Source organism: Microcoleus sp. B4-C1, from assembly GCF_036705285.1.
GTDB lineage: Bacteria > Cyanobacteriota > Cyanobacteriia > Cyanobacteriales > Microcoleaceae > Microcoleus.
Genome location: NZ_JAUBUC010000006.1, coordinates 73,269 through 129,641, shown reverse-complemented (window position 1 = coordinate 129,641; position 56,373 = coordinate 73,269). Strand labels below are relative to the sequence as shown.

The following is a 56,373-nucleotide window of genomic DNA, read 5'->3' as shown; positions in this document are numbered from 1 at the left end:
ATAAGTTTCCCACGATCCCAGACCCATGCAAATACTACCCTTGACAATTTCCTTTTTTCCTTAACTTGTCACCAATGGCCGGGGATTGAAATCCCCGTCTCATAGCGAAAGTCGGTTGAAACCGACTGAATAGCTAATCAAATTCAACAATTGCGGATTTCATTCCTATGCAAGAGGACTTAAGCTTTTAGCCAGGGGTTTCAACCCCTGGCGGATTGACGGAATGGCGAATTTGGCCGAATGGCTGCTATTAGCTAATCTCAAAATTCATAACTTCCCAAGCCCAATGCTTGGCGAGCTCGATCGTCAAAATTCGGGTCAATTTCCTTTGACTTTTGAAAATAAGCGCGAGATTCAGCATCCTTACCTAAAGTCCGGGCGATCGCACCAGCCCGGTAAAACATACCCGCATCCCGAATCCCCGATCGCACTATTTCGGCCATCACTCGATCGGCCTTTTGCCATTCCCCAGCGGCGGAAAGCGCCCAAGCCAAAGTATCCAAAGTCACAGCATCGCGCCGAATTTTCACCTCCTCCTGCATTAGCGCCAGCGCTTCCGCGACATCCTGCGATCGACCTTTTTCCAGCAGCAAACTCGCTAAATCCCTGCGGTGCCCAAAACCGCCAGATCCAGAAACCTGTTCCTGTCGCAGCCCCGCTTCTGCTTTGTCGCGAAGTCGCCCGGATTCGATCGCATCTCCCTGCAAATCCTTCACCCTCGCCATACCGCGATCGACAATGCGATCGAACACAGTCTCAACCCCGCCAGAATACGCAGAAACCTTGCTGTAATAGCCTTCCGCCTCCCGATAATTGCCCTGCCGCGCCTCCAAATCCGCCAAATAAATCAGCGCCAGCGGGTATCGTGGCACCAACCGCAGCGCCTCCAAAAACAGCGCTTTCGCCTGCACAAACTGCCCGCGACGCGCGTAAAATCGACCCAAGAGCGATCGGGCCCGCGCCGAACCAGCAACCTCTCCCGGTTCCTCCGCCGCCATTGCTTGGCGGTAATCCTGCAAAACCTCAGCATCTCGGCCCTGAGACTCTCTCACTAAAGCTCTCAAAGTGAGAGAACCCAAGTTCGGAATCCGGTTAACTAAGGCTTCTGCGGCTACATTTGCCTCGCTCACTTTTCCCATCGCTAAGTGAGATGTAACTGAAAGGGCGATCGCATCTTCATTGTCAGAACCCGCCTGTTTAGCAAAGCGCAAAGCAGTAGCAAAATCGTGTCTTGCCTCAGCAATTCGAGCTAAAACTAACAGCGCACCTTGGTTGTCAAAAGGCAAATCGGCGATCGACCTTTGAGCCGCCTGTTCCGCCAATAAAAACCAACCTCCCTCCCCAGTAGCGCGAGCCATTTTTAAATAAGATCCTGCCAGTGCCGCCCGGTTCAAACCGCTGCGGGAATCAACTGCCAACCGCTGCTGGTAAAAAGCAATCTCTTGCTGAATTGCTTCTTTTTGATTGGGATTATTTCTCAAACTTTCCGAAAAATGATAGCGGTAATTAGTATCGAGATTTTCGGGACTTTGGTTTAAAAAAATATCTGAAATAAAACGCCAATTAGGAGGTAAATTCACTACTACCATCCCAACTAAAGGAACCACTATCAGCAGCCAATACGAGACAATATCCGATTTTATTTTGTGTTGAATTTTAGTTTTCATACATCCGCGTTAATCAGCGTTCATCTGCGGTTCAAAAAAGTATTTTCAATATGTCATTAGCCAATAAGCAATGACTAATGACTAATGACTAATTAGGCAAAGCCAAATAAGGAAAAGTCGGTTCTAAAGGTTTGTGTCCCTGAGCCGGATTTCCCGGAGTTCCGTTATATGAAACGTTATCCCCAACCGGAGAACCCACCAAAGCTCCCAGAGTGATATCAATAACGTCGTCCATCAGCATACGACCTCCGATCAAGCTTCCTTGAGCATTTGTAGCGCTAGCGTAGCCGCTGGTTTTTGTGGTATCGATCCGCATGACATCGGGTAAGAAAGCTCCGGCGATCGCATTTGGATCGACATTATCCCGACCGTCCAAAAGATCGACAGCATTCAAAGTAGCAACAGCTTCCTGACGCACCGGAGCAGCAGCAGCGCTCAAATCCAATCTCGGAGGAATATTATTGAATGCTTCCAGATAAGCGGGAGTAACTATCAAACCCTCATTAATTGCAGGTCTTGCCAAACGCTCGAATTGTTTAAAACCGCCAGCTCCATCCCGGATCGAAACTGTTGACCAAACATCAAAAGTATTGGCCCCTGTTCCTGCTTGCAAAAACGCTTTCGGAACGCGGACAGCAATTGTATTGACGTTGTAACCTTTAGTAAAGTCGATCGCTTGACTCGGTTCTTTAAAAGCAGTGCGCGGCCCCGTTCCCAAAGCTGCGGCGCGAACTCGGAAAAATTGTTCCACATCAAAGAAAAACGGGTCTTCGCGTAAACCCGCAAATACAGTCAAGTTAGAACCGCCCACAGGTACTGTATTCACAACAGCATTAGAATTCAGCGGAGTTGTGGCAATTAGCCCGCCGTTAACTGTAGTCTTAGCAACAGTCTCCGAGCCGTTGCGAACAACAGTTACAGCTACCGCTTGCATACCTCTATTGTTAGGCGGACTGAAGGCAAACCGCAAGATAATATCCGAACGTCCAGTAGGTGTAGAATTCACGTCACTTACTTGCGTGATGTGAAATTGGTAGAGGGCTGTAGTGCTGAAATAATATTGATAACGGGCGACAGACCTGGGATTTGAATTCATGGTAAATACTAAATCCCCGTCCGCAGCACCGGAGTTTTGGTCTTTTTCGCGATATACATATAGGTCAGTTAAATTGACCGCGCGACCTTTGATATCTACTTCGCCGTCGTCGTGGTCAGAAGCGACAATTATCCCTGGAGTTAATAGAGCAATTAGAGCTACTTCAATAGCTAGTATGGTTCGGCGAATTTTTTGTGTGAGCTTCACAGTTAGCACCTTTATTGCAATGAATTTTTTGCACAAATCAATGGTAAATAACCCGCATTCGCGGGTTTTACTTTTGTAGCAACAGGTTGAAATCTGTCAACCTGTCGGGCTTTTGCGCTATTGCTGAGCCTTCTCCTATTGGTGGTATACGAAGGTTTGGCAATTTTGGATCTGTGCTTCAAGATAAATTTATGGAAAAAAGTGTGTTATTGAGGATTTACTCGTTCCCGGACTATGCTTGGGAATGCCTGCTCCCAGACAAGGCTTCCCTCGATCGAGTGGAGCCACAGCCTCGCTTATACGGGTTCCCAGGCTCTTCTTGGGAGCGATCGAACAAAGCTTGGGAACGAGTGAATGGCGCTGTTTTGAGTGTTCAGGCTCCGGGCATTTCTTCGTTCTGCATAAAGCGGATTGCTAAGTCTCAACCAAATCATTAATTAGGTGGTAAAATTCCAGATGACTTGGGATTTTTACAATTCAAAGCACGACAAAGTTAGCCTAAAAAGGCATACTCCAGTTTGTACCCCAACTTCAAACTTACAATTATGTTCTGTAGTGATATACGCCGAATTTTTAATTTTGGATCTGTGCAGTCAAAACAAAAATTTTAGGTACACTGAGATGACAGGCCAGAAGTCAGGCGATGAATCGCTGCTTTTAGTGCAGATTGCCCAGAAAGACCAAACGGCATTAGCTAAACTTTACGATCGCTACGGTCGCCCAAGTTACGCTCTCGCTTACAAAATCCTGGGTTCGGTAGAAGAAGCTGAAGAAGTGGTAATCGATGTTTTTTCCCAAATTTGGCAAAAAGCAGCAACTTACGATCCTTCTCGCAGTCGAGCAGATACGTGGTTGTTCATGCTGACCCGCAGTCGTTCCCTCGATCGGCTGCGAGCGATGCAGCGAACAGTCCGGGCTGCTGAAGCTTGTCTGGAAGAGGCTAAAATACCCATCTCTAGCGTTGCAGAACCGATGGAAGATGCAATGTTTAAAGAACGCCGCGAACAAGTCCAAGCAGCCTTAGAAAAACTGCCAAAGGAACAGCAACAGGCGATCGAACTCGCTTACTACCAAGGGCTGACTTGCGCGGCGATATCAGCTAAAACTGGTATCCCCACAGGTACAATCAAAACCAGAATTCGATTGGGTATTTCCAAATTGCGTCAAGCTTTGAGCGAAGAATTTTAGATTGTCAAAAAATTAAATTTAAGTTGTTTAACATCAATCTAAAATTCTGGCATCTCCCATCATCCATCTTGAGTGCGAGGGCAGCAGACCAATTTCAAGTTTAAAATTAACCTAGGCTGAATTACAATTAATGGCGGAAAACAGATGGAAATGATGCCAGACGAGGAATATAAAATCCTTGCAGCCCTTCAAGCTCTCGATATCCTCGACGAGTCAGAACGCGGCGCATTTGCAGAGAAATTGAAAGAGTCCGCAGAACTTACAAGTGAATTAGCTGCTTTGGAATCAACAATTGCCGCGATCGCCTACACAGCCCCCCCAGTTCCCGTCGCACCCGACCTGAAAAACCGCCTGTTACAGCGCATAGCCGAACTGCAGCCAACCCCGGCAGAATCAGTCAATATAAAGCCAATTGTTACCTCTCCAACCGAGAACAATACTCCATCTTTAATAGTGCGATCGCACGATGTCAAATGGAAATCTTATGGAGTTCCGGGACTTTCGTTTGGCAAGCTTTATATTGACAAACAAAAGCGCGAAATTACCTGCTTGATGCGACTAGAACCGGGAGTAACATTTCCCATGCACCGACACGCTGGCTCGGAGGAAGTGCTTGTATTAGAAGGAGACTTAATTGTAGAAGGGGAAATTTGCCATCAAGGCGACTACATTCGATCGGTTCCCGGTTCCACACATTCGCCCCTCACGCAAGGGGGATGTTTGCTGTTAATGAAAACTTCCCTAGACAACGAAATGTTCGTCTGATATTATGTTGGTTGAATTGCCGACAGCTTGGAGGGCGGGTTTATGTAGATTTTTAGTTAGAATTACAGATTGTTGGTGAAACCCGCCCCTACAATTATTTTGGTTAATTTACCGGACGCGATCTAACTCAAAAACACCCGCATTGCTCGCCATTCGGCGGTTAGAAATGCCAACTCTATCACGTAATTACAATGCTAAAATACTCGCATATAACTGCTGTTTTGTCCGCCGTTATTATACAATTTGTACCCAGTGACAAAAGCGCGATCGCCCAAGAACGCGAAGGATGTTTTCTTGTTAATTCAGTGGGAGAAGTAATTAACTTAAATTTGTTGTGTTCGCCTCAAGAATCCGACATTAAGCTGACAGGAAACGATGGGAAATTTATCGAAGACTATCAACGCTTAGCAAAAAGCTACTCTCCCGAAGCAACGGATAATTTACTGCAAGCAATCCGAAGGGCCCCTGGTCAAAAAATTGCGGCCGCTAAAAGAATGTGTGCGGAAGCAAAATCGGGAGTTTCTCTGCCGGAAGTTAAATTAAGAGCGATCGGGCAAGCTGTCAGTATCGAAAATCCAACTGCCAAAGAAAGTTTTCTGGCGGATGCCGATATTATTACCACCCTTGCCGCCAATCATTATTGCCCGGAATTAGCCAGTAAGTAATATCATGAAATCTGTCAGTCCTCCCGCTCATCGGCAGTCCGCCAGGGAATGAATTCCCTGTCTCATAGGTAAAGTCCTCTCAAAGAGGACTGAAGAACTCATTAGTCCTCGTAGCGAGGAATTTCGCTTTGAGCCAGGGGTTTCAACAATAGCCGGACTGAGGGTTTAACGTTAAGTTGACACGCCTTGGGTAAGGCATTATTTCAGTTTTGATTTTACAGGAGTGCAAGGGGGAACGATCGCACTTCTAAAAAACGCTTTTTACAAAACTGAGATTCTCCCACGGTAATACGGCGTCTTCACTTGCAGCTACAATATGAATTGTCCTCTTGTCGCGCAATGATCGATGAAATTACCGGACATGAGATGAAACATTTAAAATCAAGTTCCGCCGACTTGCGGGATTTATTCAAAGACAGCATTACAGTTAAATACCTCGCGGAACCGCTGAAAGCTGTCCCCGCTTGCGAAGACGCAGCCAAATTGCGATCGTGGATGGAGGCCCGCGATTTTGACGTAATCGGGATCGAAGAAAACGGCACGGTTTGCGGCTATGTAGAAAGATCGCACTTAATCGCAGGTAAGTGCAGCGACTACCAGCAAATTTTTCACCCCTCCCAATTAATTGCCGCCTCGACTCCTTTGATGGAATTGCTGCCGCTGCTGCGAGAAAAACCCAGATTATTTGTATTGGAAAGCAACAGGATCGACGGGATTGTTACCTGTGGCGATTTACAAAAAGCACCGGTGCGGATGCTGCTGTTTGGATTGGTGACGCTTTTGGAAATGAATTTATTGCGGATCGTGCGGATTTACTTTCCCCAAGATTCTTGGCAAAAATTGCTTAAGGGCGATCGTATTTTAGCAGCAAAACACCTTTGGCAATTGGGGCGATCGCGAAATGAAGCAATTGACTTAATCGATTACCTGCAATTCTGCGACAAGCGAGATTTAATCCTGACTTCTGCTGAAATAGTCGATCGGCTGGGGCTCAAATCCAAACGCTACGGGGAGCGTTTTTTAAAGTCAGCAGAAGCATTGAGAAACAAATTAGCTCACGCTCAAGATTTAATCAACGGTTCTTCTTGGCCGGAAGTAATTTTTTTAGCTCAGGAAATAGAAGCGCTTTTGCAGCGTTGCGAAGAAATTGAAATGGCCGCACCTAATGAAGTAGAAAGCATTTAATCCTCGTCTTTTATAGAGAGACTTTGTTTGTAGTGTCGCCATTTCCATCGCCTATTTTGATAGAGGAAGGTGCGCCGAAGCGCACCCTAGATTTAGTTTTTAATTTTTAGTTTCCTGTTGGTATACTTAGGAACCCAGCCTTGAGCACTGGTGTAATACTGCAAGGCTTTCAAGTACAGCGACGGAGTGAGATAAAACCAATGTTCAGTATTAGCCGGCACTTTAATGTATTCTTCAGCTTCCAGCATTAATTGTACCTGAGAGCCGTTAGAATACACAAACCCAAAAACGCATTCCCCAGCTAAAATGTGAAGAACTTCTGCATCTGTGTGGGTGTGAGTGCGATCGCTTTGAGTCATCAGCGCGTAAATCTGCTGCGAACCTGGATGCAGCACTTTTAAGTCGCACCACTTATATCCGCTGGCGCGCTTAAACTGTTCAAACTCGCTATTATATGCTGCGAGAATCTGCTGTTTTTCTGTTACATTGAGAATGTCTTGAACTAGCAGTTCTTGAAACGCCGGATTTTCGTTGGCTGGCAGGGAATCGATCTCAATATTTAAAACTGCCAGTTGACTCGCGATCGCCCGGATATCCGTATATGTTCTACCGTCTTCTAGTTGCAGAACAGCCATATTACCACCTAATGTTTTGAGCTTTGAGGGAAATTTAGTTTCCATTTTTAAGCTGCTGTTTTAAGCTTTCGTCAAAAACTAAACTCCTGCTTATTTTCAATAATAGCCGATCGCTAAAATTCCATGTCCTGCCTCGCCAATTATCAAACCAATAGCACCCATCAAATAATTTGGTGGTTTTTTTAACTTTTATTTAATAAGATTTACTGGAGTTAATGTAAGGTGCACCATAAGCACCGCACAGCTTAACTAAAAACTCAAAACTTTCAAATCAGCATCCCCGCGATACAAGCAGTCATAAAACAAGCCACAGAGCCAGCAATCATCGCCCTCACGCCCAACCTCGCCAAATCGCCTTGCCGCTGCGGAGCCATCGCGCCAATTCCCCCAATCTGAATCCCGATCGAACCAATGTTAGAAAACCCGCACAAAGCATAAGTCGAGATAATTTGCGATCGTTCAGAAATCGCCTGTTGTTTCACCAATTCCATCAAATCTAAATAAGCAATAAACTCATTCAAAATCGTTTTTTTTCCCAAAACAATCCCCACCTCTGCACAATCAGCCCAAGGCACCCCCATCAGCCAAGCAACCGGAGCCATCAAATAAGCAAAAATTAATTCTAGCGACAACTGAGGCAAACTAATTAGCCCTCCAAACCACCCCAAAAGCGCATTAAAAAAAGCCAACAAACCCAAAAAAGCAATCAGCATAGCGGCCACATTCGCCGCCAACTTCAACCCGTCGCTAGCACCCGAAGCCGCCGCATCTACCGCATTAGCATAAACCTGTTCTACCTTCACCTCCACCTCCCCAGCAGTCAGCGACTTTTCAGTTTCCGGGTACAGCAATTTAGAAATAGCCAAAGCTGCTGGTGCAGACATCACCGACGCCGAAATTAAATGTTGAGCCGGTACTCCAAAAGAAATATAAGCTGCCATGACTCCGCCGGCAATTGTGGCAAATCCTCCCGTCATGACAGCATGAAGTTCCGAGAGCGTCATCGCCCCCAAATAAGGTTTAATTAACAAAGGAGCTTCGGTTTGCCCGATAAAGATATTCCCAGCACAAGAAAGCGTTTCTGCGCCGGAAGTTTTCATGGTTTTAATCATCAACCATGCCACTGCTTGCACAACTCGCTGCAAAATGCCGTAGTGATAAAGTATGGTGATAAACGAAGAGAAAAAAATGATAGTCGGCAGCACTTTAAAAGCGATAAAGTGTTCAGCAAAATTGTCTCCAAATATAAACTTTGCCCCCACATCAGAAAAATTGAGAAACTGCGTCACCAAATCTCCCAAAAATTTAAAGACAGCCAAACCAGGAGCAGTTTTGAGAATCAAAATAGCAAAAATTAGCTGTAAAGCAATTCCCCACAATACGGGCGGCCACTTGACAGCGCGCCGATCGACTGAAAAGACGTAGGACAAACCGACAAAAACAGCTAACCCGAATACAGAAATAAGTCGTTCCATGTATAGCAATTTTTAGAGAATCTACAGCAAGCTTTTATCGTTACCAGGCTCTGGTAATCCAGATTAACAGCCCGATCGTACTTTATCTCGTTTCCAGAGGTTGCCATGAGTTCGCGGCGCGGGCGGCACAGCCCCGGAAGGCGTGTAATACACGATGCCGCCCGATCGCATACAATCTGGGCCAGTTTCGCTTACAATAAAAGGCTAAACCTCAAAATCACGGCGCAGCCTAATTGCTGCTACTTTTATGTCTCTACCTATAGTTGCTATTATTGGACGCCCCAATGTAGGCAAATCGACGCTCGTCAACCGTTTAGCCAACACCCAAGACGCGATCGTCCACGACGAACCAGGAATCACGCGCGATCGCACTTACAGACCAGCATACTGGGGCGATCGGGAATATCAAGTCGTAGACACCGGCGGGCTAGTATTCGACGACGAAACAGAATTTTTGCCTTTAATTCGCGAACAAGCAATGGCGGCCCTCGCAGAAGCCAGCGCAGCCATTTTCGTAGTAGACGGAAAAACCGGGCTCACCGGCGGCGACGAATCGATCGCATCTTGGCTGAGACTGCAAAAAGTCCCAGTCATTCTCGCCGTCAACAAATGCGAATCCGAAAATACAGGGCTTACCCAAGCAGCCGACTTTTGGCAATTGGGACTCGGAGAACCTTACCCAGTTTCCGGCATTCACGGTAACGGCACCGGCGAATTGCTTGACAAATTAATTACTTACCTTCCCACAGAAGTATTACCCGAAGTTGAGGAAATTAAAGTAGCAATTATCGGTCGTCCCAACGTCGGCAAATCGAGTTTGTTAAACGCATTTCTCGGAGAAAATCGCGCCATAGTCAGCCCAATTTCCGGCACAACCCGCGACGCGATCGACACCTTAGTAGAACGCAACGGTAAAACCTACCGCCTGATCGACACAGCCGGAATTCGCAAAAAGAAAAACGTCGAATACGGCGCAGAATTTTTCGGCATCAACCGCGCTTTCAAAGCCATCCGTCGCGCCAACGTCATACTATTAGTAATTGACGCAATCGACGGCGTTACCGATCAAGACCAAAAATTAGCCGATCGCATCAGCCAAGAAGGTCGCGCCTGCATCATAGTCGTCAACAAATGGGATGCCATAGAAAAAGAGTCCGACACAATATACGAGTACGAAAGAGAAGTCAGAACCCGACTTTATTTCCTCGACTGGGCAGAAATGATTTTTGTTAGCGCCATGAGTGGACAGCGAGTTGAAAAAATCATTGAATTAGTAGACAAAGCCTCCGACGAACACAAACGCCGCGTCCCTACCGCAGTCATTAACGAAGTCATAGAAGAAGCCACAACCTGGCACTCAGCCCCAGTTACCCGCCAAGGAAAACAAGGCAAAATCTATTACGGTACTCAAGTGCGATCGCAGCCACCGACAATCGCCCTATTTGTCAACGATCCCAAACGCTTCACCGAAAATTACCGCCGCTACATGGAAAGCCAATTCCGCAAACACCTCGGCTTTACCGGTACACCAATGCGGCTACTTTGGAGAGGCAAAAAAGTTCGTGCCACCGAAATGAGCACAACAAACAGAGCACTGCGCGTGAAGTGATTTTAGATTTTAGATTTTGGATTTTAGATTAAAGAGAAAACGCAGTTTAATGGTATAATTAAGTTGCGATTTTTTTCTTTTGTCTTCCTTCGCCTCTTGGCAATTCAATTACTTGGTATTTGAAACAATTCCAAATCAAACAATCTAAAATCTCAAATCGCAAGGTGGACGAACAAGAGTTTAAAAGAAGAACAAAGCAGCTAGCATTGAGAGTTATTAAGCTAGTAGATGCGCTGCCCAAAGGCTCCGCTTCTCAGGTAATTGGCAAGCAGTTAATTCGTTCAGCAACTTCTGTAGGAGCCAATTATTGAGCGGCTTGTCGTGCGAAGTCAACAGCAGACTTAATTTCTAAACTCAGGATAGTGGAAGAAGAAGCGGATGAAAGTCTTTACTGGATGGAGTTAATAGTTGAAGCTGAATTGGTAGATGCCACTAAATTGAAAAGTATCATGTCAGAAACAAATGAGATTTTAGCGATGACAGTTGCGTCCATCAAAACTTTAATTGCTAAAAACCCAACAGCAAATCGCAAATAAAAAAATGTCAAAATTCAACAAAAATTTCCTATCAAAAATCAAAAAATTAAATAATCCCCAATCAAAAAATCAATTGCTCAATCAAATAATCCCATTCAAAAATCAATCCCTCAATCCCTCAATCAATCAATCCCTCAATCCCTCAATCCCTCAATCCCTCAATCAATCCCTCAATCCCTCAATCAATCAATCCCTCAATCAATCAATCCCTCAATCTAAAATCTAAAATCTAAAATCTAAAATCGACAAGATGGACTTACTTCGATCGCTCCCCATAGGACTTTACCTAGAACAACCCGTAACCTGGCTTCACCGGCTAGACTCCCGCGTCAAATTAGCTTGGTTGATGACATTTCTGATTGCACCAATACTCGCCAATCCCATCTGGCGGTTGATGCTAGTAGGAATGTTAATCGTACTGACACTAACTGCAGCAATTCCATTGCGCGTGTGGAAACAGCAAATGGGACTGCTGCTGCTATTTTGCCTATTAGTATTTTGCCTCAGCGCGATCGCCCCCGACGGACTCCCCGCAGAACACCAGCCCCGCATCCCCGCCGACGAATTAACCTTTTCCCAACAGTCGGCAACCCTTCCACCCCCTCAAAAGCCCAAACCCTGGTACCAATCTTTTAACTTAGGCTCAAACTCCCCAATCCCCAATCCCAAAGCCCAAAGCCCAAATCAACTCCCCCAACCCACAAACTACCGTTACGTTTTATTAAAACAAGGCCCGATTAAAATCACTCGCAAATCCCTAGATTTAGCTATCAACGTCAGCACCCTATTTTTCACAGTAATTTACAGCACCAACCTCTACCTTCTCACCACAGCCAGCGAAGAAATTACCGCCGCCCTTGAAAACTTAATGCAGCCCCTGCGCCGCTTGAACTGGCCTATTACCGAAATAGCCTTAACATTAACTTTATCTTTGCGATTTATTCCCCTAGTATTGGAAGAAATACAAAATTTAGTGCGATCGGTCAGAACCAGAGCGATAAACTGGAAAAAACTAGGATTTCGCAGCGCCGCTCAAGTGTGGTTGATGATAGCCGAGAGGCTGTTAGAAAACTTGCTCCTGCGAGCTGAACAAATTGCCAGCGCCATGAAAGTTCGCGGCTTCACCAGTCCCGATCGACACCGTGTAGAATGGCACCAGTTGCAATTGAAAATCCGAGACTGGATCGCCCTCGGCTGCTTGCTCGTCCTCTGGAGCGCCCGTTTTGTTTGGGGGTGGGACAGTTGAGATTTTAGATTTTAGATTTTAGATTTTAGATTGATTGATTGATTGATTGATTGATTGATTAGATTTGAGATTGAAGAATTGGGAATGACTGATGAAGCTCGTCGTTTGGAGTACAGGCCAACATTTGAGTAAGTTTTGTCTGGTGCGCGACAGTCCTGCTAAAGTAATGGAGACAAATATTTAGAGAACCAAGACCTTGAACATCTATCTTGGGACAGATGTTGCGATTTTAGATTTTAGATTTTAGATTTTAGATTGATTAGATTTGAGATTGAAGAATTGGGAAGGAAAGATTCGAGCGGGCTTTGAAGCACGGGCATACATTTGAGTCAATACGCTTGGGTTAGTGCTAAAAAAACCGATCGTGCGTAGGTTGGGTTGAGGAACGAACCCTCCGTTTCACTCCGCCCAACATTTTCGCTACAATTTTCCTTAACTGAACCGTATTGACATTTGAGTAAGTTTTGTCTGGTGCGCGACAGTCCTGCTAAAGTAATGGAGACAAATATTTAGAGAACCAAGACCTTGAACATCTATCTTGGGACAGATATCGTATATGTTCCCCGCATTCAAGCTGCATTAGACCGGTTTGGCGATCGCTTTCTCGAAAAAGTTTACACGCCCGCCGAACAAAGGGATTGCGGACAACAAAATTCTCAACACAGCAGCATTAAAGGTAAAATGAATCGAGTTTCCTGCAACCAGCTAGCGGGCCGCTGGGCAGCAAAAGAAGCCGTTGTCAAAGCTCTAGGCACGGGATGGCGGGGAATACGGTATGCAGATGTGGAAATTCGGCGCTCCGAAAACGGTGCTCCAAACGTGCAACTGCACGGAACCGCAGCAGCACAAGCCTCTGTTTGGGGAAATTGCCAGTGGCAATTGAGCCTCAGCCACGACGGAGACTATTGCACCGCTACGGCGATCGCCCTTTGTACCCCGCCGTCAAACAACGCTGTCGAGCGATCGAGCGAAACTAAAATCTAAAATCTAAATCTTTAATCTAAAATTGATAGATTGTGAGTGTGAATGACTACCGAAACTTACCTGAATCATCCAAACTTTGGCCTCCTCTTCAGGGTATCCCAGGTTGAAGACAGCCAAGAATTATTTACCACCCTATACGCCCAACGCCTGTTTTTTTTGGTGACAAACGGCCCTGGCGGGCTGAGATTTGAACCAATCAGTCGCTCCGACGCTCGCCTCATGGTCGAAATTCGCCTGCGAACCCTGCGTCGCAGCGGTCAATATCAGGAGTACGACCAATTGCAGACCATTCACCAGCGCACATTTCAATAACGAAAATCAATAATTTTGTAATTGGTAACTGTCTAAATTTTCCTTCCCTCCCGTCAAGAGCGTTGAGCACCCATGACCATAGCCTCTCGAATTAACAGCATTCGCCAACACTTGCCGGAATCAGTGCGGTTAATTGCCGTTACCAAACAGGTATCGACTGATGCTATCCGCGAAGCATACGACGGCGGTATCCGGGATTTTGGCGAGAGTAAGGTTCAAGAGACTGTCGAAAAACAAAGCCAACTGCAAGATTTGCCGGATATCAACTGGCACTTGATCGGGCACTTGCAAGCCAACAAATCCGCCAAGGCCCTAGAGCATTTCCAGTGGATTCACTCTCTCGACAATTTAAAACTCGCTCAGCGACTTTCGCGCTTGGCGGGGGAAATGTCCTGCTCTCCCCAAGTCTGCCTGCAGGTCAAAATGTTGCCCGACCCGGACAAATACGGCTGGAGCGTTCCAGAACTGCTGGCTGACCTTCCAGAACTCAACAAATGTCAGCATATCAAAATTCAAGGTTTGATGACAATTCCTCCGCTGGGATTAGATGACTCGCAAATCCTAGAATTATTTAACAGCACCCGCGAACTTGCTGACAAAATCCAGCAGCAAAATTTGCCCTACATTCAAATGCAGCAGCTCTCGATGGGGATGTCGGGAGATTATCATTTGGCAATTCAAGCAGGTGCTACTATGGTACGGCTAGGACAAACCTTATTTGGCTCTAGGAGGGGATAAATAATTGAAATCTTCTGATAAAGACAATTTGGGTTAAATATAGAATAGTCAGCCACCCGCGACTAACGCGCAACGCGAGTATAGTCGGGGCAGCAAAGTCGTAAAGGAGCGTGAATCATGAATATTTTTTCTAAACTGCGAGATTTTGTAGGGATCAACAATGAGCCTGAGTACGATGACGTGTACGACGAAACGGAAGGGGAGCGCTATCAGAACTTCTACCAAGCGCCTGAACCCAACCCCGCTGCAGTCGCAGCAGAAGAAGAACGTCGTCAAAATCGTAGAATGCGAGAGCGGTCAGTAGTAGGATCGACAGGTATGGATGTAGTTGCACCAACCGGGGGAGTAGGGTCAGTAATGAATAACGTGATTGGAATGCCTGGAGCTATGAACGGGATTTCGGAAGTAGTCGTAATGGAGCCGCGCACTTTTGAAGAGATGCCGGCAGCAATTCGAGCCCTTAAGGAACGGAAGTCTGTGGTTTTGAACCTGACGGTGATGGACCCAGACCAAGCGCAAAGAGCTGTGGACTTTGTGGCGGGCGGTACTTATGCCCTTGACGGTCATCAAGAGCGAATTGGCGAAAGTATTTTCTTGTTTACGCCTAGCTGCGTGCAGGTGAGAACTCAGTCTGGTGTGGTTCACGAAGTGCCTCCTGCTCAGGGACGCCCTCGTGCTGCTGCTCCTGCACCGACAGTCTGGCCGGCAGAACAAGCTACCATCGCTCAGTAGTTATTAGTTAGTAGTTATTAGTCATTAGTCATCTGTCTTTAGTCTTTAGTTATTAGCCAGTAAGCTTTTAACTAGCGAGATCCTGAATTTTGTATCCTTAGTTCTGGGCGCTTAACTCTTAGCTAAGGCGGAGAACTGATAATTAATGGCAACTAATAATTAATGACTAATGACTAGCATAAAATAGTAAGGTGCGTCGCTTTCTAATTTTCGATCGAACTTGTAAATTGTTGCGGGCGACGCACCCTACAAGGTAGCACTGTAGACTAATGACTAATGACTAATGACTAATGACTAATGACTAACATAAAATTTGGTACGATCGGCGGTGGGGTAATGGGAGAAGCTCTCTTATCCCGCTTAATAGCACAAAAAGTTTATTTGCCTTCAGAAATATTGGTGAGCGAGCCTGGGGTAAAGCGCCGCGAGTTTTTGGCTAACAAATACGGGATTGGAACAACAGCCAGCAATCTAGAAGTTGCTGCAGCTACAGAAGTGCTGTTTTTGGCGATTAAACCGCAAGTTTTTGATACGGTAGCTTTGGAGTTGGCGGTGGCGGCCGATCGCAAACAGGGAAATAATGGAGAAACGGCTAATTCCCAGCCAGAAGCGCTGGTAGTGTCGATTTTGGCAGGAGTACCACTGAGCAAGCTCGAACCAGCCTTCCCAGGGCGGGGAGTGCTGCGGGTGATGCCGAATACTCCAGCCACGGTAGGAGCGGGAATGAGCGCGATCGCTCCGGGAAAACTCGTGCAACCGGCTGATTTAGAATTGGTAAAGCGCATCTTTCAAGCCGTGGGAGAAGTGGTAGAAGTACCTGAGAGTATGCTCGATGCGGTGACTGGACTTTCGGGTTCCGGCCCTGGTTATGTAGCAATTTTGATAGAGGCCTTGACAGATGGCGGAGTTTGTGCTGGACTGCCACGGGCGATCGCCTCTCAATTAGCTTTACAAACAGTATTCGGTACAGCGAAGCTAATGCAAGAAACGGGAATGCACCCGGCACAATTGAAAGATCAAGTTACGAGTCCCGGCGGCACAACTATTGCGGGAATTGCTAAATTAGAGAGTAACGGCTTTCGTTCTGCCCTAATCGAAGCAGTGAAAGCAGCTTGTTTGCGTTCTCAAGAATTGGGTAAATAGGTGTTAGTGCCATGCTGACTTTAAAATTAGATTTAAGTCCGTGGATCAAGTTGACAGACGATCAGTTTTACGAACTGTGCCAACATCACCCCGATTATAAATTTGAACGGAATGCAAAAGGAGAACTGCTGATGGTTCCACCAACGGGAGGAGAAACGGGAAACCGTAATATGGATTTATCCTATCAATTGCAAGCTTGGAGTCGCCAAAATCCGAATCTAGGAATTGCTTTTGACTCTTCCACCTGTTTTAGACTCCCAAACGGTGCAACTCGTTCTCCCGATGCTTCTTGGATAAAACGCGAAAGATGGGAAGCTTTAACTCCCGAACAAAAAAGAAAATTTCCGCCACTGTGTCCTGATTTTGTAGTGGAATTGCGCTCGCCCACTGATTCTATCCGAGAAACGCGAGAGAAAATGCAGGAATATCGGGAAAATGGCGTTTGTTTGGGGTGGTTGATTGACCCGCAAACGCGGAGTGTGGAGATTTATAGGATCGATCGAGAAATAGAAATATTGCAGTCCCCTGTTACGCTGTCAGGGGAAGATATTTTGCCCGGATTTGTGTTGGAACTAGGGCCCGTTATGGGAAATAATTGAAAAGGTGTCAGGCTGTTTCAGATCAATCGCTAGCTGCTGTTTCCAATTTCTGCCCAATCCTTGGTTCCGTACCATTCAAAAGCCGCTGAATATTGCTGCGGTGCCGCACAATTACAAACACACCGCCCGCAATGCCAAACAATACATAAGCCAGGGGCTGATGTAAAGCAAACATCAATCCAGCCACGCTAATTGCCCCGATAATCGAACTTAAAGAAACAATTCGCGACACCGCAAATACTATCCCGAAAATTCCGAAAGTTCCCAAACCAACTGGCCAGTACAAACCAAGCAAAACTCCCAAACTCGTAGCCACAGATTTACCCCCCGTAAACCCCAGCCAGATTGATTTGCTGTGGCCCAAAATAGCAGAGAAACCCGCCAAAGTTGCCATCCAAGGGATGACAGTTGCAGTATTTTCTATACCGGCGGCGGTTGCTAGCTGGCTGGTAAAAGTGAGAGAGTAAATGTAGCGGATTAGGACGATCGCACTTACCCCCTTCAACACATCAACCAACAACACCCCCAACCCCGGCCCTTTGCCCAAAGTCCTCAGTACGTTAGTCGCACCAGTCGAGCCCGAACCAACCTCTCGAATATCAATTCCTAGCATCCATTTCCCCAAGGCGTACCCAGTAGGAATCGAACCCAGCAGATAAGCTGCTATTAGCAATGCGCCATTTAAAATTATCCAGCTAGCCATTTTTTTATTTGAGATTTCGTGTACAGCAGAAGGAAGAAGGAAGAAGGAAGAAGGAAGAAGGAAGAAGAAGGAACAACCAATTCCGGTTAATTTCCCTCTGAGTTTCTTCAGTCCGCGCCGGCGGACTTTGTTTGTATAGCAGCGAATTCTCTTCGCCCGGAATTGCTCAAAAATCCTTAGCAGTCGTCAAAGTTTGCGGATCGGCAGCAAATGCCAGCCATAGCGGAAATTGCAGGATTGACAAACTAATTAAATCCTCAGTTTCATCAATGACAATTAGTGGCAATTTGCCATCTTTCACCAGTCGATCGGCTTTTTGAGCCAAAGCTTCCGCAGACTCAAACATAATAATCCCCCTTTCCGGGCCAAAATCGCTGCGAGTAATGCCCAAACAGTCCTGCAAACCCCGGCGCCACTCTCCCAAACGTTCGGGACTGTTGGCGAGCACCAAAGTCCGCACCCGTCCGCCGTAGACGCTTCTGAGTACAGAAATAATTGTCGAAGTAATCAAGATATTTTGCAAGCGCGAACCCATAGTCCGCAAAGCGCCCCTTCCTCCTTGGGTGAAAAACCAGTTAGAAACTCGTTCCGCGTGGATGGGTTCAAAAGTGCGGCGGAGTTGCCAAGGCGGGCCGTAGTAGTCGGGGACAGTGCGATATTGATCGAGGGTGCGGCGAATTTGTTTGGCTTGTTCTTGAAATCCCTGTTCGGCAAATTTGGGATTTACCGGTGCCGACGCAAGAGACTCCTCAGCAGCAGTTCGCTGTGGTGTCTCTTGCGTCGGCGGTGTCAAATCTAAGAGTTCGGCGGTAGCGGCCAAATCCTGCAAACTGCCTACTAAATAGTCTTTGAAACCCTGGACTCGAATTGCTAAATCTTGGGAAACGCCGGCAAAAGTGGTTCGCATTTCCTTCTGAATTCGATCGCGCCGGCGTTCTAGTTTTTCTACTTCGATTTGTAGCGCTTGTTTGCGCTGATCTAGTTGAATCAAGCCGTCTTGTACCAAACGCCCGATCGATGTTTGAGCCGCGCCCAACGCTTCTATAGCATTGGCTTTGTCGGCTTCCAAGGCGGCAATTTTTTCAGTCAAAGCTTGTTCTTGCTGCTGCAATTCTTTGATTCTCTCTGTCAACTGTTCGGTAACATTTTCTGGGATGGGCGTTACCATTTCTGCGGTTGCTGTTGGCTGGGAGTCTGTGGGAATCTCGATTTGAGCGATCGGACTTTCTGATTCGGCCTCGTCGGTGTTGGGCGCAATTTGGGCTAGTGCGCCTGCTTCGTCCACGAATTGGGCAATTTCGGCATCTTCCTCGCCCAGCGGCGGGTCTGTTTCTGCCGGGAGTTGGGCTGGCAGCTCATTTTCGTCGATCCACAAATCTCGTGTTTGAGATAGAAGTTGGTACTCCGTCTCATTCACGGGTAAATTTGGTTCGCCGTCACCGCTTGGGGCGGGTGGTTGTGGTTGCGGTTCTTGGGTTGGAGATTCGTCTGAATTCATGGGAAATTTTGTTCGGCGTGGGGCACAGAAAAGTTAAAAATTTAAAATTAACAACTTTTTTAGTCTTGACGGGGACAGCGCTGTTCTAAGCAGGTCTGTAGCATTTTACGATCGAACAGAACCGGCAGAAAGTGAATGCTGTTAATTTCTTTGAAATAGAACAAAATCGGCACAGCGGGCCAAAATATCCGCCAATTTTGCCATTCTCGGTAAGGAAAGCGGCGGATTAAGTTGGACGATCGATAAATGTCCAAATCTGTTGGGGTAAATTGTAGCCGGATGGTGGCGGCTTGGTACATCAAAAACAAGCCGAACACAGAAAGTGGCAAACTCACCCACTTCTGCACGAACAGCAGCGGTACGGCCGCCAGTACCAGGACTAGGGGAATCGCATAACTCGGGGCGAGTTCGATCGTACTTGTCGGCGCAGTCGAAGAGGCTGTTGTAGTCACGGGTTTAAATCAAGGGTAGTAAACTAATGTTGCCAATTATTCATATTTTATCCGTTTCTTAGCTTACAAGCCTTTGAGTACGCTAGAGCCCGTGCCCTGAAACATCAGCCATGTCATCAAAAAGTTAAAGATAAAAATAGCCAGTAAAGCCGTCACCACCGCTGTGGTAGTCGATTGGCCGACGCCTTTTGCCCCGCCGGTGGTGGTCAAGCCCCAGCTAGTGCCGATTACAGCAATCAAACCACCGAATACAAAAGCCTTAATTGCCGCGCTGCAAATATCCCACAAACTCAGGAAATTGCGGACTGATTCTAAAAACACGCTTTGAGAGATGCCGTACATCGTCGTAGCAATCAGCAGTCCGCCGAGGATGCCGGTGACGAGACACATGATGGTTAAAATTGGCAGCATCAAGCAGCAAGCAATGACGCGGGGAATTACTAAATAGTCGATCGGGTCTGTTTTGAGCATCAGCAGGGCATCTATCTGTTCTGTTACCTGCATCGTGCCGATTTCCGCCGCAAAAGCCGAACCTACCCGTCCCGTCACGATTACCGCTGTTAAGACGGGGCCGAGCTCGCGAGTCAAAGACAAAGCCAAAACGCCACCTACGACATTGCCGGCACCGAGGTTAATAAACTCCCTCGCTACCTGAATAGTAAATACCATGCCGACAAAACCCGCAGTCAGCAAAGCAATCAGCAGAGATTCCGGGCCGACTGCTGCCATTTGGTCGATGGTGTTGCGACGGTGAATTTTGCCCTTCAGCAAGTGCAGCATAACTTGGCCGCCCAATAAAGCTGCTGCCAGCAACCGCCGACTCCACAAACTGAGGCTGGAAGATGTAGTGGTGCTCAAGGGGATTTCGAGTATAGAACAACTGCCAAAAATGAAATCTATCTACAAATCTTAAACAAGTTTTTTCTATAACATTTAAGATTTCTGACAGAACTGGCCACGGAGGGCGATCGCTGCCTATCGTAGAAAAGGACAAGTTTTGTTTGCTTGCACCTTTCGGCAGTTTAGCTGAATTTACTGACTCTTATGAGCATTTTTCCCAATTTTCTTCGCTCTGTACTGTTGACCAGCCTGTTGAGCTTTGTCGCCCCCTTATTGTTAATCGGCGGGGGATTGACTAGCTTTTCGCTGATTGGCTTCGTGCCTGCTCTCCAAGGAGTTGGTCGTTCTGGAGAAGACCTGATTTTGCAGTTCTTAGCTACTTTCGGCAGCGGCTGTCCCCTCCAGGGTTTTTTCGTCATCGGTCTAACTTTTGGTTTGGTGGGTGCTTTGTTTGATACCTACGCTTCTTATCAGCATTCGCGGTGGAGTTAATCGAACCTTCGATTTTAGATTTTAGATGGGAATTCCTCGATCGAATCTAAAATCTAAAATTGCTGGGTTCGGGTTGGATCGGATACCCGCCCCTTTTGATGATTTTACAATACCGATCGCGAATGTTCGGAAATGCGATCGGCCTTTTTGCGGAAAACCGAATCCCCCTGTTTCGGGAGCTGGAATATATTAAATACAAGTTGAGTCAAGTATTTCTCAACTTCTAAAAAGTTAAGAAATTCGAGGTATCAGTTATGGCACTTATTCGTTGGGAACCTTTGCGGGAAATGGACTCCTTGCAGCGAGAAATGAATCGGTTGTTTGATAGCTTGACACCGGCAACCGATCGCGCATCTAACGGTGTTGCTTTTGTACCTCCCGCCGAACTCGATGAAACTCCCGAAGCCATCCACCTTAAATTAGAAGTTCCGGGCATGGAAGCTAAGGATTTGGACGTACAAGTAACCGCAGAAGCTGTTGCTATTAGCGGCGAACGCCGTCTGGAAACTAAGAGTGAAGATAAAGGCATGACTCGCTCTGAGTTCCGCTACGGTTCGTTCCGCCGGGTGATTCCCCTACCCGCACGGGTTCAAAATGACAGCGTAGAAGCTGAGTACAAAAATGGAGTTTTGCACCTGAATTTGCCCAAAGCGGAAGCGGAAAAGAACCGCGTGGTTAAAGTGCAAATCGGCTAAGAAATAATTGTTGGCTAATTGCTGATAGATAGGGCGTGCGGTGCGCGCCCTATTTGTTTTGGGAATTGGTAATTGGTAATTGGTAATTGGGTCGAAAAGCATTGGGCATTGGTAATTGGCCATTGCGAGTTTGAGGAATGATTCTTCCTTTTTCCTTCTTCATTCTTCCATCCATCCGTTACATCCTCAGAAAGCGAATCCGTTGCCGAACTTCCTTGTTCCGATTCTTCAACCGTGCTAAACTCCAATAAGCAATGGTTGGTGAGGAGACTTGCGTGCCGAGTCAGGGAGTGGGAGGAAATGGAATTGCATCTGAGTTTGGAGACTTAACCGAGATGACTCGCCAAGAAGTCGATGATTTTTTGCGCGGACTGGGTGCTAAGGTAAAAATTTCTTCAGGAAATTATGTTGAATACAAATTTTCTGACAGGTCAAAAGTCATCATCCGCACTAATAGTGAAGTTGTTCGCCTGCCAGCACCGCGATATGGCTCAGATGGTAGAAGAATAAACTGGGGTTTGCGTCTTGACAAAGATGGTAGCGTACTCCAAACACGCGATGAATTTGGCAATCAGATTCCTGATACGCACATTACTGGAGAAAAAGTGAGTAATTAATATGCCTGATGACTACAACTTGCTTAATTTAGGTGGACTTACATCCCTCGTGAAAAATGTCAATGTGTCTTTGTGGGGGAATGAAGTATTACTGGAATGTATCTACGATCCTACAGGCGATCGATTGCCTTACTCTTTAGTTTTTCAAGACTGCCGAGAAATTATGTGGGATGTGCATGATGAAGAGGAAGTAAAAGAACCATTAGCTGATTTGATTGGTTTTCATTTAGGTGAGGACGCGCACCGGAAAGCAGCTTTAATTCATACTGACATTTTTGAAATTTCAATTTTGTACGGCCGTTTTAGCATTCAAAAGGGAGAAAACCTAAATGCTGAAGATTTAGAGACAGAGGTTTTGGTATCACAAGCGCAAGCAGTCGTTTAGTAATTTCGATTTGAGCTGTGAGATTTTAGATAAAAGAATTGGGAATGAGTTGATAAACAGAGGTTTTGGTATCACAAGCGTATTGCGTAGCTACTTGCAAAAGGTAATGTGCTAAACTCGAAAAGGCAATGGTTGGTGAGGAGACTTGCGTGCCGAGTCAGGGAGTTGGAGGAAATGGAATTGCATCTGAGTTTGGAGACTTAACCGGGATGACTCGCCAAGAAGTCGATGACTTTTTGCGCGGACTGGGTGCAGAAATCAGAACTACTAGAGATGGTTATGTTGCATATAAATTTTTTGATAAGTCAACACTAATGATCCGTCCTAACGGTGAAGTAATTAGAACGCCTGCACCGAAATATGGCTCAGATGGAAGAAATATCAACAAAGGTTTGCGTCTCGATAGAGATGGTAATTTATTGCGAACGAGAGACGAATTTGGTAATTTAATTCCAGGGACTCACAATACGGGAGAGAAATTAAATGAGTGATTGGAAGGATGACTATAACTTGCTTGGATTGGGTGGTTTTACATCTTTAATCACAAAAGTCAACGTATCTTTATGGGGAAACGAAGTATTAATTGAATGCGTCTACAATCCAGAAGAAAGATTGCCTTATATGCTGGAATTCAAAGACTGTCGCGATATCAGTTGGACTGTACACGATGAAGAGGCTGTGGGCGAATTGGAAGCTGAATTCTTCGGAATTTCTTTGGGTGAGTCCGAACACCGCAAGCCTGCGGTGATTACTACAGACATTTTTGAAATTTCAATTTTGTACGGCAGTTTTAGCATTCACAAGGGAGAAAACCTAAATTCTGAAGTAGCAGATTTAGAAACAGAGGTTTTGGTATCACAAGCGCCAGCAGTCTTGTAGCACTTGAAAAGCACCGCGCCGTTAAATTGCCAAGGCGTTAGTAATATTATATCGGGTAAAATAACTATTACAGGACTTACGCACTCCGACTCCTCAAAACTGTTTTTTTTACCGAATTTGCGGGTTTTAACGAAGTATTTTCGTAAAAAACCCGGTTTCTGGGCCCCCATGCGTAAGTCCTATATTATTAGGTTTGTAGTGAGGACTGAAGTCCTCATCAAAAATCTAAGGATGGAAGTCCTCACTACAAAAGAATTACCAATTTTTCAAAAAAGACAGTAGGTATTGTTGCCCGCCTCAGTTTACGATACTTAATAGAACTTTTTTCCCAGATGAGGTAAAACACAATGCCTGATATTGTTGATATTGCCGTAGGTGCGGGTTCGTTCCAAACCCTCGTAACAGCCGTGCAAGTAGCTAATTTAGTAGATGCGCTCAAAAGTCCGGGCCCTTTCACTGTCTTTGCACCCAATGACGATGCTTTTGCGAAATTGCCGCCGGGAACTATCACAACCCTAGTGCAGAACGTTCCCCAACTGACTAGGATTTTGATGTTTCATGTCGTCTCCGGTAAGTTTATGAAAGCTGATTTGGCAAAACTCGGTTTTGTTACTTCCTTGGAAGGTTCGCCGATTAAAATTGATTGTTCTGACGGTTTTGAGGTTAAAAATGCTACAGTTGTTGCTGCGGATATCGAAGCAGACAACGGCGTCATCCATGTGATCGATAATGTGATTTTAATGGGCTAGTTTCACCGTCCATTGATTTTCGATTTTCGATTTTTGATTGACTCTACAGATGAATTTGAGGGTTTGAACTTTGGTCTAAATTTTTTTGGTTTAATCCACGGAAGTCTGGATATTGCATCTATCTTTAGGTGTGATGTTAAGTCGCAGCGGGAGCGAGAGCTTGCATTGAGCAGTGTCTCTTTGCTCCCGATCGCACGCTTTTTTTTTATCGGTTGAAGGTAATTTCAATATCAAAAAGTTGTCTTTTCGGCGGATATATTTTAAGATGATTGTTTACAAAAATTTGAAAATCAATAATTATTATAATATAAGCAAACCAGCGTGGTGAGCACTATGCAAATCCTAGCCGCCAGCCTCAAAGCAAAAGTCCGCCAGCGTACCTTGGAACTGCAAGTTCTCAACGAACTTACGGAGAAAATACAACTCGCGGCTGGCGCTGATGAAATTTGGTCTGCGTGTCTGACACATCTCGATCGCCTCATTCCTGGCGCGGCGATCGCCATTTTGACGCCACCGGACGATCGAATATACCTGGAACACTTACAGCCGTTAAGTGCTAGCACCAAAGCCGAAATTGAAGGGCGCTTGCAAGCTGCTCGCGCTGAATGGCTCGCCGGCAATCGGGACTGGGCGCACAACATCGCTCTGCCACCAATTGCTGAGTTTCAGTCGGTATTGATGGCACCAGCCAACCTCGATGAAAGTGAAGAATTGTTGGGAGTATTTTTCATTGGTGCAGAGCAGGCAACTGCTTTTAATTTGGAACACCTTTGTTTGCTCCACACAGTCGCTCAAATTTGTACAAAAAAGTTAACTATCTTAGCAGCTAAAACGACCTGTGTCAAGGATAAAGTTAAAAATAATTGGGTTCTGGATTCGGTAATTCAAGAACTATTGGTGCGGGCTGTAATGGACGATGCCCCGGACAGAGTTTTTGCGAAAGATAGAAATTTTAGATACATTTTTGTCAATCAAAGTTTTGCTGAATATTTGGGGAAAAATGTTGAGGAAATTATCGGCAAAGATGATATTGAATTAGGGTTGTCAGCCGAATTAGTATTTGGCGATCGCAACGGCCAAATTAGGGGCATCCGCGAGGAAGATCGAGCTGTGCTGGCTGGGGAGAGGGTTCGCAATCCCTACCAGGCGATCGTCTTTGAAAGTGGCAAACAGCACGTCTTTGATACGCAAAAAGTGCCACTGTGCGATGCAGAGGGTAATATATTTGGGGTTTTAGGTTTTTCTAGAGAGATTGGTCAATTGCAGGCCACAGATGAAGCCAGGAATCAAAGCCAAGCCCAACTGCAAAAAATTACTGCTAGCGTACCCGGTACGGTATATCAAATTGACTTGCATCCAGACGGCTCGATGGCCTTCTCGTTTGTGAGCGCGGGCTGCCGAGAATTGTATGAAATAGAACCAGAGGCTGCTCAGCAGAATTTTAATGTAATTGTTGACATGATTCATTCCGAAGATCGAAATGATTTTCTCAACTCGGTGACGCTTTCTGCTGAAAACTTGCAGCCTTGGCGCTGGGAAGGAAGAATTGTCACTCCGTCGGGAAAACTTAAATGGGTGCAAGGAGCTTCCCAGCCCGAATTTCAAGCATCGGGGGAGATAGTTTACTACGGCTTGTTCACAGATATTAGCGCCCGGAAACAAGCTGAACGGAAGCTGCAACTTTATCAACAAATATTTTTGAAATCCAACGATGCGATCGCGATCTTAGACCCCCAAGGCTATTACTTAGAAACAAATCAAGCTCACACGGCTTTGCTGGGCTACAGTTCGTCTAAATTGTGGGGGAAAACGCCGGTAACTCACATGGGAGAACAGGCATTTGCCTCGGTAATGCAAACCTTGGCAGAAACTGGGAGTTACCGAGGCGAAATGACCTTTATTAAGGCTTTGCCAGAAGGAACAGTTGAGGTGGAGCTTTCGGCTTTTGCGGTTCTCAATGATGCTGGGGATGTAGTTTGTTACGTAAATGTCAAAAGAGACATCACCGAACGCAAGCGAGCTGAGGAAAAACTAAAACTTTACCGAGAAATATTTTTAAATTCCAACGATGCGATCGTCATTATCGATGCTGACGGGTTTTTCGTCGAACAAAATCTTGCTCACCAAACGCTTCTAGGATACACAGACGCGGAATTAGAAGCAGAAGCTTCGCCGCTGGTTGCGGGGGATCGCTTTTTGGCAATTGCCCAAAGTTTAGCAAAAACAGGAAGTTTTCGGGGCGAAATTATTAACTCCACTAAAAAAGGCCAGACGCTGGCGATCGACGTTGCGGCATACTCTGTGATTAACAACGCCGACGATGTAATTTGTCATGTCTGCGTCAAGCGCGACATTACCGAACGCAAAAAAGGAGAAGAAGAACGGCAAAAATTTGTGTCGCTGATTGAAAACAGCAGCGATTTTATCGGTATGGCTACCCTGAAAGGCCAAACGCTGTTTGTCAACGAAGCCGGACGAAAACTGGTCGGTGTAGAGAATCTTTCGCCAGTGCTTTATACGGAGATTTGGGATTATATTGGGCCCTATTTTCAACAGAAATTCAGTCAAGAGATTTTACCAACAATTATCAGTCATGGCCAGTGGCAAGGCGAAGGTCAAATGCAGCACTTGGGAACCGGACAACCCATTGATGTTGCGATGAATGCTTTTCTGGTCAAGCACCCTCAAACCACCGAACCGCTGTGCTTTGCTGCGGTAATTCGCGATGTCACCGAACGCAAGCAAGCTGAGAGAATGCTGCGGGAACAAGCAGAACAAGAACGGCTGGTTTCGGCGATCGCCCAGCGAGTCCGCCAGTCTCTCAACCTCACTCAAACTCTGAGCACTGCTGTACAAGAAGTGCGGCAGTTGCTGGCAACTGACCGCACGATAATTTATCATTTTGATTCCGAGGAAACAGCGATTGTGGTTGTGGAATCTGTAGGGGATGATTGGATGCCCCTGCTGGGCAGAAAAGTTCAAAGAACATCCTTTGGGGAAAATTTTGTATGGCTGTACAGTCCAGGAACAATTCAAGCAATGGCAGATATTTATACGGCCAATTTGAGCGAGGAACACCGAGATTTACTTGCTAGTTTGCAGGTAAGGGCTAATTTAGTTGTACCAATTTTTATAGGCGATGAAAGTCAGGGGTTGGCAGCAGAATATTCGCCAGAAACTCAAATGAACCCGCCGGGAAGGAGTTTGGAAACGAGTCAAAATCGGTTGTGGGGATTGCTGATTGCCCATCAGTGTAGCGCTCCGCGTGTTTGGACTGATTCTGAGATGGATTTGCTGGGAAGGTTGAGCGTGCAGTTGGCGATCGCCATTCAGCAATCTACTCTTTTTGAACAAGCGCAGCAGGCCCGAGAAGCAGCCCTAGAAGCGTCTCGAATGAAGTCGCTATTTTTAGCAAATATGAGTCACGAAATCCGTACTCCGATGAATGGAGTGATGGGGATGACAGATTTGCTGCTGAAAACGAATCTTACTCCCGAACAACTTGACTTTGTACAGACGCTGAAACTCAGCGGCCAAAATTTACTCTCCATCATTAACGATATTCTGGATCTCTCCAAACTGGAAGCAGGAGAAATGCGCTTAGAAACAATCGAATTTAACCTCAGTATCTGTGTGAATGAAGTGCTGGATTTGTTGGCAACTCCCGCACAAGAAAAAGGTATAGAAGTGGTGGCACTGATTGACAACGACGTGCCGCTGCAAATTAAAGGTGATGCAGCGCGGTTGCGGCAAATACTCACTAATTTGATCAACAATGCTATTAAGTTTACAGAAGCAGGAGAAGTGGTAATGGAGGTTGCTAATGCTAGTAATCCTGAGTTATTGGCAGCCACCGATAATCAGAAAATTTTAGAGAATATCGAACAGTTAAAAATAGAAAACAATGACTCGATGCTCCTGCTGTTTAAAGTGACAGATACAGGAATTGGGATTGCTCCCGAAGACAAAAAAAAGCTGTTTCAATCTTTTACTCAAGTTGATGCCTCTACGACAAGAAAATACGGTGGCACAGGTTTGGGGCTGGCTATTTCTAAGCAGTTGGTGGAGTTAATGGGTGGGCAAATCGGTGTGGAAAGTACCCCTGGCAAAGGCTCGACTTTTTGGTTTACTGTGCCGACAGTTACGGAAAATTTAACTGCTGTCGGGACAGCGTGCGAAGTGAATTTTGAAACGGTGCTGGCGGGGCGAAAAATGTTAGTTGCCAGCGACAAGCCGACTGTGCGGAAAGTGCTAGTGAGAATGGCTGTTTTGTGGGGAATGGAAGTTGAGGAGGTGGAAAACGGTTGGATGACGATCGCATCTCTGTACAAAGCTGTTAGCCTTAATTCCCCTTACGATATCGTTTTGGTTGATATTCAGTTGCCGGAAATGGTGGCCGGAAGTCTCGAACGCTTGAGGATTTCTGAGCCGGCAATGCAGCAGACGCATTGGGTGGTGCTGACTTCAATGACTCAGCTTGCAGAGGCGAAACGCTTGGTAGATAGCGGCTTTAGCGGGTATTTAACTAAACCTGTTAAGGCTCACCGACTATTTGATTGCTTGGCGAATGCGATCGCCCCGATGACGCTGATTGATGAGCCGCAGGCAAATTCAACGTCCAATCGAGCCTCAGCTATTGACAACCGGGAGTTAGCAAGTTTAAAGATTTTGTTAGTTGAAGATACTCCCATCAATCAAAAAGTTGGTCTCAATCAACTCAGAGTTTTGGGATGCACTGCGGATGTCGCCAATAACGGCGCAGAGGCGCTATCTATGGTTGCTCAGAAAAAGTATGACATTGTGTTGATGGACTGTCAGATGCCGGTTTTGGACGGTTATGAAGCAACGCTGGAATTGCGCCGCCGGGAAGCGGCAGATGCTGCTGGCAAGATGGAGCCACATCAAAAGACGGTGGTGATTGCGATGACGGCGAATGCTTTGAAGGGCGATCGGGAAAAGTGTCTGGCGGCGGGCATGGACGATTATATTAGCAAACCTATTGCGATCGAAAAGTTAAAATCGGTACTAGCAAATTGGTCGGCCAAGCTAAAAATTGGAACTCCCAAGTTTAATGGTGAGGAACTTCAAAATTCTGATCCCGATATCGAATCGGTAGTCGATATGGCACGTTTGCACGAAATTTCGGGCGCTGATTTAGAGTTTGAGCGGGAAATACTGCAAGCTTTTGTGGTGGATACTGCTAGTTATTTAGAAGCTGCTAAGGAGGCGATCGCCTTGGGAGATATGGAGACACTCGCCCGCCACGCTCATCAAATTAAAGGTGTCAGCGCTACGGCGGCGGTGCGGTTAATGCCCGATCTGGCAGATCGGCTTCAAAGTTTGGCCGAATCCAATGATTTGGAGGGGGCTACAAAAATCATTGCTGAATTAGAAATAATTCTGGCGAGGGTTCAAAAGTTGGTGGCTACCGAGTAATCAATCAATTTTCTTAAGGGCTAAAGAAATCCTCGGCGGTTGGAAACCGCGTCTACACAAACGATGTCCGCCTCTGCGGACTAAGAAATATGGAATTTTAGAGAAATGTGCGATGGCTTACGCCCCGCTACGCTACGACTCTTCAACCCGCGGAGGCGGGTTTTGTTTGTGTAGACGCGGTTTCAACCGCCGGGTTTCAAACGCCGGGGTTGGTGATATCTGATCCGGTGACATCGGAATCCTTCATCTCTTCCTCTGCATCAAGAGCGGTTTAATCCTTCCGATACAACCCGAATTGATATCAGTCCTCAAATCGCGTGTAAAGATTTTTAATCTTTTATCAAGATATTTATCTCAATGTGAAGGAATTGGGAACTCTTATAACATCTTGTGTGTTGTAACTTGTGACACTACTTTATTAAGTTATTGTGGTCAAATATAAAATAATCATTAAGCCGATGGTTATGAGGGTGCTTTTCGTCTATCGGCTTGAGACACCAAGACCAGCTTTTCGCTATGCCCGCCCATTAAGTGCGTATTTACGCTCAACGAGGTTTTATGACTCCAGTCATGTTACGCCAACTCTGGTCATTAATTGAGACCACCCAAGCTACTCTGTTAGTCAATTTAGACGATGCCACCCTGGTACAGTGGCTGCTGAAGCAGTTAAAGACAAACTCTGCGCTCAATGGCAAAGAAGCAGATTTGTTGGACGAATACATCCAGTCTCGGCTTTCCCTAATCCGCGATTTAGCTGAGCAGCGGCTGGCACCAGAGCTACTGTGAGCGGATTCCATCAAAATCGGATAAATATTCCAGGGAAGGGCGACGATCGCTCGCGCTGGGCAGAAATAGCAGAAAAGAAACCGGGTTTCAGGGATAAATCTGAGGTTTGACGACCATACCTCCAGCCAGAAACCGGGTTTCTAACTTTGGGCTCCCAGCTTGCTCAAAAAAAACAGGCGGGTAGTCAGGGCAGTTGCCGCACTGCAGCAATGGATGCAGAATGGCTAATTTGAAACCGGAAGCTGTGTAGATAGCCGATCGCCACAGTTCTGACAGCTACAAGGTAGGATTGTCAGGAAAGCGTTCTATTAAAATCTATGCGTAAATGGGGATTTCTGCTACTAGCAAGTGTGTTGTTTGTGGCACCGTTGGCGTCTTGTAGGGATCGATCGGCACAAACCGGACAAACAACAGCAACAACTGCAGCAGGCGGCAACTCGCAACAAGGTTCCAGCCGGATAGATACAATTGTCAGCCGGGGCAAACTGATTTGTGGCATCAGCGGCGAACTGCCGGGTTTTAGCTTTGTAGACGAAACAGGCAAATATTCGGGACTGGATGTGGATGTGTGCAGGGCTGTGGCGGCAGCAATATTTGACGATCCCGAAAAAGTCGAGTACCGAAAACTCAACGCTAAAGATAGATTTACAGTTTTGCAGGCAGGAGAAATCGACATTCTCAGCCGAAATACCACCTACACCGCGAGTCGCGACAGCACTACCGGACTGGAATTTGCCCCGGTAATCTTTTATGACTCTCAAAGCATCATGGTCAAAAAAGACAGCGGTATCAAAAGTTTAAAAGATTTTGCGGGCAAATCTATCTGCGTGCAGACAGGTACGAGCACCGAACAAAATTTGTCCGACCAAATGCGAAAATTAGGAATTAAATACACTCCTGTGGTGTTTGAAGATGTGAATGCTACCTTTGCTACCTATCAAGAAGGTCGCTGTCAAGGTGTTACTGCCGATCGATCGCAGCTAGTCTCGAAGCGGACAACTCTGCCGAATCCCGAGAATAATGTTGTTTTGCCGATCGTGATGTCAAAAGAACCCTTAGCCCCAGCGGTGAAAAGCGGCGATCCTAAATGGGCTGACGCGGTGAGATGGATTATTTTTGCGGCGATTGAAGCTGAAGATTTGGGAATTAATTCAGGAAATGTAGACCAAATTGTGGCAAGCACTACAGACCCCAGCGTCAAACGTTTGCTAGGAAAAGAAGGAGATTTAGGTAAAGGTTTGGGACTCCCGAACGACTACGTAGTCCGCGTTGTGAAGAAAGTCGGGAATTACGGAGAAATGTACGATCGCAACCTCGGCCCCAAAAGTACACTCAAGTTAGAACGGGGTCAAAACAGACTCTGGAAAGATGGCGGTTTGCTTTACTCGCCGCCATTCCGCTAATTTTAGTTAACTGTTAACTGTTAACTGTTGACTGTTGACTGTTGACTGTTAACAGTCACGCACCAAAGCTATGTAGAGTGCGTGACTTGAAAAATCCCGATCGCCAATCGAGTAACTATCAAGTCATATCAAATCCGGTAGCATCGGAATAATTCATCTCTGTATTCTCTCCCTCTGCGTTCTCTGCGCCCTCTGCGGTTAAATCATTCCGATGCAACCGGAAACGATATCACGCACCAAAGCTCAATCTCGCCTGGATTTGCCAGCAGATTTATCAAATATAATTTAAGTTATGAACCCAGAACCTCCACCGGGCAAAGCCCAGAGATTTCCCAATTTTAAAGATATATCAAAACTGCTGCGGGACGATCGCTTCTGGAAAATAGCCGTACAGGCGATCGCCCTAATTTTAGTAATAGTTGTTATCGCCATTCTCTGGGACAATCTCAGTGCCAATTACTCGCAATTGGGGATTGCGTTTGGATTTGATTTTCTCAATTCCCAAGCATCTTTTGACATCGGTGAAAGTGTAATCCCCTACAGTCCCGCCAACAGTTACAGACAAGCTTATTTTGTCGGTTTAATTAACTCACTGCGGGTAATGGGTCTGGGGATTGTTTTCGCAACAATTGCGGGTTTGACGGTGGGAATTGCGCGCCTTTCCGACAATTGGCTGTTGCGGAATTTGGCTGGTTTGTACGTAGAAATTCTGCGAAATACGCCGTTATTGCTGCAACTATTTTTCTGGTATTTTGCAGTTTTCATTTCCCTGCCAAAACTGGAAGACAATCAGCAGATGAGGGGGCCGATTTACTTGACAAATCGCGGCATTGCTGTACCTTGGCCTGTGGCTTTGCCGGGTTTTGAGATTTGGGTGATTTTGCTAACTGTCGGAGTTTTGGCGGCGGCGGGGCTGTGGATGTGGCGGGCGCGGGTGATGTTGGAAGAAGCTAAGCCGGGAAGACAGTTGTTTTGGGCTCTAGGTGCGATCGGGCTAAGTGCAATCTTAGCTTTGATTATTACCAAAAATCTGCCTTTTCGTCTAGATTTCCCCCGCCTGACACCAGCCTTGCAACTCGAAGGAGGATTAAAATTCACTCCAGAATTTGCCGCCTTGGTGACAGGGCTCAGCTTGTATACTGGCAGTTACATTGCAGAAATTGTGCGGGCCGGAATTCAGTCAGTATCGAAAGGCCAGTGGGAAGCGGGAAAGTCTTTAGGGCTGAAGTCTGGAACCATGATGCGGATGGTAATTTTGCCGCAAGCTTTGCGGGTGATTGTGCCGCCTTTAACCAGTCAGTATCTGAATTTAGCTAAGAATTCGAGTTTAGCGGTTGCGGTTGCTTATCCCGACGTTTATTTTGTGGTGGGCTCTCCGACGTTGAATCAGACCGGAAGGGCGATCGAAGCAATGTTAATTATCATGGTAACATACCTAACAATTAGTTTGATAGTTTCTCTGTTCATGAATTGGTACAATAAAACTGTACAAATTAAGGAAAGGTAAATAGTTGAGGTTAAATCTATTTAAATTGGAATAAAAGGATATCGCGTCCAATGGCTTACAGTAAATTTAGCTTAGACCGAGTAACTAAAACTTGTGAATTCACGATTAAGCAATAATAAATAAGTCACAACTATCTTTGGCTTGCTAGTATCAAATTGGAGGTGGATAAAATGACACAAGAATTAATTGCTCTTAGAAAGAGCATATTGGAAGGAAGGTATACGGATGCTTTGGCAATAGTCGATGAGTTAGATGGAATGAGCAAACAGGCAATTTTGCGACAAATCCAATCTTTTTTAAATGTTTTGCTGATTCACTTGATTAAAAATCAAGTTGAACAGCGATTAACTGGTTCTTGGGCAAGTTCGATTCGCAATTCAATCAGAGAAATTAAGAAGGCAAATATTAAAGATAATAAAACATCTTATTACATCAATTCTGATGAATGGGAGAGTTTTATAGAGGAGGAGGTGATTGAGGATGCGATTGCAGAGGCTGCGGAGGAAGTATTGAATGGTGCTTATACTCAATTTCAACTGGCAGAGATGATGGATAGAAACCTGATTATTCAAACTGCTGTGAGGTTATTGAACTTGACTTATATCCATTCCGCAAAAGATTTACCCGCAGTGTTAGCCCAGCATTTAAGTCAGTTACCAGGTGGAGAAGATTGGATAAATCGGCGAAAATAAGTATGATTTTTTTTAGCCTTGGCGATTGGAAATCGCGTCTACACAAACAAAACCCGCCTACGCGGATTAATAAAATATAGGATTGAAAACCGCTATATGGAAACTCTCCCCATATTACCGCCCCCAGCCACCGAATCGCCCACTCCTTGGAATTGGGCGCGCAAAAACCTATTTAGTACCTGGTACAACAGCATTCTGACAGTAGTTTGCCTAATTATCGCCTTCCAAACAATTAAAGGAATTATCGTTTGGGCAACAACAAAAGCTCAATGGCGCGTATTAGAAGCCAACTTGCCACTATTTTTCGCCGGCCGATTTCCTCGCGATTCTTACTGGCGGCTGTGGATAGTAACGGCCATAATTGCCTTGTTGGGAGGATTAACTTGGGGAAACATTCAGCGGCAAGAACGTCTTTGGAATCCGCCTTTACTAATTATACTCGGTGCTGCGGTTGTGGGTGCGGTCATTTCGCCGATCGACCTAACCTCTCGCCTCTACCTCTTAGGAATTATTATCGCAGCCGCCGCCAGCTATGTCATCGGAAGGCAAATTAACCGCAACCCCCCCTCGCCCCCCCTTAGCAAGGGGGGGTTGGGGGGGGTTAGCTGGATGCCGGCAGTTTGGGCTCTTTCCTTCCCAATAATTTTGTGGCTAATTAAAGGCGGCTTAGGTTTGACAGAAGTGTCAACAAATGATTGGGGCGGTTTAGTATTGACACTGTTTTTAGCAGTTATTAGTATTGTGCTTTCCTTTCCTTTGGGAGTATTGCTAGCACTAGGGAGACAAAGTTCTTTGCCAGTTGTGAGATTGTTATCAACATTATACATTGAAATTATTCGCGGTTTACCATTAATTGGCATTTTGTTTTTAGGCCAAGTAATGCTGCAACTCTTCTTGCCGCCAGAATATCCGAAATTGGATAGAGTAATTAGAGCGATTGCTGGATTAACGTTATTTAGTGCGGCATACTTGGCGGAAAACGTGCGCGGTGGCTTGCAGGCCGTACCCAGAGGACAAATAGAAGCAGCTAGGTCGATCGGACTCAATACACCCCTGCTTACAATTCTAATTGTACTGCCTCAAGCATTGCGAATAGTCATTCCTGCGATCGGCGGTCAATTCATCGGATTATTCATGGATACCTCCCTGCTATCTCTATTCGGAATGTTAGAATTAATCGGAATATCCCGCGCAGTTTTAGCAAATCCATCCTATATCGGCAGATACGCCGAAGTTTACATATTCGTCGGCATCATTTATTGGATATTCTGCTACTCAATGTCCCTAGCAAGCCGCAAAATAGAACGAACTTTAGAAAAAAGTCATTAGTCCGCAGTCTGTAGGGGCGGGTTCACCAACAAAATATAACTCCCAACCAAAATATATATAAACCCGCCCCCTCCCAACCCAAATATATATAAACCCCCCTCCGCTGAAGTAGTCAACAGTCATCAGGCAATAATTATCCGTCATTATTTAAAGGACAAAACTATGCAAACTAAACCCACAATCCCCGAACAAGTAATCGTAGCAGAAAACGTCCACAAATGGTACGGACAATTTCACGTACTGCGCGGCGTCAGCATGACCGTAAACCGGGGCGAAGTCGTGGTCGTGATGGGGCCATCTGGTTCGGGAAAATCGACGTTTATTCGCACATTCAACGCCTTAGAAGAATACCAACAAGGCAAAATTACGATCGACGGAATTGAACTTTCCCACGACTTACGCAACATCGAGACAATTCGCCGCGAAGTAGGAATGGTGTTTCAGCAATTTAACTTGTTTCCCCACTTATCAGTCTTGCAAAACGTCATGCTAGCGCCAGTATGGGTGCGCCGCTGGCCTAAGAAAAAAGCCGAAGAAGTGGCGATGCAATTGTTAGAAAGAGTGGGAATTTTGGAACAAGCAAAAAAATATCCCGGACAGTTGTCTGGAGGACAGCAGCAGCGGGTCGCTATTGCACGTTCTCTAGCCATGCAGCCTAAAATCATGCTGTTTGACGAACCGACATCAGCATTAGACCCGGAGATGGTGCGGGAAGTTTTAGATGTAATGCGAAATTTGGCTCAAACTGGAATTACAATGGTGGTGGTGACTCACGAAGTCGGGTTTGCGCGCGAAGTTGCCGATCGCATTGTGTTGATGGATGGCGGTGTTTTAGTGGAAGAAGCCCAACCAGAAGAGTTTTTTCAGAACCCGAAGGAAGAACGCACCCGCAAGTTTTTATCTCAGATACTGTAACTGATTTTCCAGTTTAATCGGTGGGTTTGGCGACGGTCGCAGCAGTCAAAATCGACCGAATTAAGGTAAAATAAAAGAGTGTACAATCAGTCTCTATTTTGCTGAGATAGCTTGCAATGCCATCCACAAAAACTCTGCCGTTAGTTAAAGACTCGGAACGCCTAGAAAGTCGCCTCAAAGAAATTCCGGCGGTTCCTGGTGTATATTTAATGCGCGATGAGAGCGATCGCATCCTTTACATCGGCAAATCCAAAAAACTCCGAAACCGCGTCCGTTCCTACTTTCGGGAAAGCCAAAATCTCAGTCCCCGCATCGCGATGATGGTGCAGCAAGTGCGCGAAATTGAATTCATCGCCACCGACACAGAAGCGGAAGCTTTAGCCTTAGAAGCAAACCTCGTAAAACAGCACCAACCTTACTTTAACGTCCTCCTCAAAGATGATAAAAAATATCCTTATTTGTGCATAACTTGGTCGGAAGAATACCCGCGCATTTTTATCACCCGCAAACGCCGCGCAGGTAGTGCAAAAGACCGCTACTATGGCCCCTACGTTGATACAGGGGCCCTGCGGAGTACGCTGCATTTAATTAAGCGGATTTTTCCGCTGCGGCAGCGCCCTCAACCGCTATTTAAAGACCGTCCTTGTTTGAACTACGACATCGGGCGCTGCGTTGGCGTTTGTCAAGGGTTAACTTCGCCGGAGGAATACCGAAAAATCATCCAAAAAGTAGCGATGATTTTTCAGGGAAGAGCTCAGGAATTACTCGACATCCTGGAACCCCAAATGGAAGAAGCAGCGGAAGATTTGAACTTTGAAACGGCGGCGCGCATTCGCGACCAAATTAAGGGTTTGCAGTCTTTGAGTGCGGGTCAAAAAGTGTCTTTGCCCGATGATACGGTTTCCAGAGATGCGATCGCACTTGCGGCAGACACCCAGCACGCTTGCGTCCAATTGTTCCAAATTCGCGCCGGTCAATTGGTCGGAAGATTGGGATTTATGGCGGAAATACCCAGGGCGGGCACGGGGGCACCGCCCCTACAATCGGGGGGGGAAGAGTTATCTGAACTTTCTCTTGCCTCCCCCCCTTGGCAAGGGGGGGAACGAGGGGGGGTAGAGGCCGGAGCGATTTTGCAGCGGGTGTTGGAAGAACATTATCAAAATGTCGAATCTGTAGAAATTCCCAGCGAAATTTCAGTGCAGTACGAATTGCCAGAAGCGGAAATATTAGCAGATTGGTTGAGCAATCGTAAGGGGCGAAAAGTTACCATTTTGACGCCGCAACGGCAAACTAAGGCTGAGTTGATTGAGATGGTTGAACGCAACGCTGAGTATGAATTAGCGAGAATGCAAAGATTGAGCGATCGCAATTCTCAAGCAATGCAAGATTTAGCAGAAATCCTCGATTTGCCAGAAGTTCCTCGCCGCATTGAAGGTTACGATATTTCTCACATTCAAGGTTCTGACGCCGTAGCTTCCCGCGTCGTATTTATTGACGGTTTGCCGGCTAATCAACACTACCGCCATTACAAAATTAAAAATCCTGAAATTAAATCGGGTCATTCTGATGATTTTGCTAGTTTAGCAGAAGTTATCGGTCGCCGATTCCGAGGATTGAAGGAAGAAGAAAGTTCGGCAACGGATTTTATAACGGATTTAACGGATAGAACGAATAAGGAAGAAGAATTTAGCGATTTAGGAAAATCGAAAAAAATCAGCAATTTATCCTCCGTTTCTCGTACTATCTCGGACAAACCCGACTTAATTATGATAGATGGCGGCAAAGGTCAACTTTCAGCAGTTGTGGCTGTTTTGCGGGAGATGAATTTGCTAGAAGAGTTGCGCGTTGTCAGTTTGGCAAAGCAGCGAGAGGAGATATTTTTACCGGGGGAATCTTTGCCGCTGCCAACTAATTCTGAGCAGCCTGGGGTACAATTATTGCGCCGGGTGCGGGATGAGGCGCACAGGTTTGCTGTGAGTTTTCACCGGGATCGCAGAAGCGAGAGAATGAAGCGATCGCGCCTTGATGAAATTCCCGGATTGGGACACCACCGACAAAAACAATTGTTGGCACATTTTCGGTCGATCGACTACCTTCGTTTAGCGACTCCCGAACAGTTGGCAGAAGTTTCTGGGATTGGCCCGCGTCTGGCGCAGCAAATTTACGATTATTTCCACCCGTAAAGTCTTACGCAGCATGGGAGACGGGGATTTTTGGGGCGAGGGGGCGATCGGGCCCCAAGTCCCGATTCAGCCACTGTGAGGGAGGTATTCAAAAATTTTGCACAGGCCTATTGCAATTCCCAGAGACTTGTGGTATGTTTAGGTTCTGTGTGCGGGCATAGTTTAGTGGTAAAACTTTAGCCTTCCAAGCTAACTATGCGGGTTCGATTCCCGCTGCCCGCTTGCGTCTATAAGAACCTCAAACCAACGGTAAATCAACGGTTTGAGGTTTTTTATTGCCTAGAATACGACAGAATTAGGGTTCCAAGTGACTAGAAATTGACTACGATTTGACTACGGAATGACCAAACTGAGTATCAACTGACTACGGTTTGACTACGGTTTTTTTGACCGTAGTCAGCCCTTCCCCGCAGAATGCCTCGCTTCCAGTAGTAAGTCAGGGTTCCCTCATAACAAGCTGTCAGCTAACTAAGTAACCCCAGAAGCACCTCAACGTCCGCCAAGTCGGCCCTCGACTTTTTACGCCGCGCTTTCAACTGGTTGAGCAAGTCGGCCGGCTCTGGAAATTCTGCGACGGTCGGAGCCGATTTTTTATTTGTTTCCCGATCGCGCTGCGCTTCCTTGAGTTCTTGCTCCAACATCTGCACCTTCAGTCCCAAATCGCCATTGCGCTCGTGCAACTGATTCAGTTCTGCATCCCACTCTGTAAGCTGCTTATTGGCCGCTTTCAATTCCTGCCTGAGTGATTCATCGTTGCCGTCACTCAGGCACTCAATTTTCCCAGCCGTTCCTCAATGGCGGCCATCCGCTCCATCACGGGGTCAAGACTTGAACTTACAGCTTTGTCTACAATGTCTACAATATCTGTAGACACGACGCTATCATTGTTTCGTGTAGACAAATCTGTAGACGGTGTAGACACAATATCGCTGCTAGCTGTAGACACTGTAGACACTGCTGTAGACGTACCTGACACTTCCTTAAGAATGCGTTGTGCAGCTTGACTTACCGACTCACCATCTAGCCTCTGAGCTTCTATCCAGTTCAGGAAGTGACCGGAAGCCCTGAACGATACGACTTGACTTTGACTCATTGTAGACACCTGTATACAGTATTTGTCTACAATAATTGATAACTGTCTACACTGTCAACATATTGTAGACAAAACTTGTAGACACAAAAATCCCCCAATTAAGGGGGATGAGATTGAGCCGTTAGTTGTCAGGCAGAGCCTCTAAATTTTCCGCAGGTTACAGAAGAGCATTGAGATTACCCGTCCGCCCTTCTTGCCTTCGCGCTCTTGCCAGTCAACTTTGCAACTGATACTGGTGTGAATCTCAAGGATGCGACCGTGCCAGTTGTAGCTAGAATCTTCGGGGTTGTTGCCAGCTACTTTGTCTCCGACTCTGAAAGCCTTGAGAGGGTCAGAACAAGGGACGCCTGTGAGTAACTCTGTCAGTTTTTGCTTGTCGGAGTCGGAGAGTTTTGCAATTCCATTGCACAAGTCCAAAAGAGTTGGGTTTACTGCCTCAGAGTCCTCAGAAGCTCTCTGTGTAAGGATTGTTGCCTCAGAGACTGCCTCAGAGACTGCCTCAGAGAAAGTCGTTTTCTGAGGCAGTTCTGAGGATGATTTGACGGCAGAACAGGATTCTGAGGATTCTGAGGATGATTTCTCACTTTGTTCAGACTTTTGTTTTTTGATGCCGAGGTAGTACGCGCTTCCCATTATTTGCCCCTCTAATTGCGCCTCGGTATGCCGATGTTTCTCCAATTTGGGGAAAATCTCACAAAGTCGAGCGTACAACTGGTTTATAGCCTTCACGGGCTTATCCCACTGGTTAGGTAGCTCGTTCCAGATTAATTTTTCCTTGCCTTTCTCGTTCCACTCAATCTCAAGTATCCCCGCCTCTTGATACCACTCTTGTAGCTCGTTCCATAAGTCCTTGGCGTAAACGCGATCGCCCTTACCAGCTTCATACCCCAAGTCCCTCACGAACTGCCACAAGTGCCGACTTTCTTCCTGAGCTTCCCGCATCGCTTCACGGGTCGCCTTATAGTCAATCCCTTCAGTCAAAAGCAGTGGCAACCGCTCCAACATCTTGTTAAGCATCGCCGGCGCAATCCGCTCAAGGATAAAGTTATCGTCATCCTTAAAACGCGGGTCAGCCTCTAACTCACCCTGAGACGGGTCAGCGTTGCGCTTGTAGGTTTTCTTGAAACTCAAGATGCCATAGCGGTCATCAATTGCAGCCGTCCCCCCGGTGATAGAGGGTAGTTTGTTGCAGTTGGCAAAAAAGGTAGCAACAGGCTTGTATTCGTAACTGTCCTTACCTTTGGGCTCAATATCAATCGGGTCGCCAGTAATGAACTGCTTAAGGCTCTGGATGTTGTCTAGGTTTACTTTTGACGTGTTCTCAGAGGCCCAGTTGCAGACACCCCCTAGAACACCTGACAAATTGAACTTGCGGCCATTATCGTAGGACTTGAAATCCGACAGCGATTTGTTAGTCATTCCCCGCCCGAATACAGCGGCCAACACAGCTCGCAATGTATCTTTACCATTAGACCCCTCACCGTGGCATAGCAAGCCTTTAACACCCCGTCCCGTCAGCTTGGAGCGGACAAGCTTCAAATTCAACGCAGCAGCAGCAGTCCGTAGAAATACCTCACGCTGCGACGGTTCCAAGCATTCTAAAAGGCGATCGCAGTCCGTCGCGTCAATGTCAGAGTCATACGTGCAGCCAACATAGGTATAGACCTGGTTAGGGTCATGTGGAACAAGCGAGTGAGAACCGTCAGGGTTAATTTTCAGCACCCCTTTAGTAGTGTTCAACCCATCAGGATTGATGGTGTTGGGGTCTACTGCCACAGCCGAAAGGATGTAAGTGTAGACCTCTTTGAAACTGGCAGAGTTGGCACGGTTGCAGCGATATTTCCCCCCCACAAATTCAGAGTAGGTGCTCAACCACTCAAGGATGCGTCGCTTCTCGGTCACTTCCGGTCGCAGCTCGTAATGAGTCCCGGTGAACTCAAAAAGCTGTCCTGCTATGGATACCCAAGGCGCGCCAGAATACAGCGCATCAACAGCTTTCTGGATATAGTTTTGCTCTGGAGTCGGTGCAATGTCTGGGATGTAGTTGTCCTTACTACTGTCATACTTCTGGCATACTACTTCTTCTCGCGTGCGCGGGTGAGAAGTAAGAGAATTTAGTATGTCCTGAGCGCTGAGCTTTTCGCTGTCAATCCAATCTTTGACATCTAATCCCTGACTCTTTTGAGGATTATTCCAGGCCCAGGATTCTGGGTAACAGTACAGCCACTGAGCCTCTGGGAAGTGTTGGGAAATTTTGGCCGCATCCTCAATCCCTGGTACGTCGCGGTCAGGACAAATAACAACTTTTGCGCCCTGTAAATCGCTTGTGTCAGTGATTCGCCATTTTCCAGCGCCGCCGATGCTGGTGGTAGCGGCCAAACCTAAAGCCCAAAGAGCATCGGCACACGACTCGCCGTCAACGATGAAAATGTAGTCGCCGTTTGCGATCGCCTTTTGGACATCGGCATAGCGATAAATGGGGATGCTCGCACGTTGAACGTTCCCCAGTCCCGTTACCCAGTCGTTTTTATCTTTATCCCAGTGCTGCTGCTTGATATCCTTCTTGCGTCCGTCGCCGAAATCAATCCGCCGTACCCTGGCAAGCGGGGAACCGTCGCGAGCAGGATATTCCCAGTAGCGAGTACCTGCGGGACGGATGGCTTTCTTTTCTTGGATGGGAGCGTAGTAAAAATGGCCATCTTGATCGGATTTCGCAGTCGCTTCCCAACCAGTAGCGGGCGGTTGGTCGCGGTTGCAGACAGAGAGGTCGCCGATCGAGTAGCACCAGTCTGGTTTGCCACAGTGCGGGCAAGGATTGTCTTTGGTTACACGAACAAGATTTCCACGGGTGCTTGAAGTTTGCCCGTCATTCGAGTTAATATTATGGGACATGATGATTTGTCTCGTCTTTCTAAGGGATGAGTGAATTACCTAAAACCGTTGCGCTCAGGTCTCAATTGAAAGCAGCGGTTTTTTGGTGTTTATAGTTTTTGAAAATTTAGAGCATAGGAGAGACCGCCCCGCGAGTTAGATTGCGGGTGCGATTAAGCTGTCATTGCGAGCACAGCCACCTATCTCAGCGTCGGGAAGCGGCACAAATCCTTTAGGCGGGCCCGTGCAGGAAGGCTCTACTCGATCGAGCCTCAAACACTCGACAAACTCTTGAAACGCAACCCGGTTGTTGAGGGAGCGTAAAAAAGTATCGGGGTTTTCGTCCCAATATTCTTTAATAGAGCAGAATCTTGGGCGGCGTAAATGGCTAAGCTCTGGGAGAAGTTTGACTCGACTTTCAACAAACCGATAAGTCTTGTCTAGGCATCGCGTGTCGTTGAATTGTTCCAGAAAGATTTTATTAGAAGCCTGCATGATCAACTTCCAAAAAGCTGGCCGCTTTGTCGAAAGTTCCCTTTGACGTTCCCAAAGAGTTGCCAGCGACTCGTCATTGGAGCCGCCAAACAAAAATCGTACTACCCGTCTGTCCTGCTTCAAGTCTTCTACTAGCAAAATCATCATTTCATTCTACCTGTCACTTTGAAATGGTGTGTTTGAGTCACTCGATCTAGAGCGGCGGTGGAATATCCTCTATGAAGAGTTGTCGCTTACACCACACCGCACATAGTAGCTTTTTGGCTAATAGCCGCTTGACCTGAAAGCGGGAAACAAAATATTTCTCTGTGTACTTTTTCATGGGGATACATTTTGGCGGGTCTACGGCTGTGGCCGCACTTTTGTAAAATATCCCGGCTTGGGGCTTTCCTGTAGGCATAATTTCTCTGTTATTTGGTTAGCTGGTCTCTACCACGTCGATGTATAACATCGACGAGTGATTTTCTGGCGGGAAACGCAGACTAGGAGAGGGTTCTGGGAAACGTCCGAAATTTCGGACATTTGCCCTTTGCACCCCCTTTTTTGCCTGACCGCTACCGATCGCCCTGACCTCCCAAAACCGCATCCCACGGTCTAGGTTGTGGTTCCCCCGGTATTGGCGGGACTGTCGCCCCCAGTTGAGGCAATTGCAAGTCATTGAGGTAGTAAGCGTACTGACTCTCATCCCCCCGCTGCGGGTAAAACTTGCCGTTAGTTTTCCAGAAGAAATCCTTGCCTCGCAAAACTGCCAATACTAGCTCTATTTCTGACTTAGTGCCAGTCAATCTTAACGCTGCTGTAGTTGGGATGTTTGGTAGTCTAGTCATTCTTGTCCCCCTCAAACTGATTGAGTAAATCTTGCAATTTTGCCTTGCCTTCGGAAAATTTACGCCCTCCCATTTTGAGGACATTCTCAACAATCCAAGTGGGTGACTTACCCGCTTCCCTTGACTTACAAACTTCCAAGTATATAGGGTAATCGGGATGCTTGGAAGGGGAAGCAGTATCCTGTAAGTCACTGCTATATATAGCTTCCAGCGCTTGCCGTGAGGCTTCCACATCAACGCCAGGGCTTGTCAGAATAAGTTCGGCTTCCTGCTGTCTTTGTTGCTGTGAAACGTAGACGCTGGTGCTGATTTCATCCTCTACATCTGCCTTGATTGCCCTCAGTTTCAATTCCTCAATCTCTCCCTCGTCTGCTAATTGACGGGCGATGTTACCCGCCGACACTGCACAGGCAATTGCAGCACACAAACTGATACCTTGCAGCGCTTTGTGAGTGTCTAGCTTTTTGTCTAGTGCTGCTAGGGGAACCAACCACAGCACGACAGAGGAAGCACTCAATACAAACAGTTTTAGCTGCATAGAAACACCCCTAAACCAATTAGCGACATCGCTAAACCGCCGATTAACAAGGCTTGTAAGTCGGTGACTGAAATCTTCATCAACTTGCTCAGTGAGTAGTCAAGCAACCAGCTCAAACCCCAAGCAATCGCAATAGCTGCTAACAAGAATGAGACGGCTTTCATTGCCATCGGATGCAAACTCGCTATCCACCCTAAAAGGGAGAAAGCGACGCATCCGGCAATAAAGTAGTTTGCCAGATACATCGCTTTCATTTAGTTAGTCCCTCCCGTCAACTTGGCTTTAATTTCATCAATGCGAGCACGGGCATCATTTTCAGCTTTATCAATCCCTAAGCCCAGTCGCGCGTAACCAGGACGCAAGCTGTGCAAGTGCTTAGCCAGTCGAGTGTCTGAGCGTTTTTTACTCAGTTCATTATCGGCCACAACACCCTCATATTTGCGGTGATGGCGGTGAACTTTAGCATCGGCTTCTTCAACTTTTGCCAGTGCTTCGTAGGCGCGTTTAGACTGTTTTGCACCGTCTGTTTTCTCTTTTGCTAAATCCTTCATGGCGTCCGCTTCTTCCTTGGTAAAGTAGCGCGGTGCTGGCACGACTGGAACACTACGGATGCTGGAAAAGTTACCAGGATTTAGCGGTGTGATGACGCTTGCATCAGTGCTTGCCAGAACTTTTGATTTGTCAATAGTATGTCCGCCGTCATTGCTGGTAGTGAGTTTTCCAGTATCAGAATTACCACCAAACAGTCGCAGTTGTAAGCTCATAATTTTGTCCCAATTTGAATGTTGATGCGAACAGGAGAGGGAAATAAATTCAGGGGATTGATTTGTCGCCACATAGACATAGCCAGCACAAACACTCCCGTCGATGCGAGTATGAGTGCGATGAGTTGCCCTAAATCAACCCAGTCCAAAAAAGTGGAATTCTGGCGGGAGAAACCGCACACAGGGAATGAACCGTCGTTAGTCCAGTCGAGGGTGTCTACAGTGTCTACAGCTTGCGGGTCAAACGGTTCGGGTGTTGTGTCTACAGTGTCTACAGTGTCTACACTCAAACTGTCTACAGTGTCTACATTCACTGTGTCAAGCGATTCACCGTCAACCAGGTACAGTTCCAGCAGCGCTTCCCACGTAGCAGTTTTAGAAAGCTTCCCGAACTGCTTGGCATCCTCATTGGTGAAGCCACGGTCATAGGCGATCTCCTTTAATTGGTCAATGCGACGGTAGCTGACAGTGGGTTTAGTCATGACTGACAAGCCTCAAATCACCGCCAACAGTCAAGTGCTCGTCAAAACAGGGATAGGAAGAATCCGGCATCTCCCCACTTGTCCAACTGATTAGGTAAGCCCAAGCTTGTTCGTAAGGATGCCAGCAGATACCAAGCACTTCGCCGTACTCAATAAAGTCCTGGTTAAATTCATCAGTCCAGTGGTCGGCGACTTTGTTGCCGATACAGAATTTCGGGGCCGGATATTTTTTGGGGCTTTCAAAACCTGACCGAGAACGTGGCACAAAAAACAGCAAAGCGGCCGATGCGATTTTCTGCAATAACTCGCGACGGGGAAACATTAAGAGTTGCGATCGTCCGTTAGGACAATCGGCTGAAAGTGGCATAATTTATAGGCTCCAAACGTTGAGAGATAACGGTTTGGGGAAGTCGTGACTTGATTAGCATTTCCAGTGCTAGTCAGTCGCGCATCAATCTTCCTTAGTTACTCACGATTGCAGACTTACAATCCCTTGTCAACACCGGGACTGTAAAGTTTTGTTTTGCAAAAGTTGCCTGTAGAATCAACATTCTAACAGTATCAAAGCGGACGCAAATGCTCCAAAATCTTGCTATCTAAATAGACAGCATTAATTACCCTTTCCGAGGTATCGCACCATTTAGCAACAACCGCACTCGGTACACCCTTGCCAACTTGTTCGCTGATAAAAGTATCCCGACAAGAGTAAGGCGTAGTAGTCTTAGAACCCTGTTCATTTTGCCTGGTTTTTTCAGTAATCGGGTCAACCAATTTATGCCATACCTGCTTACTGAAATTGTTGTAGTTAATCGCCCCGCCCTTGATAGGTGATGGAAAAACCAACCTATCCTTGTCAGTCAGGTTTTGTGGCTTGATACTTTTCAACAACTGAACCAATTCTTGATTGCAAGGAAATTTACGCCGTTTGTTGTTTTTACTACCGTCAACCCTTGTCTCCTTACCACTTGGGTGCTGTATACTCCCGTTGAACACAATGTGAGAAAAGTCAGGGGCAATGTCAGACCATCTCAATCCTACAGCTTCCGAGGGACGGCATCCAGTCAGCAGCCAGAACTGCACCATCGGGTAGTAAAAACAAAACTTTTGCCCGGTTTCTCCCCTCCCATTCCAAGTCCCTCTGTGATTCTTGAAAGCCTCCAATACCAGCTCTTTTTCTTGTGCTGCAAACGCGTTAGGTTCCGGGTCACTTTCCCAGTTGTGCTTGGGCAATTCTTTCGACATCCCTTCAAACGGGGAGACAGTTAAACCCTTCACGATTTTGAACTTAATCCCCCACTTAACCGCTGCATTTAGATGGGTTAAAACCCGCTTTGTCATGCTGTTAGTCGTATCCTCCAACAACCAAGCGCGTACCTGCAAAGCGCTGTCCTCTGACAGAGGCTGGTAAGGACAGCGGTCAATATAGCTCTGGATGCCCGTCACCATGTAATTGAATGTTGTTGTCTTGAGTGTTGGCTTCTTGAACTCCAAATATTTAGAGAACAACTGAGTCAGTGTCAGTTCCGGCTTAGGCTTGACTGTCTCAATAACAGTCAGGTGAGTCTGTGACTTGTACTTTTTGAGTGTGGGGTCAAACCGCTCAAACTTGATGTCGGATTCAATCAACTGTGCTTTAGCTTCTGCCAGTTCCCAGTTTTCAGGGGTATCGGACATCCCCAAAGACAGGTATTTTTGCTCTCCCCCGTACAAATGTCTTGGCAGTTGTAACCGCAGTCTCCCCTCGCGAGTTGCTACCACCACAGAACCGTAAGAAGCTTTACTGCCCGATTTAGGAGTTTTAGTCATGTATTTTTACTCAAACTCGATCGACCAATTTTACCGAATTGACTACGATTTGACTACGGTAACAGTAGACGCCAAAAAACATTTTGCTAGAAATCCTTATTGGACAAGCGGTTTACGGATTCCCTCCTACCGCCTTCCAAGCTAACTATGCGGGTTCGATTCCCGCTGCCCGCTTACTTCTATAAAAACCTCAAACCAACGATAAATCAACGGTTTGAGGTTTTTTATTGCTGATTTTCTGGGTTGTCGGGGGGTCTAGTTGACTAGAAATTGGATACAAATTGGAGACAATTAGCCTCGTTTGAATACAAATTGAATACAATCCATACCTAGACTGGGTTTGAGCCGTACTCTACAGCTAGAAGCCCCAGAATAGCGTTGATGTCCGCCAAGTCCGCCCTCGACTTTTTACGCCGCGCTTTTAACTGATTGAGCAAGTTGGCCGGCTCTGGAAATAGGGATGAGCGTGCACAAAGAGGTAAGAAAATTGCAAAATGGGCGTTAGAGTTGCTGGAGAGTTCCTGGTTTGTAGTAAAAGTAGTAACTGAGATATTGCACCATGCTCAAGAACAGGCAGGATGCCTGTTCCACAAAGAGTGAATTTTATTGTGGGGAGTAGGGGTTGGGCAGGAGATCCCGCCCCTGAAAGGCTTATTGAAAATGGTGCAATATAGAAGTTACTACCAATTTTTTTACCACCTAAAATTTCAATCCTCAAAAATATCCAACTGTTCGCCCTCCGACTCTTTTTTACCATCTTTTTTAACACCTTTCCGTAGCCCGATCGCAATTTTGCTATGTTTCTCAATCTGCTTCATCACCTGTCTCGCCCTGTCAATCACCGACGGCGGCAAACCGGCCAATCTCCCCGCTTCAATCCCGTAAGATTTGTCAGCGCCTCCCGGCTGAACTTGGTGTAAAAATATGATTTGATCCGGCAACTCTTTCACTGTCACCTGATAATTTGCCACATTATCCAAAATAGAAGCTAACTCATTTAACTCGTGATAGTGAGTCGCAAAAATTGTCCGCGCCCGAATCTCAGTTGCTAAATATTCCGCCACAGACCAAGCAATCGAAAGTCCGTCAAAAGTCGCCGTTCCCCTGCCAATTTCATCTAACAAAACCAATGATTTCGGCGTCGCGTGATTGAGAATGTTGGCAGTTTCGTTCATTTCTACCATAAACGTAGACTGACCAGTTGCCAAATCATCTACTGCACCGACGCGGGTAAAAATGCGATCGCAAATTCCCAAACTCGCAGCTTTCGCCGGCACAAAACTGCCCATCTGCGCCATTAACTGGATCAAACCCACCTGCCGCAAATAACAACTCTTGCCACTAGCATTCGGGCCGGTTAAAATAATTAAATCTGGGCGGTTTAGCGATTCTTCCCGACCCAAAAAAGCAGAATTAGGTACAAAAAATCCCGGCGGCAAAGACTTTTCCACCACAGGATGACAACCTTCAATAATTTTAATTTCCCGGCTTTCTGTCATAGTCGGGCGGCAGTAATTCTGGTAAACTGCTACTTCTGCTAAACCGCACAAAACATCCGCCGCCGCCACGGCGCGGGAAACGTTGCGAATAATTTCGGCGTGTTCTCCTACCTCCGATCGCACTTTAGCAAAAATATCGTATTCCAATTGATTTAAATCTTCCCGCGCTGTCAGAATTCGCACTTCCCTTTCTTTTAATTCTTCAGTGCTATAACGTTCTTCATTGGTGAGAGTTTGCTTGCGGGTGTAGTCCTTCGGCACTTGGTCTACTTTCGATTTTGTAATGCTGATGTAATAGCCGAAAGCTTTATTGTAGCCTACTTTTAAATTAGAAATTCCGGTGCGCTTTCTCTCAGTTGCCTCTAAATTTGCAATCCATTCTTGGTCTGCTGATGCAGTTTGGCGCATTTCATCTAGCATAGGATTGATTCCCGATCGAATCAAACCTCCTTCTTTTAAATGAATCGGCGGTTCATCAACTAAATGAGCGTGAATTTTACTTGCTAATTCTTCTAAAATTGGCGGTACATTTTGCAGCGCTTTCAAATAGGGCGAGCGCCCTTGGGCTGCGATCGAGGCTAATTCCGGCAGTTTTCCCAGAGAATCAGCTAAAGCGACCAAATCCCGCGCGCTAGCTGTTCCAGAACCGGCGCGGCCTGTCAGTCTTTCGATGTCATAAATTTGGCGCAGCAACTGCTGCAAATCTTGGCGCAGGGCGTTATTTTCTACTAATTCTTGAATCGTGTCGTGTCGGGCGCAAATGCCTTTAATGTTGAGCAAAGGTTGCAGCACCCAGCGGCGCAAAGCGCGGCCTCCCATTGCGGTGCTGGTTTTGTCTATAGCCCACAGCAGCGAACCGTGAAAAACCCCATCTCTCACTGTTTGAGTAATTTCGAGATTGCGGCGGGTTTGGTAGTCGAGTATGAGAAAATCGGTGAGAGTGTAAGTGTGCAATCTTTGCAAAGAAACTGCTTTTTCCTTTTGAGTTTCTTCGATATATTGCAGCAAACCGCCGGCGGCGCGCACTGCGAGGGAAAGGTGGCCGCATCCCATACCTTCGAGCGATCGCACTTTGAACTTTTGCAGGATTCTCTGTTTTGCTTCGGACAAACTAAACGGAATTTGCGATCGCAAAGAATAGCAAAACGAATTCGGCAAACAATCGGGCAAATGCTCGGATTTCTCTCCGGGCCTCAACATAGTCACCAAATCCGGCGCATTAGTCGGTACCAAAACTTCCGAAGGCTGCAAGCGCAGCAATTCTAGGGTTAATTGTTCTAAACTGTCTGCTTGGGTAGTGACGAATTCTCCCGTAGAAATATCTGTATAAGCCAATCCCCAATGTTCTCCAGCGATGACGACTGCTGCTAAAAAATTATTTTGTCGGGGTTTGAGCATTCCGTCATCAGTCAAAGTTCCGGGAGTGAGAATGCGGGTAATTTCTCGCTTCACTTGGCGGCCTTCTTTGGCTGCAATCGAAGCATCTTCTACTTGGTCGCAAACTACCACAGCATAGCCTTTTTCTACTAACATTGAAGTGTAGCGATCGAGGGCGTGGTGCGGCACTCCTGTCATCGGCACTCTGCCGATTTCTTTGCCGCTTTCTTTGCTAGTACAAACAAGTTCTAATTCGCGCGAAATCGTAACTGCATCTTGGAAAAAACACTCAAAGAAATCTCCGACTCGAAACAATAAAAGTGCATGGGGATACTGTTCTTTCACTTCCACATACCGCTGCATCATCGGAGTTAGCTTGGTGAATTCTAGTAGGCGGTGGTCGGCATTGCGGATGTTGGGTTGATTGGGGTCTGTTGGGGTAGATGCAGTGTAAGGCATAAAAGGCGATCGATAAATTTTAATCTTTAACAACTTTAGCGCAAGCTCGGCTTTTAGCTATAACTAATATACAATATTTGACGATTAATCCTCCTTAAGCAGGGTGCGTGATTGTCAATATTGGTGAAGAGTGTTGAGCTATACAAAAGTCACGCACCCTACTTAATAATCGATAAACTTGCTTTTAGTTGAGAATTTTTATGTCGCTACTTATCTAATGTGAGTCCAAGCAGCCGCTACAGTGAGACTTAGGGCGGATATTTTATCTATTGTGAGAGGATAGGGATCGGCGAGTCACAAAAGCAAACTCATCCATCTCCTTATTAACTGTTATAGCAGATGTTGAAAGCCTTTCAAGTTCGCTCACCGTAAAAAGAAAGAAGAAGCAATCTTCCGCAATGATTTCAGCAATTAGGAACGTCTTAACCGTCGAGCGTGCTTGCTATAAAGGTTGGGCGTTAACACAATAAGGTCAAAGTTTCCGCATTTTAGGGGCATAAACTTTACATTTTTGTTATTTAAAACAGCCGAAAGATAGATTTTTAAATTATACCTCGGATAGAGAGATAAAATATTTTATATGCTTAGAATTAAAAACATCGAAGCGAGTAATTTATCGGCTTAGTAAAGGTAAGATTTAGAATCAAAAATCTGCTAGCTAGTAGTTAAATAGAGGAAAAAAAATAATGAAAGCTCTTTGCTGGCACGGAGCAAATGATGTGCGAGTTGATAATGTACCAGACCCAGCAATTATCAATCCGCGCGATGCGATAGTTAAAATCACGTCTACAGCAATCTGCGGCTCTGATTTGCACCTCTACAATGGCTTCATCCCGACAATGCAATCGGGCGATATCATGGGGCACGAATTCATGGGGGAAGTAGTCGAACTCGGCAGCGAAGTCAAGAACTTAAAAAAGGGCGATCGCGTCGTGATTCCTTTTACTATTTCTTGCGGCAGTTGCTTCTTTTGCAACCGCGATTTGTGGTCGCTGTGCGACAACTCCAACCCCAATGCTGGGCTGGCTGAAAAAATGTTCGGTCATTCCCCCGCTGGACTTTTTGGCTACTCGCATTTAACAGGCGGTTATGCAGGCGGTCAAGCAGAATACGCGCGAGTTCCGTTTGCAGATGTTGGCCCTTTAAAAATTCCCGACGGACTTTCTGACGAACAAGTATTGTTCCTCACCGATATCTTTCCTACCGGTTACATGGCGGCCGAAAACTGCGATATTCAGCCGGGGGATACAGTAGCTGTTTGGGGATGCGGGCCGGTCGGACAGTTTGCGATCAGAAGCGCGTTTATGCTGGGGGCCGATCGAGTAATTGCGATCGACCGCGTACCGGAACGCTTGCAAATGGCGGCCGCGGCCAAAGCTGAAATCATCAATTATGAAGAAATGGACGCCGGGGAAGCCGTCACCGAAATGACGGGGGGACGCGGGCCCGACTCTTGCATCGACGCGGTGGGAATGGAAGCCCACGGCACCGGTCTCGACGCTTTGTACGACAAAGCCAAGCAAGCCGTGCGGTTAGAGAGCGATCGACCTACGGCCCTGCGACAAGTGATCCTCGCCTGTCGCAAGGGGGGTACAGTGTCAATTCCCGGCGTTTACGGCGGCTTCGTTGACAAAGTGCCTTTAGGTGCAGCTTTCAACAAAGGCTTGACCCTGAAAATGGGACAAACGCACGTTCACCGCTATTTGCGGCCTTTGCTCGATCGCGTTCAAAAAGGCGAAATTGACCCGTCATTCGTAATTACGCACCGAATGAAATTGGATGAAGCGCCCCACGCTTACGAGATTTTCAAAAACAAAAAAGACAACTGCATCAAAGTTGTCCTCAAACCCTAACTCGCATTTACCCTTCAAGGAGAAACTATGCTTTTACAAGAAAAAGAATCAGGCGACTTGATTGAAATCCTCGATGTAGATGCTTTAATCAGCCCTACAAAACAAGAAGTGTCGGGAAAAAATCAAGCTGGTCAAGAAGAGCAAGAGAAAGCAACTTTTCCAAAAAGTAATTTAGTCTTTCCTTCCGGTGAAAATCTGCCGCGCTGCTGGACTGAGGAAAATTATCAAACTCATTGATATCAAGGGAAACCCCAAACCTAATATCCAGAACCCCGACTTCTTTAAGAAGTCGGGGCTCTAACAGTTTGAGGTAAAAAGGGAGATTAATTGTTAACGATCCACTCGACTTGATGGGCTTCTGTGATGTCTGGAATATCCAGCCGCGCAGCTAATTTGCGAATGACTGCTTGCGGTAGTGTTGCTGTGCGCGATCGATTCCGCTGCAATATTTCTTCTACAGGTACTTCTAGATAAACAATGCGAACTCGCGCTTGATAAGCAGCAAAAAAATTAATTAATTGCTGCCGCATTTGTTTAGTTGTATTCGTGGCGTTCCACACAAAAGAACGCCCCTCATTCATGTATTCGCGCGCTCTTTGTTTGGCGGCTGTCACCACATTTCCTGGGGTTTCGTCTGGAGGGACATTCATCTCTTTTCGCAGTGCATCCAGCGAGATTACTGGCAAATCTGGGAGATTTTTCCGAATCCAATAATCTTTACCGCTTCCTGGCAAGCCCGACATCAAAATTACTTCGCATTTAGTGTCGTCAAATGCTTCGTAATCCGGGTTTCCGTTCTCTTTGCGGAAGTAGATAAATCGGCTGTGTGCTGAGGGGAATTGTCGGGGAGAATCCAAACAATTATTTTCTTGACAAAACTCCCGAAATAGTTCTATTTTATCGAGTAATTCTTGTTTGTCGGCGCAGTGGCGGCCGCGCACGTCTGCTTCGGCTAAAAGTGCGAGGAAATCGCAGCGGACAACTTGACTCACTTTAATTACAGACTGCTGCGGGTTGGGTTTGTCGATCAGCCAGATGGGTAAACTGCCGAATTGGACGATCGCCACCACGGTTTCCCGAATCTCAAACTGCACAGGCGGCTCGAATTGAGATAAAATTTGTCTAACCATTCTCGCACCTTGGCGGGCGTGACCTTTTGAGCTAATTCTGCCATCGGCTTCGATTTTTGTAAAGGTTGGTTTGGCGACATCGTGCAGCAAAGCGGCCGCAAAAAGTATCGATCGTTCTTGCACGGGTAATTGCCGCCAATTTGGGGAAGATATTAATGCTTCGCAGACCATTTTGGTATGAATTAAAACGTCTCCTTCGGCGTGATAAATCGGGTCTTGCTGACATCCTTTTAAGTTTTGAATCCAATCGAAATGATTTTGAATGCTGTCCCAATCCAGGAACCAATCGGGCGGTTCGGGACAAAAGGGAAAAGTCCAAGTTGCCGAGGGCGATAACAGTGCATTCATAACTTTACTTGTTGGATCTGACTGAACAACTCATCAGTCCTATTGAAGAGGACTTTAGCTTTGAGTCAGGGGTTTAAACCCCTGCCGGACTTCGGGAAAGAGCGTGGAAATTTGACGCCAATGGTCGGCAGTTTTTACTTTACTCACATTTTGCACCATTCTCAATTACTTGTTTAGGAACAGGCAAGATGCCTGTTCCACAAGAAAATTCATTCTTTGTGGAACGGGCATCTTGCCCGTTCTTGACAATGGTGCAAGATATCAGTTTACAAACTAAAATTAAATAAATCTGCGCCGGGACGCAGAATATTGGGTATAATAGGGCGATTGAGCCAATGTCCTTCCGCATTCTTAATAGCCGTTAAAAAGCTGGCACGCACGTATTTGTAACGCGCCTTTACTATGCCATCTTCTTCGACTTTAAGGTACAGCCCCTCCATGCGATCACTCTTGTCAGTCTCTTTCAAACATCGTTCTTCATCTAATCCCAATTCCCGGCAGTATAAACGCAACCGATCCAAATGTCCCGGCTGAATAAAATTAGATTTTTCCAGAAACTGCATCATTTGCTTGGGCGATTTCAGCACTCCCGAAAACAGCACGGGAACTGACACTAACGGCAGTCCGCTTAACAACTTGCGGCGGGATTCTGTACTCAAAAATTGATTTGTTTCTAAGTCCAGCACGTCGTATTCCATAAAATAGTGCGGCAAAAAATCATAAAAAACAGTGTGTTTCGCATAAAGCCATTCGCCGTAAAGAATGTAGCGAGTTCCCAGCACTTCTCCCAGCACACCGCTGAGACTGAAAGCCCACTGTTTGAATAAGTTAAAATGTTTTTCCCTCGGCCCACCGGTGAGATAGTGGCCGCGACTTTGCAGCAGCATTTGCCCGTCTGGTGCGAAGCTGATGCCTGTATTAGCGCCGTCTACCTTTTCTTCTATAATTACAGGGCGATCGCTCAAAACGCTAAATGGCACGCTGTCGAGGTCTTCATCACCCGGTTGCAAACGCGAACCTTCGATGTGATAAGTTCTAGGATATTTAACAATTTTGCTCATCAGCCAATCCATTTTAGATTTGAGAGGCAACCCCATCCATTTTAGATTTTAATTTTATATTTTAGACTTTAGAGGCAACCGAATCTATTTAACCATTATAATGAAATTATCACAAAGGAGCGTGTATTTTGAAAAGTCAAAGTTTCCAGAGCATATCATCAGCACTCGCAGGAATTCTATTAGTAGGCGCTCTACTCCTCGGATTAAACTCTTTTGTCGTCATCAATCCAGGCGAAGCAGGGGTGGTTAGCGTTTTAGGAAAAGCCACAGATGGAGCATTGTTAGAGGGGTTTCACCTCAGACCCCCGCTGATCTCCAAGGTAGATGTGTACGATGTAACAGTGCAAAAATTTGAAGTTCCCGCCCAGAGTGCTACTAAAGACCTTCAGGATTTAAATGCTAGTTTTGCGATTAACTTTCGCCTCGATCCTGCGAGAATAGTTGATGTCCGAAGGACTCAAGGAACATTGGAGAATATAGTCTCAAAAATAATTGCTCCTCAGACGCAAGAAGCATTTAAAACAGCCGCTGCACTGAGAACCGCCGAACAATCTATTACTCAAAGAAGTGAACTGAAGCGAGACTTTGATACTGCGCTGAAGGAAAGGCTATCAAAGTATGATGTAATCGTACTCGATACGAGCGTTGTTAATATTCGATTCTCCACAGATTTTGCGAAAGCGGTTGAGGAGAAACAGGTTGCTGAACAGCGGGCGCAAAGGGCTGTTTATGTGGCTCAAGAAGCAGAACAACAGGCTCAAGCTGACATTAACCGCGCTCAAGGTAGGGCGGAAGCTCAAAGACTTTTGGCTGAAACTTTGAAGGCTCAAGGCGGCGATTTAGTGCTGCAAAAAGAGGCGATCGAAGCTTGGAGAAGCGGCGGCGCTCAGATGCCAAAAGTGCTGGTGATGGGCGCAGGTTCGAGTCGGGTTCCTTTCATTTTTAATATGAACGATATTCAGGAAGAACCCGATCGCCCGCAAGTGACCAACAATTAAAATATGACAGAGGGTAACAAACTCGGTGTCTCCGAAAATATTGGCTTTGCTAACCAGAAATATCGCAATAAACCGGGTTTCCTCAGAAAGCGCACATAAGTCCTATGAGAGTTGCGGGAATATGCTACACTTCTGAAAGCCACAATATAACGACAGTTTGAAACCTGTCGTTATAAAAGCGAAGTCCGCAATTAACACGCAGGCAACACACTCATTTTAGGAAGCCAGGAGAAATCATGACCCGCGCTATTATGGAAACCGACAAAGGCACAATCAATTTGGAATTGTTCGATGCGGATGCGCCTAACACAGTGAAGAATTTTGTTGACTTGGCGGAAAAAGGTTTTTACGATGGATTGGCTTTTCACCGAGTCATTCCTAACTTTATGATTCAAGGTGGCTGTCCAAAAGGCAATGGAACGGGCGGCC

General features: G+C 46.3%; 56 protein-coding genes, 1 tRNA gene and 1 pseudogene (1 of these 58 cut by a window edge). 35 read left to right on the top strand and 23 right to left on the bottom strand.

Annotated elements, in window-relative coordinates:
- Positions 1 to 260: 260 nt before the first annotated feature.
- Both QUB26_RS04265 and QUB26_RS04260 read right to left on the bottom strand, forming a co-directional pair.
- Entirely contained in the window at positions 261 to 1,667 is a 1,407-nt protein-coding gene (locus QUB26_RS04265) for a hypothetical protein (RefSeq protein ID WP_333316911.1), read from the bottom strand.
- Positions 1,668 to 1,755: 88 nt separating this feature from the next.
- The gene (locus QUB26_RS04260) at positions 1,756 to 2,970 is read right to left on the bottom strand and encodes a DUF4331 domain-containing protein (protein ID WP_333238990.1); all 1,215 of its coding nucleotides are present in this window, start codon (positions 2,968 to 2,970) and stop codon (positions 1,756 to 1,758) included.
- A gap of 191 nt (positions 2,971 to 3,161) precedes the next feature.
- On the opposite strand from QUB26_RS04260, the gene QUB26_RS04255 reads away from it, so the two are divergent.
- The 5 genes from QUB26_RS04255 (at position 3,162) to QUB26_RS04235 (ending at position 6,773) form a co-directional block, all read left to right on the top strand.
- Positions 3,162 to 3,407, top strand: coding sequence for a hypothetical protein (locus QUB26_RS04255; protein WP_333238988.1), 246 nt, complete (start codon positions 3,162 to 3,164; stop codon positions 3,405 to 3,407).
- Between the two features lie 184 nt (positions 3,408 to 3,591).
- Positions 3,592 to 4,158, top strand: coding sequence for a sigma-70 family RNA polymerase sigma factor (locus tag QUB26_RS04250; protein ID WP_333238985.1), 567 nt, complete (start codon positions 3,592 to 3,594; stop codon positions 4,156 to 4,158).
- 144 nt (positions 4,159 to 4,302) lie between these two features.
- The gene (locus QUB26_RS04245; RefSeq protein ID WP_333316909.1) at positions 4,303 to 4,923 is read left to right on the top strand and encodes a cupin domain-containing protein; all 621 of its coding nucleotides are present in this window, start codon (positions 4,303 to 4,305) and stop codon (positions 4,921 to 4,923) included.
- Positions 4,924 to 5,114: 191 nt separating this feature from the next.
- Positions 5,115 to 5,588: a DUF732 domain-containing protein gene (locus tag QUB26_RS04240; protein WP_333316907.1), complete on the top strand. Its 474-nt coding sequence runs from the start codon at positions 5,115 to 5,117 to the stop codon at positions 5,586 to 5,588.
- A 366-nt stretch (positions 5,589 to 5,954) separates the two neighbouring features.
- Positions 5,955 to 6,773 (top strand): hypothetical protein, encoded by an 819-nt coding sequence (locus QUB26_RS04235; RefSeq protein ID WP_333238979.1) that lies wholly within the window; start codon positions 5,955 to 5,957, stop codon positions 6,771 to 6,773.
- Between the two features lie 92 nt (positions 6,774 to 6,865).
- Here the strand turns inward: QUB26_RS04235 and QUB26_RS04230 are convergent, their stop codons facing one another.
- Together QUB26_RS04230 and QUB26_RS04225 are read right to left on the bottom strand one after the other, a co-directional pair.
- Complete coding sequence (locus QUB26_RS04230; protein ID WP_333238977.1) at positions 6,866 to 7,453, bottom strand: acireductone dioxygenase; 588 nt, start codon at positions 7,451 to 7,453, stop codon at positions 6,866 to 6,868.
- A gap of 221 nt (positions 7,454 to 7,674) precedes the next feature.
- A complete protein-coding gene (locus QUB26_RS04225; protein ID WP_333316905.1) occupies positions 7,675 to 8,883 on the bottom strand; it encodes a NupC/NupG family nucleoside CNT transporter in 1,209 nt (402 codons plus the stop codon).
- Between the two features lie 247 nt (positions 8,884 to 9,130).
- Between QUB26_RS04225 and der the strand changes: the two genes are divergently transcribed.
- The 9 genes and pseudogenes from der to QUB26_RS04180 all read left to right on the top strand — a co-directional run bounded on the left by der (position 9,131) and on the right by QUB26_RS04180 (position 16,782).
- Complete coding sequence (gene der / locus QUB26_RS04220; protein ID WP_333210999.1) at positions 9,131 to 10,492, top strand: ribosome biogenesis GTPase Der; 1,362 nt, start codon at positions 9,131 to 9,133, stop codon at positions 10,490 to 10,492.
- A 164-nt stretch (positions 10,493 to 10,656) separates the two neighbouring features.
- Positions 10,657 to 11,028: pseudogene (locus tag QUB26_RS04215) on the top strand (four helix bundle protein).
- A 250-nt stretch (positions 11,029 to 11,278) separates the two neighbouring features.
- On the top strand, positions 11,279 to 12,274 hold the full coding sequence (locus QUB26_RS04210; protein WP_333238973.1) for an energy-coupling factor transporter transmembrane protein EcfT: 996 nt from the start codon (positions 11,279 to 11,281) through the stop codon (positions 12,272 to 12,274).
- A 525-nt stretch (positions 12,275 to 12,799) separates the two neighbouring features.
- The gene (gene acpS / locus QUB26_RS04205; protein WP_333210995.1) at positions 12,800 to 13,258 is read left to right on the top strand and encodes a holo-ACP synthase; all 459 of its coding nucleotides are present in this window, start codon (positions 12,800 to 12,802) and stop codon (positions 13,256 to 13,258) included.
- 42 nt (positions 13,259 to 13,300) lie between these two features.
- On the top strand, positions 13,301 to 13,570 hold the full coding sequence (gene pipX / locus QUB26_RS04200; RefSeq protein WP_006634205.1) for a transcriptional coactivator PipX: 270 nt from the start codon (positions 13,301 to 13,303) through the stop codon (positions 13,568 to 13,570).
- Between the two features lie 72 nt (positions 13,571 to 13,642).
- Entirely contained in the window at positions 13,643 to 14,308 is a 666-nt protein-coding gene (locus QUB26_RS04195) for a YggS family pyridoxal phosphate-dependent enzyme (RefSeq protein WP_333238971.1), read from the top strand.
- 117 nt (positions 14,309 to 14,425) lie between these two features.
- Positions 14,426 to 15,040: a cell division protein SepF gene (locus QUB26_RS04190; RefSeq protein WP_333058022.1), complete on the top strand. Its 615-nt coding sequence runs from the start codon at positions 14,426 to 14,428 to the stop codon at positions 15,038 to 15,040.
- A gap of 297 nt (positions 15,041 to 15,337) precedes the next feature.
- A complete protein-coding gene (gene proC / locus QUB26_RS04185) occupies positions 15,338 to 16,183 on the top strand; it encodes a pyrroline-5-carboxylate reductase (RefSeq protein WP_333141028.1) in 846 nt (281 codons plus the stop codon).
- An 11-nt stretch (positions 16,184 to 16,194) separates the two neighbouring features.
- The gene (locus tag QUB26_RS04180; RefSeq protein ID WP_333243443.1) at positions 16,195 to 16,782 is read left to right on the top strand and encodes a Uma2 family endonuclease; all 588 of its coding nucleotides are present in this window, start codon (positions 16,195 to 16,197) and stop codon (positions 16,780 to 16,782) included.
- Positions 16,783 to 16,804: 22 nt separating this feature from the next.
- On the opposite strand, the gene plsY is transcribed toward QUB26_RS04180, so the two are convergent.
- From plsY to QUB26_RS04160, 4 genes are all read right to left on the bottom strand, one after another.
- Positions 16,805 to 17,485 carry a glycerol-3-phosphate 1-O-acyltransferase PlsY gene (gene plsY, locus QUB26_RS04175; RefSeq protein ID WP_333316903.1) on the bottom strand — a complete coding sequence of 227 codons (681 nt, stop codon included), beginning with the start codon at positions 17,483 to 17,485 and terminating at the stop codon, positions 16,805 to 16,807.
- Between the two features lie 166 nt (positions 17,486 to 17,651).
- The gene (locus QUB26_RS04170; RefSeq protein WP_333316901.1) at positions 17,652 to 18,983 is read right to left on the bottom strand and encodes a DUF3086 domain-containing protein; all 1,332 of its coding nucleotides are present in this window, start codon (positions 18,981 to 18,983) and stop codon (positions 17,652 to 17,654) included.
- Positions 18,984 to 19,042: 59 nt separating this feature from the next.
- Complete coding sequence (locus QUB26_RS04165) at positions 19,043 to 19,435, bottom strand: DUF3119 family protein (protein WP_333058028.1); 393 nt, start codon at positions 19,433 to 19,435, stop codon at positions 19,043 to 19,045.
- A gap of 63 nt (positions 19,436 to 19,498) precedes the next feature.
- Positions 19,499 to 20,293 carry an MlaE family lipid ABC transporter permease subunit gene (locus tag QUB26_RS04160; RefSeq protein ID WP_333238963.1) on the bottom strand — a complete coding sequence of 265 codons (795 nt, stop codon included), beginning with the start codon at positions 20,291 to 20,293 and terminating at the stop codon, positions 19,499 to 19,501.
- A 186-nt stretch (positions 20,294 to 20,479) separates the two neighbouring features.
- On the opposite strand from QUB26_RS04160, the gene QUB26_RS04155 reads away from it, so the two are divergent.
- The 16 genes from QUB26_RS04155 to QUB26_RS04080 all read left to right on the top strand — a co-directional run bounded on the left by QUB26_RS04155 (position 20,480) and on the right by QUB26_RS04080 (position 38,565).
- Positions 20,480 to 20,767, top strand: a complete 288-nt coding sequence (locus QUB26_RS04155; RefSeq protein ID WP_333238961.1) for a hypothetical protein — start codon at positions 20,480 to 20,482, stop codon at positions 20,765 to 20,767.
- Positions 20,768 to 21,021: 254 nt separating this feature from the next.
- On the top strand, positions 21,022 to 21,462 hold the full coding sequence (locus QUB26_RS04150) for an Hsp20/alpha crystallin family protein (protein ID WP_333058031.1): 441 nt from the start codon (positions 21,022 to 21,024) through the stop codon (positions 21,460 to 21,462).
- A 254-nt stretch (positions 21,463 to 21,716) separates the two neighbouring features.
- Positions 21,717 to 22,079 carry a hypothetical protein gene (locus QUB26_RS04145; protein ID WP_333238959.1) on the top strand — a complete coding sequence of 121 codons (363 nt, stop codon included), beginning with the start codon at positions 21,717 to 21,719 and terminating at the stop codon, positions 22,077 to 22,079.
- A 1-nt stretch (position 22,080) separates the two neighbouring features.
- Positions 22,081 to 22,464, top strand: a complete 384-nt coding sequence (locus QUB26_RS04140; RefSeq protein ID WP_333238957.1) for a hypothetical protein — start codon at positions 22,081 to 22,083, stop codon at positions 22,462 to 22,464.
- A gap of 128 nt (positions 22,465 to 22,592) precedes the next feature.
- Entirely contained in the window at positions 22,593 to 22,955 is a 363-nt protein-coding gene (locus QUB26_RS04135; RefSeq protein WP_333205343.1) for a hypothetical protein, read from the top strand.
- A complete protein-coding gene (locus tag QUB26_RS04130) occupies positions 22,948 to 23,343 on the top strand; it encodes a hypothetical protein (protein WP_333238955.1) in 396 nt (131 codons plus the stop codon). Before QUB26_RS04135 ends, QUB26_RS04130 begins: the two co-directional genes overlap by 8 nt.
- Before the next feature lie 347 nt (positions 23,344 to 23,690).
- Positions 23,691 to 24,092: a fasciclin domain-containing protein gene (locus tag QUB26_RS04125; protein ID WP_015178455.1), complete on the top strand. Its 402-nt coding sequence runs from the start codon at positions 23,691 to 23,693 to the stop codon at positions 24,090 to 24,092.
- 333 nt (positions 24,093 to 24,425) lie between these two features.
- On the top strand, positions 24,426 to 29,528 hold the full coding sequence (locus tag QUB26_RS04120; RefSeq protein WP_333239058.1) for a PAS domain S-box protein: 5,103 nt from the start codon (positions 24,426 to 24,428) through the stop codon (positions 29,526 to 29,528).
- A gap of 558 nt (positions 29,529 to 30,086) precedes the next feature.
- Entirely contained in the window at positions 30,087 to 30,314 is a 228-nt protein-coding gene (locus QUB26_RS04115) for a hypothetical protein (RefSeq protein WP_015178453.1), read from the top strand.
- Between the two features lie 317 nt (positions 30,315 to 30,631).
- On the top strand, positions 30,632 to 31,717 hold the full coding sequence (locus QUB26_RS04110; RefSeq protein ID WP_333316899.1) for an amino acid ABC transporter substrate-binding protein: 1,086 nt from the start codon (positions 30,632 to 30,634) through the stop codon (positions 31,715 to 31,717).
- A 292-nt stretch (positions 31,718 to 32,009) separates the two neighbouring features.
- On the top strand, positions 32,010 to 33,224 hold the full coding sequence (locus QUB26_RS04105; RefSeq protein ID WP_333316897.1) for an ABC transporter permease subunit: 1,215 nt from the start codon (positions 32,010 to 32,012) through the stop codon (positions 33,222 to 33,224).
- Positions 33,225 to 33,394: 170 nt separating this feature from the next.
- Positions 33,395 to 33,916: a DUF29 family protein gene (locus QUB26_RS04100; RefSeq protein WP_333316895.1), complete on the top strand. Its 522-nt coding sequence runs from the start codon at positions 33,395 to 33,397 to the stop codon at positions 33,914 to 33,916.
- A gap of 96 nt (positions 33,917 to 34,012) precedes the next feature.
- Positions 34,013 to 35,245, top strand: a complete 1,233-nt coding sequence (locus tag QUB26_RS04095; RefSeq protein WP_333316893.1) for an amino acid ABC transporter permease — start codon at positions 34,013 to 34,015, stop codon at positions 35,243 to 35,245.
- A 162-nt stretch (positions 35,246 to 35,407) separates the two neighbouring features.
- Positions 35,408 to 36,160 carry an amino acid ABC transporter ATP-binding protein gene (locus tag QUB26_RS04090; protein ID WP_333316891.1) on the top strand — a complete coding sequence of 251 codons (753 nt, stop codon included), beginning with the start codon at positions 35,408 to 35,410 and terminating at the stop codon, positions 36,158 to 36,160.
- A gap of 116 nt (positions 36,161 to 36,276) precedes the next feature.
- Positions 36,277 to 38,343, top strand: a complete 2,067-nt coding sequence (gene uvrC, locus QUB26_RS04085) for an excinuclease ABC subunit UvrC (protein WP_333316889.1) — start codon at positions 36,277 to 36,279, stop codon at positions 38,341 to 38,343.
- Positions 38,344 to 38,494: 151 nt separating this feature from the next.
- Positions 38,495 to 38,565 (top strand) — tRNA-Gly (locus QUB26_RS04080).
- A 242-nt stretch (positions 38,566 to 38,807) separates the two neighbouring features.
- Here QUB26_RS04080 and QUB26_RS04075 read toward each other — a convergent pair.
- From QUB26_RS04075 to QUB26_RS04020, 12 genes are all read right to left on the bottom strand, one after another.
- Positions 38,808 to 39,074, bottom strand: a complete 267-nt coding sequence (locus QUB26_RS04075) for a flagellar alpha dynein (RefSeq protein ID WP_333316887.1) — start codon at positions 39,072 to 39,074, stop codon at positions 38,808 to 38,810.
- Positions 39,075 to 39,106: 32 nt separating this feature from the next.
- Positions 39,107 to 39,436, bottom strand: coding sequence for a hypothetical protein (locus tag QUB26_RS04070; protein WP_333316885.1), 330 nt, complete (start codon positions 39,434 to 39,436; stop codon positions 39,107 to 39,109).
- A gap of 141 nt (positions 39,437 to 39,577) precedes the next feature.
- Positions 39,578 to 42,328 (bottom strand): DUF5906 domain-containing protein, encoded by a 2,751-nt coding sequence (locus QUB26_RS04065; RefSeq protein WP_333316883.1) that lies wholly within the window; start codon positions 42,326 to 42,328, stop codon positions 39,578 to 39,580.
- A 135-nt stretch (positions 42,329 to 42,463) separates the two neighbouring features.
- On the bottom strand, positions 42,464 to 42,949 hold the full coding sequence (locus QUB26_RS04060; protein WP_333238935.1) for a hypothetical protein: 486 nt from the start codon (positions 42,947 to 42,949) through the stop codon (positions 42,464 to 42,466).
- Between the two features lie 46 nt (positions 42,950 to 42,995).
- Positions 42,996 to 43,202: a hypothetical protein gene (locus QUB26_RS04055; protein WP_333238933.1), complete on the bottom strand. Its 207-nt coding sequence runs from the start codon at positions 43,200 to 43,202 to the stop codon at positions 42,996 to 42,998.
- Positions 43,203 to 43,356: 154 nt separating this feature from the next.
- Positions 43,357 to 43,629, bottom strand: coding sequence for a hypothetical protein (locus QUB26_RS04050; RefSeq protein WP_333238931.1), 273 nt, complete (start codon positions 43,627 to 43,629; stop codon positions 43,357 to 43,359).
- Complete coding sequence (locus QUB26_RS04045; protein ID WP_333238929.1) at positions 43,622 to 44,167, bottom strand: hypothetical protein; 546 nt, start codon at positions 44,165 to 44,167, stop codon at positions 43,622 to 43,624. The genes QUB26_RS04050 and QUB26_RS04045 overlap by 8 nt, the downstream gene beginning before the upstream one ends.
- Positions 44,158 to 44,421: a hypothetical protein gene (locus QUB26_RS04040; protein ID WP_333238927.1), complete on the bottom strand. Its 264-nt coding sequence runs from the start codon at positions 44,419 to 44,421 to the stop codon at positions 44,158 to 44,160. Before QUB26_RS04040 ends, QUB26_RS04045 begins: the two co-directional genes overlap by 10 nt.
- A complete protein-coding gene (locus tag QUB26_RS04035) occupies positions 44,422 to 44,931 on the bottom strand; it encodes a hypothetical protein (RefSeq protein WP_333316880.1) in 510 nt (169 codons plus the stop codon). It lies immediately after the preceding gene.
- Entirely contained in the window at positions 44,928 to 45,413 is a 486-nt protein-coding gene (locus QUB26_RS04030) for a hypothetical protein (protein WP_333316878.1), read from the bottom strand. The genes QUB26_RS04035 and QUB26_RS04030 overlap by 4 nt, the downstream gene beginning before the upstream one ends.
- A complete protein-coding gene (locus tag QUB26_RS04025; protein ID WP_333316876.1) occupies positions 45,406 to 45,780 on the bottom strand; it encodes a hypothetical protein in 375 nt (124 codons plus the stop codon). The genes QUB26_RS04030 and QUB26_RS04025 overlap by 8 nt, the downstream gene beginning before the upstream one ends.
- A gap of 194 nt (positions 45,781 to 45,974) precedes the next feature.
- The gene (locus tag QUB26_RS04020; RefSeq protein WP_333316874.1) at positions 45,975 to 47,219 is read right to left on the bottom strand and encodes a tyrosine-type recombinase/integrase; all 1,245 of its coding nucleotides are present in this window, start codon (positions 47,217 to 47,219) and stop codon (positions 45,975 to 45,977) included.
- Between QUB26_RS04020 and QUB26_RS04015 the strand changes: the two genes are divergently transcribed.
- Positions 47,218 to 47,364, top strand: coding sequence for a hypothetical protein (locus QUB26_RS04015; protein WP_333316872.1), 147 nt, complete (start codon positions 47,218 to 47,220; stop codon positions 47,362 to 47,364). The two genes, QUB26_RS04020 and QUB26_RS04015, sit on opposite strands and share 2 nt — an antisense overlap.
- 562 nt (positions 47,365 to 47,926) lie before the next feature.
- Here QUB26_RS04015 and mutS read toward each other — a convergent pair.
- Entirely contained in the window at positions 47,927 to 50,554 is a 2,628-nt protein-coding gene (gene mutS / locus QUB26_RS04010) for a DNA mismatch repair protein MutS (RefSeq protein WP_333239055.1), read from the bottom strand.
- Positions 50,555 to 51,240: 686 nt separating this feature from the next.
- Between mutS and QUB26_RS04005 the strand changes: the two genes are divergently transcribed.
- Both QUB26_RS04005 and QUB26_RS04000 read left to right on the top strand, forming a co-directional pair.
- A complete protein-coding gene (locus tag QUB26_RS04005) occupies positions 51,241 to 52,407 on the top strand; it encodes a zinc-dependent alcohol dehydrogenase (RefSeq protein ID WP_333238914.1) in 1,167 nt (388 codons plus the stop codon).
- 27 nt (positions 52,408 to 52,434) lie between these two features.
- Positions 52,435 to 52,644: an acetyltransferase gene (locus tag QUB26_RS04000; RefSeq protein ID WP_333057082.1), complete on the top strand. Its 210-nt coding sequence runs from the start codon at positions 52,435 to 52,437 to the stop codon at positions 52,642 to 52,644.
- Positions 52,645 to 52,730: 86 nt separating this feature from the next.
- On the opposite strand, the gene QUB26_RS03995 is transcribed toward QUB26_RS04000, so the two are convergent.
- Positions 52,731 to 53,885, bottom strand: coding sequence for an AAA family ATPase (locus QUB26_RS03995; RefSeq protein ID WP_333316870.1), 1,155 nt, complete (start codon positions 53,883 to 53,885; stop codon positions 52,731 to 52,733).
- Between the two features lie 266 nt (positions 53,886 to 54,151).
- Complete coding sequence (locus QUB26_RS03990; protein WP_333238910.1) at positions 54,152 to 54,946, bottom strand: RNA ligase family protein; 795 nt, start codon at positions 54,944 to 54,946, stop codon at positions 54,152 to 54,154.
- A gap of 128 nt (positions 54,947 to 55,074) precedes the next feature.
- Here QUB26_RS03990 and QUB26_RS03985 point away from each other — a divergent pair, with 128 nt between their 5' ends.
- Together QUB26_RS03985 and QUB26_RS03980 are read left to right on the top strand one after the other, a co-directional pair.
- Positions 55,075 to 55,944: a prohibitin family protein gene (locus tag QUB26_RS03985; RefSeq protein ID WP_333238908.1), complete on the top strand. Its 870-nt coding sequence runs from the start codon at positions 55,075 to 55,077 to the stop codon at positions 55,942 to 55,944.
- A gap of 236 nt (positions 55,945 to 56,180) precedes the next feature.
- On the top strand, positions 56,181 to 56,373 hold the beginning of the coding sequence (locus QUB26_RS03980; protein WP_333024554.1) for a peptidylprolyl isomerase. 227 nt of this gene lie beyond the right edge of the window; only the first 193 of its 420 coding nucleotides appear in the window; its start codon is at positions 56,181 to 56,183; its stop codon lies off the right edge, out of view.

Coding starts and splice junctions, on each gene's coding strand:
- QUB26_RS04265 (WP_333316911.1), bottom strand. CDS start 1,667: ATGAAAACTAAAATTCAACACAAAATAAAATCGGATATTGTCTCGTAT.
- QUB26_RS04255 (WP_333238988.1), top strand. CDS start 3,162: ATGGAAAAAAGTGTGTTATTGAGGATTTACTCGTTCCCGGACTATGCT.
- QUB26_RS04250 (WP_333238985.1), top strand. CDS start 3,592: ATGACAGGCCAGAAGTCAGGCGATGAATCGCTGCTTTTAGTGCAGATT.
- QUB26_RS04245 (WP_333316909.1), top strand. CDS start 4,303: ATGGAAATGATGCCAGACGAGGAATATAAAATCCTTGCAGCCCTTCAA.
- QUB26_RS04240 (WP_333316907.1), top strand. CDS start 5,115: ATGCTAAAATACTCGCATATAACTGCTGTTTTGTCCGCCGTTATTATA.
- QUB26_RS04235 (WP_333238979.1), top strand. CDS start 5,955: ATGAAACATTTAAAATCAAGTTCCGCCGACTTGCGGGATTTATTCAAA.
- QUB26_RS04230 (WP_333238977.1), bottom strand. CDS start 7,453: ATGGAAACTAAATTTCCCTCAAAGCTCAAAACATTAGGTGGTAATATG.
- QUB26_RS04225 (WP_333316905.1), bottom strand. CDS start 8,883: ATGGAACGACTTATTTCTGTATTCGGGTTAGCTGTTTTTGTCGGTTTG.
- der (WP_333210999.1), top strand. CDS start 9,131: ATGTCTCTACCTATAGTTGCTATTATTGGACGCCCCAATGTAGGCAAA.
- QUB26_RS04210 (WP_333238973.1), top strand. CDS start 11,279: ATGGACTTACTTCGATCGCTCCCCATAGGACTTTACCTAGAACAACCC.
- pipX (WP_006634205.1), top strand. CDS start 13,301: ATGACTACCGAAACTTACCTGAATCATCCAAACTTTGGCCTCCTCTTC.
- QUB26_RS04195 (WP_333238971.1), top strand. CDS start 13,643: ATGACCATAGCCTCTCGAATTAACAGCATTCGCCAACACTTGCCGGAA.
- QUB26_RS04190 (WP_333058022.1), top strand. CDS start 14,426: ATGAATATTTTTTCTAAACTGCGAGATTTTGTAGGGATCAACAATGAG.
- proC (WP_333141028.1), top strand. CDS start 15,338: ATGACTAACATAAAATTTGGTACGATCGGCGGTGGGGTAATGGGAGAA.
- QUB26_RS04180 (WP_333243443.1), top strand. CDS start 16,195: ATGCTGACTTTAAAATTAGATTTAAGTCCGTGGATCAAGTTGACAGAC.
- plsY (WP_333316903.1), bottom strand. CDS start 17,485: ATGGCTAGCTGGATAATTTTAAATGGCGCATTGCTAATAGCAGCTTAT.
- QUB26_RS04170 (WP_333316901.1), bottom strand. CDS start 18,983: ATGAATTCAGACGAATCTCCAACCCAAGAACCGCAACCACAACCACCC.
- QUB26_RS04155 (WP_333238961.1), top strand. CDS start 20,480: ATGAGCATTTTTCCCAATTTTCTTCGCTCTGTACTGTTGACCAGCCTG.
- QUB26_RS04150 (WP_333058031.1), top strand. CDS start 21,022: ATGGCACTTATTCGTTGGGAACCTTTGCGGGAAATGGACTCCTTGCAG.
- QUB26_RS04145 (WP_333238959.1), top strand. CDS start 21,717: ATGGTTGGTGAGGAGACTTGCGTGCCGAGTCAGGGAGTGGGAGGAAAT.
- QUB26_RS04140 (WP_333238957.1), top strand. CDS start 22,081: ATGCCTGATGACTACAACTTGCTTAATTTAGGTGGACTTACATCCCTC.
- QUB26_RS04135 (WP_333205343.1), top strand. CDS start 22,593: ATGGTTGGTGAGGAGACTTGCGTGCCGAGTCAGGGAGTTGGAGGAAAT.
- QUB26_RS04130 (WP_333238955.1), top strand. CDS start 22,948: ATGAGTGATTGGAAGGATGACTATAACTTGCTTGGATTGGGTGGTTTT.
- QUB26_RS04125 (WP_015178455.1), top strand. CDS start 23,691: ATGCCTGATATTGTTGATATTGCCGTAGGTGCGGGTTCGTTCCAAACC.
- QUB26_RS04120 (WP_333239058.1), top strand. CDS start 24,426: ATGCAAATCCTAGCCGCCAGCCTCAAAGCAAAAGTCCGCCAGCGTACC.
- QUB26_RS04115 (WP_015178453.1), top strand. CDS start 30,087: ATGACTCCAGTCATGTTACGCCAACTCTGGTCATTAATTGAGACCACC.
- QUB26_RS04110 (WP_333316899.1), top strand. CDS start 30,632: ATGCGTAAATGGGGATTTCTGCTACTAGCAAGTGTGTTGTTTGTGGCA.
- QUB26_RS04105 (WP_333316897.1), top strand. CDS start 32,010: ATGAACCCAGAACCTCCACCGGGCAAAGCCCAGAGATTTCCCAATTTT.
- QUB26_RS04100 (WP_333316895.1), top strand. CDS start 33,395: ATGACACAAGAATTAATTGCTCTTAGAAAGAGCATATTGGAAGGAAGG.
- QUB26_RS04095 (WP_333316893.1), top strand. CDS start 34,013: ATGGAAACTCTCCCCATATTACCGCCCCCAGCCACCGAATCGCCCACT.
- QUB26_RS04090 (WP_333316891.1), top strand. CDS start 35,408: ATGCAAACTAAACCCACAATCCCCGAACAAGTAATCGTAGCAGAAAAC.
- uvrC (WP_333316889.1), top strand. CDS start 36,277: ATGCCATCCACAAAAACTCTGCCGTTAGTTAAAGACTCGGAACGCCTA.
- QUB26_RS04070 (WP_333316885.1), bottom strand. CDS start 39,436: ATGAGTCAAAGTCAAGTCGTATCGTTCAGGGCTTCCGGTCACTTCCTG.
- QUB26_RS04065 (WP_333316883.1), bottom strand. CDS start 42,328: ATGTCCCATAATATTAACTCGAATGACGGGCAAACTTCAAGCACCCGT.
- QUB26_RS04060 (WP_333238935.1), bottom strand. CDS start 42,949: ATGATGATTTTGCTAGTAGAAGACTTGAAGCAGGACAGACGGGTAGTA.
- QUB26_RS04055 (WP_333238933.1), bottom strand. CDS start 43,202: ATGCCTACAGGAAAGCCCCAAGCCGGGATATTTTACAAAAGTGCGGCC.
- QUB26_RS04050 (WP_333238931.1), bottom strand. CDS start 43,629: ATGACTAGACTACCAAACATCCCAACTACAGCAGCGTTAAGATTGACT.
- QUB26_RS04045 (WP_333238929.1), bottom strand. CDS start 44,167: ATGCAGCTAAAACTGTTTGTATTGAGTGCTTCCTCTGTCGTGCTGTGG.
- QUB26_RS04040 (WP_333238927.1), bottom strand. CDS start 44,421: ATGAAAGCGATGTATCTGGCAAACTACTTTATTGCCGGATGCGTCGCT.
- QUB26_RS04035 (WP_333316880.1), bottom strand. CDS start 44,931: ATGAGCTTACAACTGCGACTGTTTGGTGGTAATTCTGATACTGGAAAA.
- QUB26_RS04030 (WP_333316878.1), bottom strand. CDS start 45,413: ATGACTAAACCCACTGTCAGCTACCGTCGCATTGACCAATTAAAGGAG.
- QUB26_RS04025 (WP_333316876.1), bottom strand. CDS start 45,780: ATGCCACTTTCAGCCGATTGTCCTAACGGACGATCGCAACTCTTAATG.
- QUB26_RS04015 (WP_333316872.1), top strand. CDS start 47,218: ATGTATTTTTACTCAAACTCGATCGACCAATTTTACCGAATTGACTAC.
- QUB26_RS04020 (WP_333316874.1), bottom strand. CDS start 47,219: ATGACTAAAACTCCTAAATCGGGCAGTAAAGCTTCTTACGGTTCTGTG.
- mutS (WP_333239055.1), bottom strand. CDS start 50,554: ATGCCTTACACTGCATCTACCCCAACAGACCCCAATCAACCCAACATC.
- QUB26_RS04005 (WP_333238914.1), top strand. CDS start 51,241: ATGAAAGCTCTTTGCTGGCACGGAGCAAATGATGTGCGAGTTGATAAT.
- QUB26_RS04000 (WP_333057082.1), top strand. CDS start 52,435: ATGCTTTTACAAGAAAAAGAATCAGGCGACTTGATTGAAATCCTCGAT.
- QUB26_RS03995 (WP_333316870.1), bottom strand. CDS start 53,885: ATGAATGCACTGTTATCGCCCTCGGCAACTTGGACTTTTCCCTTTTGT.
- QUB26_RS03990 (WP_333238910.1), bottom strand. CDS start 54,946: ATGAGCAAAATTGTTAAATATCCTAGAACTTATCACATCGAAGGTTCG.